Origin of the sequence: Pseudomyxococcus flavus (genome assembly GCF_050038885.1) — a bacterium.
Lineage (GTDB): Bacteria > Myxococcota > Myxococcia > Myxococcales > Myxococcaceae > Myxococcus > Myxococcus flavus.
Map to the genome: position 1 here is coordinate 4,845,674 of NZ_CP143624.1, position 57,671 is coordinate 4,903,344.

Consider the following 57,671-nt stretch of genomic DNA (forward strand, 5'->3'; position numbering starts at 1 on the left):
ACCGGACAGGAATGGCTGGTTGACGCCAGCGGCTGCGCACCCGGCAGCCTCAAGGACGCGGCGGCGCTGGCGGCGCTCTTCGAGGAGCTCATCGTCGTGCTGGACCTGAAGGTCGTGGGCCAGCCGCAGTGGCACGTGTTCCCGGAGCCCGGCGGCATCACCGGCCTGACGCTGCTGGCCGAGAGCCACCTGGCCATCCACACGTTCCCGGAGCACGGCTTCGCCGCGCTCAACGTGTACTGCTGCCGTCCGCGCTCGCGCCCGGACTTCGAGGCGCTGCTGGCGCGTCACCTGGGGGCGACGTCGTGCGAGGTGCGTGAGCTGAAGCGGGGGGTGATGGCGTGACGCAGGGGAAGTGTCCATCGTGCGGTGCGATGGTGGAGTTCACCGCCGGCTCGGCCCAGGTGGTGGTGTGCGGCCACTGCCAGACGGTGGTGGCGCGCAAGGGCCTGGACTTCGAGTCCCACGGGAAGATTGGCAGCATCGTCCCCACCGACTCACCACTCCAGCTGGGCGCGGAGGGGCGCTACCGCAAGGTGGCGTACACCATCGTCGGTCACCTGCAGAAGGACCACGGCGAGGGGCCGTGGGACGAGTGGTACGTGGAGTTCTCGGATGGCCGCACCGCCTGGCTGAGCGAGTCCGAGGGCGCCTTCCACCTCATGTTCGCGGAGGGGGACGAGGAAGGCGTGGCGATGGGAGACCTCCACCCGGGTGAGCGGCTCCACCTGCGCGACCGCGCCTGGATTATCGAGGAGCGCGGCCATGGACGCGTGGTGGCCGCCGCGGGCCAGCTCCCCAGCGACGTGGACCCCACGCAGGACGCGTACTACGTCGACGCCACGGGCCCGAAGGGCGCCTTCCTCACGCTGGACTTCGGCACGCGCGGGCACACCCCCGAGGTCTTCATCGGCGAGGCGCTGAAGCTGGACCAGCTGGGCATCCCCGCTGGACAGCTCCGCCCCCGCGTGCGCAAGGTGGAGCTCCAGCAGGCGCGCTGCACGCAGTGCAACGGCCCGCTGGAGCTGCGCGCGCCGGACAAGACGCTGCGCGTGGCGTGCCCCTACTGCGGCGCGCTGCTGAACGTGCGCCAGGGCAAGCTGTCCTTCCTGCGCCTGCTGGAGAAGCCGGACCACGCGCCGCTCATCCCGCTGGGGGCGAAGGGCAAGCTGGATGGCGCGGAGTGGATCTGCATCGGCTTCCTGATTCGCTCGTGCACCGTGGAGGGCGTGCGCTACCCCTGGGAGGAGTACCTCCTGTACAACCGGGGGCGCGGCTTCACCTGGCTGATGAACTCCAACGGCCACTGGGTGTTCCTCAAGCCGCTGCCCGCGGGCGAGGTCTCCCTGGTGCCGGAGGTGTCCGCCTTCTACGACGGCCGCCGCTACAAGTGCTTCCAGAGCGTCACCGCCGTCACGGAGACGGTGCAGGGCGAGTTCTACTGGACGGTGAAGGCGGGGGAGTGGGCCCGGGCGACGGAGTACGTCGCGGCGCCGTACTCGGTGAACGTGGACGCCACCGACGATGAGGTGTCGTACACCCACGGCGAGTACCTGGCGCCAGAGGTGGTGAAGGACGCCTTCCGGCTGAAGGAGCCCATGCCGCCGAGCTCGGGCGTGGCGCCCAGCCAGCCCAACCCGCACCACGGTGGGCTGCGCTCCGCCCTCAAGTGGATGGGCATCTGGATGCTGGCGCTCTTCGTGCTCGCGAGCGTGTTCTCCGCGACCGCCGCGAACACGACGGTGCTGGAGCAGGCGGTGGTGGTGCCCGCGACGGCCAACTCGGGGACGCCCACCGCGATGAACTTCAGCGAGCCCTTCGAGCTGAGCAAGCGCGGCAACATGAAGGTGGAGATCAGCGCGGCGCTCGACAACGACTGGCTGGGCGTCCAGGGCGACCTGGTGAACCAGGACACCAACGAGGTGGTGAGCTTCTACGAGGAGCTGAGCTACTACCGCGGGACGTCGGATGGGGAGTACTGGACCGAGGGCAACACCTCCAGCAGCGCGTACCTGTCCGCGCTACCTGCGGGGACGTACGTGCTGCGCACGACGGCCTCGTTCACCCCCAAGTCGCCGCGGCCGGTGGCGCACACCTTCAACGTGAAGCTCACGCACGACACGCCCAACGCGAGCTGGTTCTGCTTCGCCCTGGTGCTGCTGGCGCTGGGCCCGCTGGTATCGGTGTATCGCTCGCACAGCTTCGAGACGCGGCGCTGGGCGGAGAGCAACGTCTAGGAGACGGTCGACATGCGTGACGGAGGCGCGTCATGAAGTGGTTTGGAGGACTGGTGCTGCTCATGTACGCGGCCCTGACGATGTCGGGCTGGTCTCCCTTCACGAAGGAAGAGCGGGACAAGGTACCGGGCAACGTCCGGCGTGGGCCGGGCGGCGTCCTGCTGTGGACTGGCGGCTACATGGGAGGGAAGTGATGTTGTTACTTGGCGTGGTGGTCAGCGTTCAGGGTGTGCTGGCGAGCATCATCTACTCGCTCATCGGACTGGCGGTGTTCGTGGCGGGCTTCTACGTCATCCGCCTCATCATGCCGTTCGACGTCCACAAGGAGCTGGAGGCGGACCAGAACACGGCGGTGGGCATCGTCATCGGCTCGTTCATCATCGGCCTGGCCATCATCGTGGCCGCGGCCATCAGCGGATGAGTGGCCCGTCCCGCGAAGTGAAGTGACGCCTTGAACAAGACGCTGCTGTACATCACCGTCATCGTCATCGCGACGTGCGGGCTCATCTACGAGCTCGTCGTCGGGGCGCTCGCGAGCTACCTGCTCGGGGACTCCATCACCCAGTTCTCCACCGTCATCGGCGGCTACCTGTTCGCCATGGGCATCGGCAGCTACCTGTCGCGCTATGTCGAGCGCGGGGTGGCGCAGCGCTTCGTGGAGGTGGAGCTGGCGGTGGCGCTGCTGGGCGGCATCTGCGCGCCCATGCTGTTCCTCACCTACACGCTGACGGACCTGTTCCGGGTGGCGCTGTACGGCAGCGTGATTGCCATTGGCGCGCTGGTGGGCATGGAGATTCCCCTCCTGCTGCGCATCCTGAAGGACCAGCTCAAGTTCAAGGACCTGGTCAGCCAGGTGCTGTCGCTGGACTACGTGGGCGCGCTCGCGGCCAGCCTCGCCTTCCCGCTGCTGCTGGTGCCCAAGCTGGGGCTGGTGCGCACCTCGCTGCTGTTCGGCGTGCTGAACGCGGCGGTGGCGCTGTGGAGCACCTGGCTGCTGGCGCCGCTGCTCGGCAACCCGCTGCGGCTGCGCGTCAAGGCGGTGGGGCTGACGGTGCTGCTGCTGGTGGGCTTCGTCCTGGGCGACCGGCTCACCACCTTCTACGAGGACCAGCTCTACGCGGACGAGGTGGTGCACGCCTCCAGCTCGCCGTACCAGCGCATCATCCTCACGCGGGGCAAGCGGGGCTTCTCGCTGTTCCTCAACGGCAACCTCCAGTTCGCCAGCCTGGACGAGTACCGCTACCACGAGTCCCTGGTGCACCCGGCCATGGTGCGCGCGGGCAAGGTGGAGAACGTGCTCATCCTGGGCGGTGGGGACGGCCTGGCCGCGCGCGAGGTGCTGCGCTACCCGGAGGTGCGCTCCGTCACCCTGGTGGACCTGGACCCGGCCATGACGGCGCTGGCGTCGCGCTTCGACGAGCTGGTGAAGCTGAACCGCCACGCGCTCACGGACCCGCGGATGCGGGTGGTGAACACGGACGCCATGCAGTTCCTCACCGAGGGCACCGCGCAATATGACGTGGTGGTGGTGGACTTCCCGGACCCGAACAACTTCGCGCTGGGGAAGCTGTACACCACGGGCTTCTACAAGCTGCTGAAGAAGCGCATCGCCCCGGACGGCGTGGCGGTGGTGCAGAGCACCAGCCCGCTGTTCGCGCGGCGCTCCTTCTGGTGCGTGGAAACGACGCTGAAGGCCTCGGGGTTCTGGACGGAGCCGTACCACGCGCTGGTGCCGTCGTTCGGCGAGTGGGGCTACGTGCTGGTGGCGCACGAGGCGCCGGGCCGGCACCGGCCGCTGCCCGAGGGGCTGCTCTTCCTGGATGACGCGACCATGGAGTCGCTCACCCAGTTCCCACCGGACATGGGACCCCTGCCCGCGGAGGTGAACCGGCTGAACAACCAGGTGCTGGTGCACTACTACGAGGCGGAGTGGCAGCGGTGGAACTGACGCGGCGGGAGCTGGTCGCCGCGTTCCTGGGTTCCGCGGTGGCGGCCAGCGCGTGCCGGACGTCCCAGCCGCGCGGGCGCGTGCCGGGCGCGGTGGTGGACAAGGCCGTGGAGGTGGGGCACCAGCTTCGCGGCGGGCCGCTGCCACGGGCGGACGTCGTCGAGCCCGTGGAGGTGCTGGTGGTGGGCGCGGGCGTGGCGGGCCTGTCCGCGGCCTGGCGGCTGGCGGGCGCGGGCGTCCGCGGCGTGCGGGTGCTGGAGCTGGAGGCGGAGCCGGGAGGCACGTCGCGCTCGGGCCGCAACGCCGTGTCCGCGTATCCCTGGGGCGCGCACTACCTGCCGGCGCCGCTGGAGGACCGGGGGCCGGTGGTCCGGCTGCTGCGGGAGATGGGCGCGGTGTCCGGCGTGGACGACGCGGGCCGCCCGCACTACGAGGAGGCGCTGCTCATCCACGAGCCGGAGGAGCGCTTCTTCTACCGGGGGCACTGGTACGAAGGGCTGTACCTGCACGCGGGCGCCAGCGCGGAGGACCTGGCGGAGCTGCGGCGCTTCGAGGCGCGGATGAATGGCTTCGCGGCGGCGCGAGACGCGAAGGGGCGCAGGGCCTTCGCGGTGCCGTCCGGCCTGTCCAGTGACGACGCGGAGTGGACGGCGCTGGACGCGCTGAGCATGGCGGCGTGGCTGGAGCGTGAGGGCTTCCGCTCGGCGCGCCTGAGGTGGGTGGTGGACTACGCGTGCCGGGACGACTTCGGCGCCACCGCCGAGCACATCTCCGCGTGGGCGGGCATCTGGTACTTCTCCGCCCGGCAGGACGGCCAGGGCGAGCGCAGCGAGGGCTACCTGAGCTGGCCCGAGGGCAACGGCCGGCTGGTGCGGCAGCTGGCGTCCGCGCTGCCGTCCGGGGCGTTGGAGCGCAACGTGCTGGTGCACACGGTGGAGCCCGTGGAGGGCGGCTGCCGCGTGGACGCGGTGGAGGCGGGCACGGGCCGCCCCAGGGCCTTCCTGGCGCGGCAGGTGGTGCTGGCGTGCCCGCGCTTCGTGGCGGCGCACGTGGTGGCGCCGTGGCGGCGCGAGCGGCCCGCGTGGCTGGGGGCCTTCAGCTACGGGCCTTGGGTGGTGGCGAACCTGACGCTGTCCTCGCCGCCGCGCTCACGCGGCTTCCCGCTGGCCTGGGACAACGTCTTCTACGAGAGCCGCAGCCTGGGCTACGTGGTGGCCACGCATCAGCTGCTGCGTCAGGACGAGCAGGGGCCCACGGTGCTCACGTGGTACCTGCCCATGGACGGCGCGGACGTGAAGGCCGAGCGCGAGAAGGCGCTGTCCGCCAGCTACGCGGACTGGGAAGCCCTGGTCATGGCGGACATGCTGCCCGCGCACCCGGGCATCGCGGCGCAGGCGCAGCGCCTGGAGGTGCAGCGCTGGGGCCACGCCATGGTGCGGCCGACGCCGGGCTTCATGTGGGGCGAGGCGCGCAAGGCCGCGGCGGAGAGCCTGGGGCGCACGCTCCACTTCGCGCACTCGGACCTGGGCGGCATGGGCCTGTTCGAGGAGGCCAACTGGTTCGGTGTGCGCGCCGCGGAGCGTGTGCTGGCGGAGCTGGGCCGGCGCGAGGCGAGCTGGCTGTAGCCGGGCACGCGGTGCCCTGACTGCTCGTGCCCGCCTGGAGGACAGGGGGCAGGGTCGGCACGCATGCGCATCTCCCTCCAGGAGGACACGGGGCACGTTCATTCCCGGGCGTCCTCGTGGAGGCCGCGCGATGTCGCTCAAGGAATACCCGCCTGGGACCGCGTTCCCCGGCATCATCGGACGGACGGATGAGGAGTCCACGCCCGCGTGGCCCGCCCCGCTGCGCGCGAAGCCGGGGGCGCCCAACGTCCTCTTCATCGTCCTGGATGACACGGGCTTCGGGCAGCTCGGGTGTTACGGCTCGCCCATCCGCACGCCGAATCTGGACCGGCTGGCTGAAGGAGGGCTGCGCTACAACAACATGCACACCACCGCGCTGTGCTCTCCCACGCGCTCGTGCATCCTCACCGGCCGCAACCACCACTCCAATGGCATGGCCGGCATCACGGAAATCTCCGTGGGTTACCCGGGCCGCAACGGCACCATCCCCTTCGAGAACGGCTTCCTGTCGGAGATGCTCGCCGGCCACGGCTACAACACCTACTGCGTCGGCAAGTGGCACCTCACGCCCGCCGAGCAGACGAGCGCCGCCGGGCCCTACTCGCGCTGGCCGCTGGGGCGCGGCTTCGAGCGGTACTACGGCTTCCTCGGCGGCGACACGCACCAGTACTACCCGGACCTCGTCCACGACAATCACCAGGTCCGCCCGCCGAAGACTCCCGAGGAGGGATACCACCTGACGGAGGACCTGGTGGACCGGGCCATCGGCTTCGTCGCCGATGCGAAGCAGGTGGCGCCCGACAAGCCCTTCTTCCTCTACTTCTGCACGGGCGCGATGCACGCGCCCCACCACGTCCCCAAGGAATGGGCGGACAGGTACCAGGGCCAGTTCGACGACGGCTGGGACGCCTACCGCGAGAAGGTCTTCCGGCGTCAGCTCGAGCTGGGAATCCTGCCGCCGGGCACGCAGCTCTCCCGGCATGACCCGGACGTGCAGGCATGGGACAGCCTGTCGCCCGAGGAGCAGCGCCTCTATGCGCGGATGATGGAGGTGTTCGCGGGCTTCCTGGAGCACACGGACCACCACATCGGCCGGCTCCTCCGGTTCCTGGAGGCGTGCGGCGAGCTGGAGAACACGCTCGTCATGGTCATCTCCGACAACGGTGCCAGCGCGGAGGGTGGGCTGCACGGCTCCGTCAACGAGCTGAAGTTCTTCAACAACACGCCGGAGTCGCTGGAGCAGAACCTGGCGGCGATGGAGGACCTGGGCAGCCCTCGCTACTTCAACCACTACCCCTGGGGCTGGGCCTGGGCAGGCAACACCCCGTTCAAGCGGTGGAAGCGCGAGACCTACCGGGGCGGGACGTCGGACCCCTTCATCGTCCACTGGCCCCGTGGCATCCAGGCTCGCGGGGAGATTCGCTCGCAGTACTGCCACGCCATCGACATGGTCCCCACGGTGCTGGACTGCCTGGGCCTCGAGCCGCCTGCGGAGATTCGCGGCGTCACGCAGTCACCCATCGAAGGCGTCAGCTTCAAGCACACCTTCCAGGACGCGGACGCGGAGAGCCGGCACCACACGCAGTACTTCGAGATGTTCTGCCACCGCGCCATCTACCATGACGGCTGGCGCGCGGTGTGCCCGTTCCCCGGGCCCTCCTTCACGGAGGCGAAGGAGCCCTTCGGCGCGGCGCGCTTCACGGAGGCGCGGCTGCGTGAGCTGGATGCCCACGGCTGGGAGCTGTACCACGTGGCGGAGGACTGGACGGAGACGCGGGACGTGGCCGCCCAGGAGCGCGACAAGCTCATCGAGCTCATCGCCCGCTGGTACGTCGAGGCGGGACGGTACAACGTGCTGCCGCTGATAACGCCGTCGCTGGCGCTCTTCACCGTCGAGCGTCCGCAGCTGACCCGTGAGCGGCAGCGCTACGTCTACCGACCCAATACCTCTCCCGCGCCGGAGAACGTGGCGGTCCACGTCCTCAACCGCGCCCACGCCATCACCGCGCAGGTGGAGGTGCGCGATGGCGTGGAGGGCGTGCTGCTCTGCCATGGCGGGACGACGGGCGGATACTCGTTCTTCATCAAGGACGGGAAGCTGCACTACGTCTACAACTTCGTGGGAGAGAAGGAGTTCCACCTGGAGTCCGCCGTGGACGTCCCGAAGGGGCACGCGGAGCTGCGCTTCGAGTTCCAGCCCACGGGCGCGCCCGACGTGTCCGCGGGCAAGGGCACGCCGGGGCTGGGACGTCTCTTCATCAACGGCGACCTGGTGGCGCAGAGCGACATCCCGGAGACGATGCCGCTGCTCATCAGCCTGGGCGAGGGGCTCACCTGCGGCCGGGACGAGAACTCTCCCGTGAGCCACCAGTACCAGGCGCCCTTCGCGTTCCGGGGAGGACAGCTCGTCGAGGTGGTGGTGGACGTGTCCGGCGAGCACCTCCATGACGCGGAGACGGAGGCGGGCACGCTCATGGCCCGGCAGTAGGCGTGGGCGCCGATGACGGGCGCAGGGAGACGATGACGATGTCGCCTCTGCGCCCCAGGGCCACCAGCTCGCTCGGGCTCGGCACCACGGGATGCCGGACGCCTCCGCCGCCGACGCCGTCCGGGAAGTACAGCGCCCGCTCCTCATCCACGTAGAGCACCGGGACATGGCTGCCCGCGGACTCGATGCCGGCGGGCGCGAAGACGTGGACCGCATGCGCGGGTGGGGCAGGGGCCCATGGGGCACACCCGGCGCTCACGGAAATCAGCACGAACAGCAAACGGCGCATGAAGGAACTCCGTGCCCTCGGCGTGGGGCCGGGCACTCGAGAAAGGTCCACTGAGCGGAAGCCGCCGCCCTGCTCAGGGAGGACGGGTGACGGCACAGCGCCCCGAGGCGCCGCGTGAGAGGTCCTCGGCCACCGAGCGCAGCACGGTGCCCGTGAGGCTGGGGCCGTCATCTCCCGGTGCTTGCTTGCCTTGCGTGAGCCAGGCGGCGACGCGGCCGAGGCTTGCCGCCGTCACCACCTGCAGCCGGACGCTGATGCGCACCTCGAATCGCGCGTCCGGCTCGGGCCGGTCCTCCAGTGTCAACGCCACGCGCTCCAGCGTCAGGGCGGAGGCCCCTCCCGGCAGGGGCCGCCCATCCAGCAGGTATTCTCCCTTCGCGAAGGCGAGCACCTGCGTCAGGCGGGTGGCATCCACCCGCGCGTCGAACCAGACGGTGTTGCGCCGCCAGAGCGTCAGCTCCACCTCCAGCTTCCCCGCCATGCCCAGCCGCACCAGCCGGTCCAGGTCGGGGGAGATGACATGGAAGGCCTCGGGCCGGACCATGACGCGCCGCCCGGACAGCGTGGCGGTGCAGGTGACGCGAGGCTCCTCGGCACGGACGGCGGGCGCGAGCAGGCCCGCCACGGCGATGAGCGCCGTGCCGAGTCTCTGTCTCGCGCGTGTGAGCGACCGTTCCATGAGGCTCAGAAGGGACGCTGGAAGAGCAGCCGCGCCTCGGGAGACGCTGTCGCGCGCTCATCGGTGCGCCACGCGACGTCCAGCCGCACGGTGTCGCCCAGGTGGAGGCTGGCGCCCAGGCCGACCCGGGCGTCCGTCCAGACGGTGTCCGCGCGCACCGTGCCCACGTCGGCGAAGAGGCCGAAGGCTTCCCATCGATACTCCGCGGAGGCGAGCACGGACACGTCGCCGCGGTACTCCTTGAAGCCGTAGCCGCGCAGCGCCGTCCACCCGCCCAGGGCTTCGCGCTTCTGCTCGGGCAGGTCGTTGCCGCCCGCGGTGCGCATGCGCAGCGACACGCCCGAGTCCCAGCCGGTGGGTACGTCCAGCGCGAGGTCGCTCACCAGCTTCCAGAAGCGCTGGTCTCCACCCGCGCTTCCCGGGCCGTTGCCGACCTCCAACGTGAGCAGGCCCCGGAGCGACGCGCGGTGCTCCCAGTCATCGTCCCGGTCGAAGAGCGACGTCTCCGGCGTGCGGAAGAGCGAGCCCACCTGCGCGGACGAGGGCGCGCCGCTGGCGTACTCCAGGCGCAGCACCACGGACTCGAAGCGGCCCTCGGTGACGGGCGCATTGGGGAAGGGGGCCGAGTCGCGCCGGAACAGGGAGAAGGGAGGCGCGAAGCTGCGCAACGTCTCGTAGCGGTCGTTGCGGTACTCGACGCCCGCCAGCCAGTCCTCCGCCCACCGCCAGGTGGCGAAGGCGGTGATGCCCTTGCGGCGGAAGTAGTCGCGGTCCGGCCGGTTGATGAGCGCCGAGTAGAGGGACGAGTCGATGTCGCCCAGCCGCCACCGGTCCAGCGTGTCGGTGAAGTCGTAGGCCTGCGCGCCCAGCTCCGCGAGCCCCACCACGGGCACCTGCAGCTTGGCTCCGCCCAGCATGTTGATCCGCCGTTGCCGCCGCGTGCCTTCCGGGTCATCCGGCAGGCGCTGCCCGCCCCAGCGCAGGGGGATGGTGAGGGCCGCGTCCAGCGTGCCGTGCACACGGTCCTTCGGGTCCCAGAAGCGGAGCCGGCCCGACAGCCCCGGCGAGAAGCCCGTCACCTGCGTGTGGAGGGGCAGGAAGTCCACGTCGAAGTCCGGTCGATGCGGGCGCATGTGCACCACCAGCCGCTTCCCTTCGAGGGTGATGCCCTCCGCGTCGTGGCGGCCGTCCCACCATTCGGCGAACTTCCGCCAGCTCAGCTCGAACTCCACCTTCTCGTGATGGCGCCGCCGGGAGCGGGGCTCCTCCTGCGTCTGGTAGGTCCGGCTGCCATTCGGCTCGCGGGCTTCGATGATGCGAGCGCGCCGGGCCCGCGTGCTCTCGGTGTCATCCACGCCCGCGGGCTCCAGGAAGGGAAGCCGCGACTCCAGCCGCTCCATGGCGCGCTTCGCGTCGCTGCGGAGGAACACGGTGCCGGGCTTGAGGTCGAGCGCCTCCTGCACGCGCGCGGCGATGTCCGCGTCCACGCCCCGCACCTCCACGGCCTCGAGCCGACCCTCGTCCACCGTCACCACGAGCCGGCCATCCGGTGTCCAGACGGCGGACAGGCTCGCGAGCAGGTAGCCGTCATCGCGCAGGTCCTTCAGCGCGCGCTCCAGCCCCTGCGCCACGCCGCCCAGGAGGATGCCGGGCCGCAGCGTGTCCCGCTCCAGTCGCGCCACCCAGTCTCGGGGCGGGTAGGGCGGCGGGCAGGGACGGACGATGGACAGCGTGCCGCGCTGGGCGTCGACGCGCAGCGTGGCGGTGAACGCGTCGTCGTCCTCGTCCTCCGTGGAGAAGGGGTGGGGGAGGCGGAGCAGCGTTTCGAGAATCTCGCTCGGCTCGATGTCCTGGAGGCCCTCCACCTCCACGGTGGTGATGACGGGGTTCTCCTCCAGGTGGATTTCCAGCACCGCGGGCTGCGGTGGCTCGGACACCCGCACGCGAGGCTCCACGCGCGCGAACAGGCCCGAGCGCGCGAGGCGGCGGAGGAATTGGTGGGCTTCGCGTCCGCTCAGCAGGGCCTCCGAGTCCGCGCGGGGCGCGCCGATGAAGGCCCGCACCTGCTTCTCCGTCAGCCAGTGGAGCCCGTGCAGCTCGATGCGAGCGGGCGTGAGCGGACGCCCATCCACGGTGAGCTGGAGCGGAGCCAGGACGCGGGCGTCGCCGAAGTCGTCTTCCTCGTCCTCGAAGTCATCGGGACACGACTCCCGCGTGTCGTCCGAATCGCGTGCGCGGTCGTGCGCCACGGCGGACGGGGCTGGCTCAGGGCGCTCTGGCGCAGCGGCCTCACGCTTCGCTTCCGGGTGCGAGAGCGCGGGGGCGGGGTCGGTCGTTCCGGGGGACGTCGGTGGTTGCGGCTCGGCGGAGGTGGGAGGCGTCGCCGATGGGGTCTCGCTGCCGGGCGCGGGGGACGGTTCCGTCGTGGGCGTGGACTGCGCGAGCGCCGCGACGGAGAGGAAGCAAAGAAGGAGCGCGATGCGGTTCATGCACGAGGGGAGAGCACGTGCCGTTCCAGCAGGAGGCGCTGGGCAAATGCTCGAAAGGACGAGGACCGGGCAGCCGCGTCGATGTCAGGGACACATCCGGATGTGAAACCGTGATGTGATACTGACATCGCCCGCGGCGATTGCACGCGCCCTCGCGCTGCGTCCCTCGGTGGACCTCAGGAGTCGCGGCCAGTGAACTCGGCCTCGTGCTCCGCCCACCAGGACAGCCACCCGCGCCGGGTGGCGTCGAGGTTCCCCACGACACCATCGCCGAAGGTGGTGACGCCGGTGATGCGCCGCAGGGCGGCCCCCCAGAAGAGGCTGCCCTCGCGGTAGCGCTCGACGATGAGCGGCACCGCCGGACGCCCCAGCGCGACGAGCGCCTCGAAGCTGGGGTGGTTCACGAAGACGAGGGGGTTGGACGCCTCGCGGTGCTCGGCGCAGTGGGCCTCCCAGGCCTTCGCGAGGCTGTCGAAGCGGGCACCGACGTCGCTCATGAGGCATTCACCGGGGACTGGCGGGGACGCACGTAGACGCGCACCGGCTCACCATACGAAGGGCCGCTGAGGTCGTCAGCGCTGTTGTGGCGGATGAGGGGCTGGGTGCCAATCTTGCTCGTGAAGCGGCCCTGTTCGTCCATCAGCGCGCCGTGCGTCACCTCGATTTCGCCCGAGCCCGTCTTCCGCTTCAGGCCGTAGATGACGACCTTCTCGAGATTCGGGTCGTGGCTGAGGTCCACCTCGTCCAGGGGCTTGAAGCCCTGGTCCGCGTACAGCTTGTCGAAGTCCTCGACCTTCGTCCCCGGCCACACCCACTCATCGCGGACGCCCAGCGTCCAGGCGATGCAGTTGTAGCGCTGCGTCGACGGGCCGATGCCCACGAACTTGTCCTCGGTGAGGTTGGGGAAGCTCTTGCTGCGGAGCATCTCCGCCTTCCAGGACGGGTCCGCGTCGTCGCGCGCGGGGGCCACGTCGAAGCGGAAGTTCTGCCCGAAGGACGAGTCCCAGCCCGTGGCGCCTTCCCCCTGGCCCTTGAACCAGAGCGACACCTCCGTCGCCTCCAGGGGCACCCTGAGCGAGGGCATGAACATCACCCCGGGCTTGCCTGCCTCGTCCGGCGTCACGGTGAGCGGCACCTCGATGGGGGGCTCGCCGTTGAAGGACACGAAGGCTGCCACACCGGAGGGGGACTTCCCGATGAGCTCCGCGAGCCGGTCCTTGTCGTAGGCAAGCTTCAGCGTGTCCCCGGCGCGAATCGAGCCCTCGACCTCCGTCTTCCAGTCGTCCGAGAAGACGACGGTGGCGGCCTCCGGCGGGGCCACGGCCGCGTCGTAGCTGGGGTCCCACTGGTTGCTGACGCGGCCGCTCGCATCCGTGGTGCGGATGGACATGCGCACCAGGCCGAAGGCGTCCGAGGGGAGCTGGAACGTCGCGGGCGTCGTGTTCAGCCGGCCGGTGCTCGCGTCCCGCGTGCCGTCCGTGAGGGGCACGGTGGCCTCCTCGCCGCCCGGCACCATGCGCCACACCAGCTCCACCTTCTCCGCGGACTTGGAGACGCGCGACGGGTCGAGGGTCACCGTCATCGGCTTGCTGGCCTCGGCGTGGAACGAGGGGCCTCGGCCGCTGCCGGTGGGAAGGGCCACGGTGCCCTGGCCCTCCACGAAGGCCGTCGCGCTGCGCTGGGGAGTGCCGAAGTGCGCGGCGTAGCCGGAGGCGGAATGGAGCTCGGGCTGGAGCGTGGCGGCCTTCGAGGCCGGCAGGTCCACGCGGGCCGGCTGGGCGCTCGCGCCGGTCAGCAGCGTCGCGCGGGCCCCCTGCTTCGCGCCGCCACGCGCTTCGAACTGGTCGACCTGGGCCCGGGTGGCGGGCGCGCCCTGGGCCGACGCGCGTCCGGCGCGCTCCCGCTCCGAGGGGGTGGCCGCGGGCGCGGGCGGGGTGGGCACGAAGGTGGAGCGGCCGATGCGGTTCGACATGGAGACAACACTCCCGGTGGGGGCGGCCCTGGGGGAAGGGGGCCTGGAGTCCATTATCGCCGGGAGCTTTCCGGGGTTGCTTGGGCCCCCACATTGTCCGGAGGGCAACGCTCAGGGGATGGGGAGCCCGAGCGCCTTGATGCGCCGGTAGAGGTTGCCCCGATCGACCTGGAGCAGGCGCGCGGCGCCGGCGATGCTCTCGCCCTGCTGGAGCGCGGCGCGGATCAGCTCGCGCTCGAAGTCCTCCACATGCTCGCGGTAGCTCTTGTCACCCAGGGCGGGGCGGCTGGCCATGGCGGCCTGAGGGCCTGCGACCAGCTCCGGTCCGAGCGTCAGGGGCCCGTCGCCCCGGAGCAGGTTCACCCGCTCGATGAGGTTGCGCAGCTCGCGCACGTTGCCGGGCCACGCATAGGCACGCAGGGCGGCCTCCGCGCCGGGGGCGAGCACCACGGGGACCTGGGGCCCGGCGAGCTCCGCCGCGAAGGCCCGGGCGAGGGGGAGCAGGTCCTCCGGTCGCTCGCGCAGGGGCGGAATCTGGAGCGGCATCACGTTGAGGCGGAAGTAGAGGTCCTGCCGGAAGCGGCCTTCCTTCACCGCGCGGGCGAGGTCCTGGTGCGTGGCCGCGAGGACGCGCGCGTCCACGTGCACCGGCATGCTGCCACCCAGCCGCTCCACCTCTTTCGTCTCCAGCACGCGCAGCAGCTTGGCCTGGAGCTCCAGCGGCATGTCGCCCAGCTCGTCGAGGAACAGCGTGCCGCCATGGGCCTGCTCGATGCGGCCCGCGCGCCGGGACAGCGCGCCGGAGAAGGCGCCCTTCTCGTGCCCGAACAGCTCGCTCTCCAGCAGGGTGGCGGGGATGGCCGCGCAGTTGACGGCCACCAGCCGGCCCTTGCGGCCCGACGCCAGGTGCAGCGCCCGCGCGACGCGCTCCTTGCCGGTGCCCGTCTCTCCGGTGATGAGGATGGCCGCGTCGCTGGGCCCCACCCGGGCGATGAGCTGCCGCAGCGACACCATGCTGGGACTGTCACCCACGAGGTGGCCGGGGCGGGCCAGCGCGTCCAGCAGGCGCTCGCGCTCTTCCTGGAGCGCCCCCAGCGCCAGCGCGTTCCGCAGCGCGGTGAGGAGCCGCTCGGGGGAGGGCGGCTTCTCCACGAAGTCCGTCGCGCCCAGCCGAAGGGCCTGCACGGCCTCCGCGGGAGAGGCCTCGCCGGACAGCACCACCACCGGCACGGGGAGCGGGCGCGGCAGTCGCGCGAGCAGCTCCAGGCCCGTCTCGCCCGGCATGCGCAGGTCCAGCAGCATCATCGCGGGCGGCCCCTCGGGCGCCTCGAGCAGCCGGGTGGCCTCGGCCGTGGAGCGGGCCTCGATGGTGGTGAACCCCTCGTCGCTCAACAGGCCGCGCAGGGCCTTGAGGACGCCGGGGTCGTCATCGACGACGAGGATGCGGGGGCCGGGCTTCATGCGGACGCAGGTGGGGTGCGGGGCAGGTCCACGCGCGCGAGCGTACCGCCACCTGGCGCGGGTTCCAGGCGCAGGCTGCCGCCGTGCTCGTGGACGATTTTCTGGGAGATGGGCAGCCCCAGGCCGCTGCCGCCGGGCTTGGTGCTGAAGAGGCCGCGCGTGAGGGCGGGCCCCTCGAGGACGTGCGGGACGCCGCTGCCGCCGTCCCTCACGGTGACGCGCACGCCGCTGGCGCCCAGGGGCTCCAGCGCGACGTGGACGGGCAGGGCGTTCGCGGAGGAGGCCTCGGCGGCGTTCTTCACGAGGTTGCCGAAGAGGCGCCGCAGGCCGTCCGGGTCCGCGCGCAGCGTGGCCTCGGCGCCCGGCAGCAGCGCCACGGGGACGGGCGAGGTGCTCGCGTACAGGGCGCACACCTCGGCCAGCAGCGGGCGCAGGGGCACGTCCTGGAAGCGCGGCGCGGGCAGGCGCGCGAAGGTGGAGAAGCTCTGGGTCATCCGCATCAGCAGGTCCACCTCCTCCTGGAGGAGCGCCACGGCCTCGGTGACGCGGGTGGCGTCGTGCGGCGTGGGCGTGTCCGTCCGGGTCAGACGCGCGAGCGACAGCTTCATTGCGGTGAGCGGATTCTTCAGCTCGTGGGCGAGCGCACGGGCCACGTCCTGCCAGGCGGCAATCTGCTCGGCGGACTTGAGGCGCTCGCGCTGGGAGAGCAGCTCCTGGCCCATCTTGTTGAACTGGCCCAGGAGGAACTGGAGCTCGTCGCGCGGCGGCTCGGGGGCGGCGAGGCGCACGGAGAGGTCCCCGCGGGCATAGGCCCACATGCCCTCGGTGAGGGTGCTCACGGGGCGGGTGAGGGCCCGGCCGAGCAGCACCGCGGCCACCGTCAGCGCGGCGCCGGAGACGAGCACCAACCCGGTGATGAAGGCGGGCACGCGGCGCACCAGCGCCCGCCGCGCCAGCTCCGCCTGCGCGAGGTTGAGCCGCGCCTCGTTGAGGGAGTCCTGGGGCAGCTCGCGCCGCGCCAGCTCCGCCGACACTTCGTCGAGCACGTCCTCCACGGGCGCGATGGACACCGACAGCACGCGCTCCAGCGCGCCCTGCGCCAGCGCGCCGAGCAGCACCAGCGGCACCCAGCCCGCGAGCAGCATCACCGTCAGCAGCCTGCGGCGGAAGCGCGGCGGCGGGAGCGGGAGGTCCGCGTTGGGACCGGAGCCCACCGTGTCACGGGGCGTGCGGGCCTCTGTCGGCGCGGCGCTTGGCATGGGACGGTTCATACCGCATCCACGCGGCGCCGGTGCCCGGGCGGCGCGGTCTCCCCGAGCGGAGGACTCTGGTAGGCTGCGCGCTCCGATGGCTCGACTCCTCGCGTCCTCCCAGGGCTGGCTGTTCAGTCCGGGCGTGGACCTGTCCGTCTTCACCGGCAGCGCGCTCGTGTCCGTGGCGTTCATGCTCGCGGCGCCCTGGCTGGGCGTGACGGGGGACACCCCGCTGTGGGCGTGGCTGCTCTTCGTCGTCTGCGTGGACGTGGCCCACGTCTGGTCCACGCTGTTCCGTACCTACCTGGACCCCGAGGAGCTGCGCGCCCGGCCCGGGCTCTACCTGGGCGCGCCGCTGGCGGCGTATGCCGCGGGCGTCCTCGCGTACCAGGTGTCGCCGGGGGCGTTCTGGACGCTGTTCGCCTACGTGGCGCTCAGCCACTTCGTGCGCCAGCAGTACGGCTGGGTGGCGCTGTATGACCGCAAGGCGCGCGTCTCCACGTGGGAGCGGCGCCTGGATGCCGCGGCCATCTACGCCGCCACGCTGGGGCCCGTCGTGTGGTGGCATGCGAACCTGCCCCGCGGCTTCTGGTGGTTCGTGCAAGGCGACTTCATCTCGGGGCTGCCAGCCTGGGTGGGGACCGTGGGCCTGGGGCTCCATGCGGCGGTGCTCGTCGCGTGGGCGGCCTTCCAGGTCGCGCGCGTGGTGCGCGGTGAGGGCCTGCAGGCCGGCAAGGTGCTGCTGGTGGTGGCCACGTGGGTGACGTGGTTCGGCGGCATCGTCGTCGCGCGGGACGACTTCTCCTTCACGGTGATGAACGTCGTGCTGCACGGCGTGCCCTACTTCGCGCTGCTCTTCCGCTACGCGCGCGGGCGCCTCGCGGAGGGCGGCTATGGCCCGGCCGCGGCCCTGCTGCGCGCGGGGCTGCCGGGCTTCCTGCTGTTCCTCGTGGCGCTGGCGCTGGCGGAGGAGTTCCTCTGGGACCAGGCCGTGTGGCGCGAGCACGCGTCGCTCTTCGGGGCGAGCAGCGTGACGCTCCCGCCGGACGTGCTGGCGCTGGTGGTGCCGCTGCTCGCGCTGCCGCAGGCCACGCACTACGTGCTCGATGCCTTCGTGTGGAAGCCCGGGCGTCAGCCCGCGCTGCTGTCGCGGCTGGGCTGGTCACCGATGGCCACTCGACACGAAGTCCGGCCTTCTGGCACGCCGCACGTTTCGACCATGGCCATTCCCGCCAGGAGTGACTAATGCAGTAAGGGATCATGTCCCGACTCCTACTCGTCTCGAATCGACTGCCGGTCACCGTCAAGGTGGAGAAGGACACCGTCTCCGTGGTCCGGAGCGCTGGAGGGCTGGCCACGGGCCTGCGCCGTCCGCATGAGCGCTCGGGAGGCCTGTGGATTGGCTGGCCCGGGGATGTCTCCCGACTGTCCGAAAGCCAACGTTCGCGCGTCGACGCGCAGCTCGCGGAGCTGCGCTGTGTGCCGCTGACGTTGTCCGCCAGCGAGGTGAGCCGCTACTACGAGGGCTACTCCAACCGCGTCCTGTGGCCGCTGTGCCACTACATGCTGGACCGCATCCCGCGCCAGGACCGCGACTGGGAGGTGTACCGCAAGGTCAACGAGCGCTTCGCGGACCTGGTGGCGAAGCACTACCAGCCCGGCGACACCATCTGGGTCCACGACTATCAGCTGATGCTGGTGCCCGGCATGCTGCGCCAGCGGCTGCCCGGCGCGCGCATCGGCTACTTCCACCACATCCCGTTCCCCTCGTCGGAAATCTTCAGCACGCTGCCGCGCCGGCAAGAGCTCTTGAAGGGGCTGCTGGGCGCGGACCTCATCGGCTTCCACACCGTCAGCTACGTGCGGCACTTCTCCGGCGCGCTGCTGCGGCAGCTGGGGCTGGACACCGACATCGACCGCGTCATCTGGGAGGGCCGCGACGTGCGCGTGGGGGCCTTCCCCATGGGCATCGACGCGCAGGCCTTCGAGTCGCTGGCGAGCGATGCCGGGGTGCTGGAGGAGGTGGCCAATCTGCGTCGGTCCGCGGAGGGCCAGCGCATCCTGCTGGGCATCGACCGGCTGGACTACACCAAGGGCATTCCGCGGCGGCTCCTGGCCGTGCAGCGCGTGCTGGAGCGCACGCCCGCCTGGCGCGGCCGCCTGCGCTTCGTCCAGGTGGCGGTGCCCAGCCGCACCTCGGTGGAGGCGTATGCCAACTACCGAGAGCTGGTGGACGAGCTGGTGGGCCGCATCAACGGCACGTACGGCACGGTGCACAACGTGCCCGTGCACTACCTCTACCGCTCGTTCAACGAGCGGCAGCTCGTGAGTCTGTATCGCGGCGCGGACGTGATGCTCGTCACGCCGGTGCGGGACGGCATGAACCTGGTGGCGAAGGAGTTCTGCGCGGCACGGCCGGACGAGGACGGCGTGCTGGTGCTCAGCGAGTTCGCTGGCGCGGCCGCGGAGCTGGGCGGCGCGCTCGTCGTCAATCCCTACGACGTGGACGCGCTGGCGGATGCCATCGAGAAGGCGCTGGGGATGGCGGAGGAGGACCGTCGCGCCCGCATGCGCACGCTGCGCAAGCAGGTGAAGTCGCGGGACGTGCACTGGTGGACGTCGTCCTTCCTCGACCGGCTCCAGGCCCTGCCCGCGGTGACGGTGCGGAGCGAAGCCGGCGCGCAGGAGGCCCTGGCGCGGATGAAGCAGGCCGAGCACCTGCAACTGCTCCTCGACTACGACGGGACGCTGGTGGGGTACGCCCCCCGGCCGGAGCTGGCCGCGCCCGACGCGGCGCTGAAGGCGCTGCTGGCCAGGCTGGTGGCGCGGCCGGGTGTCTCGGTGAGCATCGTCAGTGGCCGCCCGAAGGAGACGCTGGAGGAGTGGCTGGGAGACCTGCCCATCGGCCTCTATGCCGAGCATGGCCTGTGGTCGCGCCCGTCGCCGGGCGAGGCCTGGCGGATGCTGGAGGGCGTGCGCTTCGACTGGAAGGAGCGGGTACGGCCGGAGCTGGAGTCCTTCTCCACGCGGGTGCCGGGCTCCTTCGTGGAGGAGAAGACGGCGTCGCTGGCCTGGCACTACCGGCTGGTGGACGCGGAGTTCGGCGCCATCCAGTCCCGCGAGCTGCGGCTGCACCTGGCGGAGAAGTTCGCGGGGCAGCCCATCGACATCCTCCCGGGGGACAAGGTGGTGGAGATTCGTCCCCAGGGCGTGCACAAGGGCCGCGTGGTGGGCGAGGCGACGCGCGGGGCACCGCCCGGCGCGCTCGTGGTGGCCATGGGCGATGACCGCACGGACGAGGACCTCTTCGCGTCCGTGCCGTCCGGCGGGCTCACCATCCACGCCGGCAACAAGCCCACGCGCGCGGCCCATCGGGTGAAGGGCCCCTCCGAGGTCCGGGAGCTGCTGGCGGGCCTGCTGGAGCCCTGAGCGAGGCCCTGGCGCCGCGCCCGCCTGGGGAATGGCGGGCGCGGGGGCCTTCCTGGGAGCGCTACGGCGTGGAGGACGCGGTGCGGTTGGCCGCGTTCTGGATGAACACGCGGCGGCCGAAGGCGCGGTCCACGCGGCCGAGGAACTCACGGAACGCGGGGTAGTCGTCCGCGGACACGCGCGCGGTGGTGAGGGCCACCTCGCCCTCGGCCACGAGCTTGCCGCCCTCCAGCCGGTAGCTCAGCTTGATGTGGCCGAACTTCGTCGTCTCCTCCACGGCCTGGGGCAGCTCCGCCACCGTCCAGCCGGGGGGCAGCGTGTAGCGCAGCAGGAAGCCGTTGGTCCAGGGGCTGGACATCACCAGGTCGAAGCGGCGCTGGGCCAGCGACGCATAGGCCTGCTGGTAGGTGCGCCCGGTGCCGAAGGGCAGGAAGCGCATGCCGTTGGGCAGCACCTCCGAGTAGCGCGGGATGCTCATCTTGAAGTCCAGCGCCACGTCGTCGTCCAGGCGGGTGGTGTCGCTCAGCTTCACCTCGTGCACCGTGAGGCCCGGGAAGCTCTGCGCCCAGGCGCGCTCGAAGGTGGACTTGCGCGTGGCCTCGGGGCGGTACGCGCGGCGGTAGTCGGGCGCGTGCTGGCCACCCACCGTGCTGGCGCCGGTGATGTCGGCGCCGCCGTCCGGGCGGAGCGTCACGTCCAGCGACATGCGCGTGGCGTTGTCCGCGGCCTTCGCCTCCGGCGTGGTGAGGAAGGTGCTCTTGCCGTTTGGCTCCACGATGAGCACGTTGGCCACCCGGTCCGCGCTGGGCAGCTCGTTGGCGCCGTGGAACTCGGCCGTGCCGTCCAGGTACAGGTCGAACTTGGGCACGTAGGCGATGGCGTGGTTGAAGGCCGCCAGGCTCGCCGGCTCCTCGCCGATGGAGCCCAGGTTGCGCATGCGCAGCAGCACCAGCCGGCTGTCCACGCCCGCCACCTGGAGCATGGAGTGGATGAGGCTCGCCTTGTCCTTGCAGTCGCCGAAGCGGCGCGCCAGCACCCGGTCCACGCGGTAGGGCTTGAAGCCATGGATGCCGAACTCCAGCGCCACGTAGCGCGTGTTCGTCACCACGAAGTTGTAGATGGCGCGCACCACCGCCAGCTCGTCCTTGCGGTCCACGCCCTGGAGCACCTGGTCCACCGTCTCCCGCAGCTCCGCGTTGGGCTGGAGCTGGTCGCGCACCAGGCCCCACCAGTAGCGGCCCACCTGGTCCCACGTCTGGTACGTGGAGACGTGGAGGTTCTGCGCCACCTCCGCCCAGCCAGGCATGCCCGGCTCCGGCACCACCTTGGCGACGTGCTTCGCGTTCCAGCGGTACAGCACGCGGCCGCCGTCGAGCGCCTCCTGCGCGCTGTCCACGCCGGCCAGCTTGCTCTTGTTCCAGTACAGGGGCCGCGCCTTCGGCATGTCCACCAGGTACTGGAAGCGCACCTTCGGGTAGACGCCCTGCACGCTCTCCACGTCACCCCAGTAGTCCGACAGGAGGTTGTCCTGCGCGGTGTCGTCCAGGCGGTACGTCAGCTCCAGCGTGTCGCCGGGGGCCAGCGAGGGGAAGGAGAGAATCTTGGCGCGGGCGTCGTAGTACATGCCCGTCCACGGCTCGTTGATGTGGCGCTCGTTCTCGCCGTAGCTCTCCACCACGGAGCCGTCCGCCTTCACCACGCGGGCGCGCAAGACGCGCACCTCCTGACGGTCCGGCGAGTAGGTGACGGGGAGGGTGCGGAACGCGTCCACGCCGCGCGAGTTGTAGACCTTCACCACCCGCTGGTGGAGGCGGCTGGACAGGCCGCTCTGCTGGACGCGCACGTAGGTGTTGTCCACCAGGTAGAGCGCGTCCTCATGGACGTAGGCCTCCGCCTCCTTCGCCAGCGCCTGGCCGTCCAGCAGGTACTGCATGCCGGTGCCGGTGCTCTCGCCCTTGAGGGTGCGCAGGGCCTCCTTCAGGCCCGGGTTCTGCGGGCGCAGCGCGAGCGAGCGCTCGAAGGAGGCCAGCGCCGGCTCGCGGCGGCCGGCGGCCAGCAGGGCGCGGCCCTCGCGCTCGTACACCTCCGGCTCATCCGGAGACAGCGCGCGGGCCTCGGCGAAGAGCGCGACGGCTTCGTCCACCGCGCCGTTGCTGGCCTTCAGCTCCGCCAGCCGCACGCGCGAGCCGTTGTCGAAGGGGTTGAGCGTCACCAGCTGCGCGTACTCGCGCTGGGCGGACTCCACCTGCCCGGCCTCCGCCAGCAGCGTGGCGAGCATGTGGCGGGTGCTGGTGTCGTCGAAGCGCAGCGCCAGCACCACGCGCATGCGGTCCATGGTCTCACGCTGGCGGCCGAGCTGCCGCGACACCTGCGCCGCCGCGCGCACCGCGCGGGGCACGCGGGGCTGCATGCGGAACGTCTCCTCCACCAGCGCATGGGCCCTGGGCCGCTCACCGAGCGCCTCGTACGCGCGCGCCAGGAGCAGCCGCGCGTTGACGTCGTCCGGCCGCTTTTCCAGCACCGGCGCCACCAGCGGCAGGACGCGCTCGGGGTGGCCTCGCTCCAGCTCGTGGTCGGCCAGCGCCACGCGCGCCTCGGGCAGGGTGGGGTCGGCGGCCAGGGCGGCCTCCAGGAAGCGGCGGCGCTCGTTCAGGTCGTCTCGCTGCAGCTGGGCGGCGAGCAGCTGGAGGCTGGCGTCCTTGGGCGCGGCCTCCGCGGCGCGCGCGGCCTCCGCGCTGGCGGTGTGCTCGCGCTCGTCATACGCGCGGAAGAAGCCGAGCACGCGGGCGTAGTCGCCGCGCAGCGCCGCGTCCGTCGGGTTCTTCTCCACCAGGGCGCGCATCGCCGAGGTGAGGGTGGGCAGCGGCTGCGGCTGCGGCGCGGTGCCCCGCTCCAGCGCGGGGGCCTTCGCCGGCAGCGTCGTGCGCACCGCGGTCGACTCCTGGCGGAGGTAGAAGCCCAGCGGGCCGGACTCCTGGCACACCTTCACGAGCACGCGGTTGAGGCCCTTGCGCAGCTTCACGGACACGCGCGTCTGGTCCGGGCGCGGCAGGTTGTAGCGGTCCTCCTTCGCCGCGAGCTGCCCGTTCACCCACAGGCGGAACGCGCCCGAGGTGCCCACGCCCAGCGACACGCGCGACTCCTGCGGCGCCTCCAGCCAGGTGACGGCGTAGGCCACGGCCTCGCGGTTGGGGCGGATGGCGGTGGCCAGGTCGATGTAGCCGTCCGCGGTGGTCGCCGTCAGCTTGCGCCACGTGGCACTGCCGCCCTTGGCCGCGGGGTAGGAGGCGGACAGGTCCAGGTTGGCGGCCTCGGGGCCGAAGTCCGTGTCACAGCCGGCCTTGCCCTCGTTGTCGAAGCCGCCGGTGACGTAGTAGTCGCTCACGTAGCCCAGCCACTGCTTCACCTCGCCGGCGCGCACCAGCCGGCCGCGGGCGCGCTCGGTGTCCAGCAGCAGCATCTGCGCCGTGGCGCGGGCGTTCGGGTCCGAGCTGCGGCGGGACGCCACGTAGGCGTAGGTGCTCAGCAGCGGCGTGAGGTCCTCCACCTCGTCCACCAGCGCGTGCATCCGCAGCAGCATGGCGGCGCTTCGGGGGGAGGAGGCCTGCTTCATCGCCTCGGACGCGTAGGCGCGGGCCATCTCATCCGCGGCTGGCTTCGCCTGCGCCCAGAGCGGGCAGGTGAGCACGAAGACTGCGGCCAGCACTGTGAAGCGGGACATCCGTTCTCCTGGGTGGGCGGCTACAATTGAGGGGCGCCAGCCCCGGGCAGGGGGCGTCGACGCGGATGAACAGGCGAATCCTTCCGGGGCTTCCCCTGCATGTGGCCCCGGGCGGCGGACAGGCAACCGAAAACGTCGTGAAGGGTACGATGGAGGATGGAGTGGGGACAGGTGCGTACTACTCGCGGGCAGGAAGGGTGAGGCCGAAGTGCTCGAACAGGGCGCGTCGCATGGCGTCCTCGTCGGGAAGAGGCTGCTCGGTCCGGACCGTCCCCCGGGTGAGGACGAGCATGCCTTCCTTGACGGTGACGCGCCCGTCCGGCGTCAGCCGGGTGCACAGCCGGCGCTGCGTGAAGATGGACTCCGGGGATGTCTGGTGGTGGTGGCACATGCCCTCGAAGTCCTCGAGCCGGCGAGGGATGCGGGAGAGGCGGTACTGTGCCTCCCAGCCGCTGGGGCCAGGGGCGTCGCGCCAGAGGATGAGGTCGTCCCCCTCCGGCGTCAGCCGGTAGCCGCGCCCGGAGCGCACCTGGACGTCGTGGGTGTCGAGGCGCAGGGGCTCGGTGAAGGAGTCACCGAAGCCGACATCCGCCAGCCACCGGTCCTGGCCGTCTTCGACCTGGAGGGCGAGGTGGTCGAACTCGGGGCCATAGGTGGTGCTGCCCGGTGACGTGGCCACGCGCGCGGACAGCAGTGTCACGGGGGAGCCCAGCGCCGTCAGCAGCCGGGCGAAGAGGCTGTTGAGCTCGTAGCAGAACCCGCCGCGCCGCTGGAGGACGACCTTCTCGAAGATGGCGTCCGGGTCGAGCCGGATGGGGCGCTTCAGGTGGATGTCGAGGTTCTCGAAGGGCACGGCCTCCAGGTGGGCCCGGTGCAGCCCCGCGAGGGACTGCTCCGCTCCCGCGCCGATTCGCTCCAGGTAGCGCGCGACGTCGAACATGGACCGACTGTGTCACGCGCGGCGGGGGCATGTCAGACGTTGAAGTGGCGGATGGCGGACGCGGCGGCCGCGTTGCCCACGGGGACGCCCGCGCTGGCCGCTGCCGCCGCCGCCATGGGGGCGCTCCGGGGCTCGAGTGCCCGGACGGTGGCGATGGCCGCCGCCGCTTCTTCGGAAGCTCCCGAGGCTCGCATTGACGCCGAATTGGAGCTGGCGACAGAGACAGACTGGACGATGCCCCCGGCCAGGCTGTTGGCGGCCAGGTCCACCTGGGCGACGGGGATGCCGATGGCCGCCGCGCTGGCGGCCGCCCCGACCGCACGGTCATTGGCGGGGCCACCCGGAGCGAGCTGGGTGACGGCCATGGCCGCGGCGACGGTCGCACACGCGTCCTCGGAAGCGCCCGCGAGCTGGGCCGTCTGCGCCCCGGTGGCCGCGGTGACGACGCCCGCGGCGATGGTTCCCGCCGCTGCATTCGCCGCCGCCGGGGGAATGCCCACGGCCGCCGCGGCCGCGGCGTAGCATTCGGCCGAGGCGGCGGCGGTCGGCAGGGCCAGCGCGTCCGCGGTGACCAGGGCGTCGGCTGCCGCCACCGCCGCGGCGGCCTCCTCACTGGAGTTCATGGCGGTGGCCGCCGCCACCGCGGTGTTGCCGACCGCGGGCACGGCGGCACCGGTGATGGTGGCCGCGGCGGCCTCCGCGGCCGCGGCGGCGCCGCCCACCGCGGCGGTGACGGAGGCGGTGGCGGCGGCGTAACAGACGGCGGCGTCCACGGCCACTGCTGGCGCCGCGCCCGTGGCGCTCAGCACGGAGGCAGCGGCGGCCACGGCTGCGGCGGCGGCTGGCGTGGAGGCCACGACGGCGGCGGGGATGTTGCCGGGGAGGGGGTGGAGGGCGACGCCCGCGAGCGTGCTGGCGCAGACGGTCGCGGCGGCCACCATCACACCCGGCACGGTGGCGGCCGAGGCGGCGTGACAGGTGCCCGCGTCCACGGCGGCGGCCGGCGTCAGGCCCGCATGTGCCACGGCGACTCGCGCCGCGATGACCGCGGCGATGGCTGGGAGCGTGATGCCCACCGTGCCCATGAGGGTGAAGTAGTCCGCTGCGACGGCGGGCCCCGCGGCGATGGCGTTGGCCACCGCGTCCAGGTTCGCGGGCATGGGGGCGCCCTCAACCATGGCGGAGATGGCGGCCACCCTGGCGGCGACGGGCGCCGGCAGGTTCGCACCGAGCGCGCAGGCATGGGCGCCGCCCATGACAGCCGCCGCGAAGGAGTCAATCCCGAGGCCTGTCACCGCGGCGGTGGCTCCCTGGGTGGCCGGAGCGATGGTGCCGGGAAGCAGGGCCACGGTGGCGTTGATGGCATTGGCGGGAGGCTCTCCGCACGTCGCCGCCACGGCGGCCAACACCGCGGCCAGGTCCGCGATGGGCAGGGCCAATCCGGCGGCAATCACCGCTTGACGGGCCTCCGTGACCGCCGCGGCGGCGGAGGCAGGCACCAGCGGACCGACGAGCGCCGCCGCCGCCATGGTGGGGAGGCCGCCCTGGACGACGCGTGCTCGCTCCATTCGCGACGGCCACCAGGCCGTGAGTGCCGCCCTGACCGCGGTGGTGCATGCCGTCGTGGCCCGGGCCGCGGCGACGCCTTCCGCGCCGGCTGCCGCGAAGGGCACGGCGGCCCGAGCCGCGCGGGCGGGCGCCACGCTCCGAAGCGCCGCTCGCGCGGCGGGAACACCCTGCCGGCCGAGCTGGGCGGCGGTGACCGCGGCGGCCGGGGGCGCGGTGGCTGCCGCCGCGGCGGGGACAATGCCGCTGGCGCGGGCCACGGCCGTGGCAGGAGCCACGCCTCCCGCCGCGGTTGCGCTGGCCGCTGCGACTTCCGCGCAGCCGTGGCAAGCCCGGGAGAGGGTCCCCGCGTTGGCGGCGATGGGACGCAGCGGGCCTTCGTAGAAGGGCGCCAGCTCCCAGCCCAGCGCCAGCGGCCCGCGAGGGCTGTTGTCTGGCTGGGCGCTCTGGTCCGCGTGGATGCTGGTGTTGCGCCGGAAGTCCCAGCCTCGGCGGCGGTACTTGTCGATGGCGAGGTGGGCTGGATGGCCCACGCCTTGTGAGGGGTAACGGTGCGCGAATGGCGGGGCCGCCGCTGCCCCGCCCGTCTGGAGCCCGACGCCATAGGAGTAGCCGATGCGGTTGGCCGCGGCGTGTGGATGCCCTGCCGCGGCGGGGGCCCCCGCTGCCTGGCCACTCTGCGCCGCGCGCGCTGCCTCGACGACAGCGGCCACCTCGTCGAAGGTCGCGGCAGCTCCGAGTGCTGCCAGTGCCGCGGAAATCTCGACCACCGCCGAGGGAAACTGCGCCAGCGTCTGACCGCGTGACACCATCGCGTCCAGCACCACCTCCGGGGACACGGGGACGGGCGCGAAGGCGTTGACCACCGTGATGGGGACGTTGCCCGCGTCGATGGGCGCGCTCTGCGCGAGCCCTGGCGCTAGCGCTGCCTGCACCCCGGCGAGCGGTGGGTTGGGAATGGCGCCGACCGCCGTGACGAAGTAGGCGTGCGTCGCCGGAGGAAGGTTCGGGATACCCGCCATGGCAAGGGCCCCTGCTGCTCCCGCGGCGCCGGCGAAGATGCTCACCCGGGCCCCGGCGGCAATGCCCGTGGCAACCGCTTGGGAGACGGCGCCCCCCGCGGTGATGCTTCGTCGTACCGCCACCGCCGCGGCGACGGCCTGCAACACAGGCTGAGGTGCTCCCGGCCGTGCGGCATGATGCGCCCGTTCCACCGCGCGTCGGGCAGAGGTGATGTGGGCGGCGAGAGGCGGCGCCGCGTGCGCGCCGACCGCTGCCGTGGCGGCGCGGACCACCTCCGGTCCTCCTGGGACTGCCGCCACGGGGGGGAGCCCGGGGACCAGGGCGACCCCGCCGCCCCCCAGCGCGCCGGTGACCGCGCCCCATGCCAGGGCCGTGGCACCCGCCAGCGCGGCCGGGAGCGCTGCGCCTCCGGCCACGTTGCCGAGGAGCGTGAACTGCGCCTGCGGTGTGCCTGGCGCGCCTGCTTCCAAGACGACGGCCGCCGCCGCGGCGACGCTCACCGCGACGGGAGCAGCGCCCAGGTTCGACGCGGTGTCCGCGGCCAGCGCCGCGACCGCGGCGAGGCGCGCCAGGTTCGCGGGCAACGGCAGCGGGAGCGCGGCTGCCGCCGCGGCTGCCGTGGCGGTCCTGCGGATGTTGGAGGCGGGCAGTGCCGCGGCCGCCGCATGGGCGACCGCCGCCGCGCGGGTCGGCAGGGTGTTGGGCGCCCATGGAATGTTGGCGGGGTTGAGCGCGTTGGCGCCGACCTTGTTGGAGCCGTGATGTGTCGCGGTGAGGCCCACGACGACGGGCGGGTGGGCCACGATGGCATAGGGAATCGCCACCGCGGCAGCGGGTGCCCCGCCTACCGGCGCGGCGAACGGGCGCCGCTGCGCGGGGATGAACTGGTAGTTCACGTCCCCGGTGAGGAGCACGAACCGCTCGTTGGCGTGGTACGGCGCCTCGCCCTGGAGCGTCGGTGGTAGCGCGGGCGCGACGGCGTTGCAGACGGCCACCGGGTTGCCGACGTTGACGGCGCGGGCCACCTCGCCATCCAGGGACAGGCCAGGGATGGCGGGGAGGAGCGGAGGGACCTGCGTGCGCGCCACGGCCCACACCGCCGCTCGTACCGCTTCGGCACCGCCCACCACCGCGGCGACGCCCGCCGTGCCCGCCGCCGTCGCAATGGGGCTCGCGGGCAGGGCCGCGGTGATGGCGCCTTGCACGTTCGTCAGGGCCACGTCTGGAGCGCTCAGGGGCGGCAGCGGGGCACCTCCAGCGGCCGCCGTGCCAATGGCGGTGAAGGTCGCGGGGGCCGTGCCGGGGGCGCCGTTCTCCACGATGATGGCCGCGCCCGCGGCAGCCGCCAGCTGCTCGAGGTTGCCTCCCGCGAGCGCCGCGGCGTCAGCGGCCAGCTCCGCGGCCCTTCCTAGTGCCGTCGCCGTGGCGGGCGCGAGCCCCGGCTGGGCCACGGCCATCGCCGCGATGACCCGTCGCTGCCGGACGGTGAGCCCCGCGCCCGGCCCACCCGGGCCCACCGCGGCACGGGCGGCGGCGGACTGCTGCCGGGCGAGCAGCGCCGCGGGATTGGGATTGCCTCCGCCGGGCTGCATCGCCGCGAGAAAGGCTGGGAGCCCCGCGACCATGTTGGGGAGATTGGGGCCGCCGAAGGCCGCGCCCACCCAGGCCGGTGGAGCGCCTCCGCCAATGGTGACGAGCCGGCGTCCGGCGCCGCCCAGGTTGTTGGCGTCGGTGGCCAGGGGGCTCGCGGCGACAGCGCCCGCCCCCGCCGCATCCCGCACGCAGACGTACACGGCGAGGCCGGAGTTGTTGCGCGGGTCCGAGCCCGAGGCGAGCGGGTTCTGGTTCTGGTCGCGGTAGTTCCGCTCGACGAAGCCCCAGGGAAAGCGCATGTGGCTTCCTCCGGGACGATTCCAGGAGCTCGGCGTGCCGCGAGGGTTCGCGGCCGTTCCAGGCCGTCCCGAGGCCGTCCAGATGTAGAACTCGCCGCCGTCGTGCACCACGCGTGCGATGGTGTCGCGGCACACGGCGGTCCCCATGTGTTGCTGAGGGGCGAGCCATCTGCAACCGAAGGACGCCGGATAGAAGCGCCCCAGGTCGCAGTGGTCCATGTCCCAGTGGGACAGGATGATGAGCGGCCCGTTGCACATGCAGGGGCCCGCGCAGTGGCCCTGGGGAATCATGGGGAACGTGGACTGCTGGCCGTTGGCCGGGCTTCCAAAGTCGTAATAGACGATGGCGCGCCCCTGGTTGTCGTACAGCACCGAGCAGGCCCCCTGGCCCACGTTGAACAGCCCCACGAAGGGCGCGAACGTGCGGTTGGGGTCCGACGCATCCATCGGATTGGGCGTGCCGTCACCCACGTAGGCCTGCGCCGTGGGCGGCGGAGCCAGGGGACGTGCGCGCGCCGTGCGTTCCCGGAAGGCCACCCGCTCGCCAGACGGCAGCGGTGCGCCCGCGCCAGCGAGCGCGAGGCCCGGTGGTGGCGGCATCCAGTCGTCGAAGAAGTCCACCACCTCATCGGTGATGGCGCGCACCTGTCGGGACATCCGCTGGAGGGCGGAGCGCATCCAGTCAACGAGCCCCGGGGTGGCGGTGCGGGCCGTCACGGGAATGGGAATGGGCGCGGAGGGAATGCCGAAGGGGTCCTTCAGCGGCGTCTCGGGAAGGGGGCCGCTGCCTCCCGGTCCACCGGGCCGGGGCGCCGGCGGCAGGGGCGGCGCGGGGAGGGGGAAATGGAGGGCCTTGAGCGCGCCCTGCGTCAGCGCGCCATTCGAGCGGTCCTCCACGCGGACGAACCTCCGCATCCAGCGCTCCACGGGAGGGGCGTCCGTGTCCGGGGTGAAGCCCCGCACCATGTGGACTCCGGAGCGCCGCACCTTTCCACCCCGCACGAAGTCATCGTCCGGGCGGGTGCTCCCGGCGCCGGCCTGGAGCTCCAGGTGGAACCAGTCCGTCTCGTAGAGTCCATCGCGCAGCGGGTCTCCGGGCGCGAGCTCGAACTCGAAGACGGACACCGGCGCGTAGTCCCTGCCGCCGTCGATGACGCGGCGGAGGAACCAGTAGTAGACGACATAGAAGATGTTGAGCTGCTCCAGCGTCAGCGCGTCGTAGAAGTCCTCGAAGCGCCGGCCGTTGATGACGGCGTTGAAGAAGTTGAGGAAGTCGCCCGGGGCGAACGTCTTCTCCAGCTCGCTCCAGACCCTGTCCATCCACTCGGCCTCGACGCACTCCAGCCGCAGGTAGAGCGGGTCGTCGTCTTCGCCTTCCGCTTCCGTGACGAAGGCGTAGTAGCGCCCCGGGAGCCGGATGTTGAGCGTGTTGATTTCACCTCCGCGCGCGACGTGTCCCAGGCGGGGGCGCTTGGGGGCTGGCACAGCAGGCTCATGCTCAGGCACCGTGGGCCTCTCGCAGCGTGTCCAGGGTGGTCTCGTCCACGGTGCCGCTGGGCATCAGCCCGTGTTCGGCCTGGAAGCTCGCGACCGCGGCGGAGAGGGCTTCCGCCTCCGTGGCGTCCTCGTCCAGGAAGCCCAGGTTCACCAGCCGCGCGCGCAGGCCTTCCTCGGTGCCGACGGGCTGGAGCGTTCCCAGGGACAGCGCGTACTCCTCGCCGTCCACCTCCAGCTTCGCCTCGCGAGCCCCCGGAGGAATCCCGCATTCGATGAGGCCCTGGTCGTTCGTCTCCCCCTCGTGGACGACGTTGCCAAGGGTGAGCCGGTAGGGCACCCGGGCCCGGGGCGCGCCATTCTCGTGGAGGCGCAGGCGGAAGCGCTCGGGAATGCCCTTGAGCTTGAAGGTGTGGGTCCTTCCCGTCGCGCAGGGGACGGACCGCGTCTCCTTGTCCGGGAGCGTGACCACGTCGCCAGGCTTGAGGACGTGCGGACTGGTCCGCTCGCGGCGAAGGGATTCGTTTTCGGGGGACTCCCAGACACGCTGGGGGTTCAGGCCGTGCGCGTGGGCGATGCTGGAGACGCAGTCTCCTTCCTGGGCTGTATACGTGCGTGACATGGCGAGTGGTGCGCGCCAGTGCAGCACGCGTGCCGTGCGAGGCCAAGCGAGTATCCTCGCCTCGCACGGCGCGCATCAGCCCGAGCGCGTCACGACGGAACGCGGGTGCGTCGCGCCGTGACGCGCCGTGACCTCATCGGGCCTTGGTGGAGCTGGGCACGGCGCGCAGGAAGTCCCGGACGCTCTGCTCGTTCAACGTGGCGGATGCGGCGCACAGGCGAATGGACTCCATCGCGCGGGTGAAGGAGAGAGACGCGTTGTCCAGCTTCTCCACGCGGGGTGCGAGGAAGGCCTCCGCCTCGGTGGCGCCCTGCTCGCTGCACAGGGAGCCCACCAGTCCGACGAGCGAGGCCACCTCGTCCGAGCGCATCCGGCTCGCCAGCGTGTCGAAGTGCTCCTGATAGAAGGCCCAGGCGAGCGCCCGCGTCTCCGGCTTCGAGAAGGCGCCCACGAGGATGGGACGCGTGTCGCGCAGGTCGAACTCGCTGCCGGCCACCAGGGCGAGCGCCTCTCGCGTGAGCGCCGGGTCACGGAAGGCACCCAGCGTGGAGAAGACCCGAGCGTGCTCGGTCCGGTCCTCTGTCGCCCGAGCCTGGGCGAGCAAGGCGTCGAAGAGGGCCCGGTCTCCATTGCGAGCCGTCACGGTGAGTGCGAGGGGAATGGCCTCCGGGTGGACGGACTTCCGGTCCGCCATCCACGCCTTCACGAGCCGGTTCGCTTCACGGACCAGGGCCGGGTCCTCACCCAGCAGGGCGGCCAGTGCCAGGAACCTCGGGCGCGACGACTTCACGGCGTCGTCGTCCCCGGGCCGGGGCTCCCACCCCAGCGCCCGAGCGCGTGGGCCGTACATCGAGGCCACCCACGCGCGGAACCGCGCACGCTCGGCGTCGGACAGCCGCTCCGAGTGCACGGCGTACAGCAGCTGGGTCCCGCTCTGCACGATGAGCCGGTGCTCGTCCTTCGCCGTGGCGGGGACGTGGCGCAGCGCCTCGCCGAGCGGCAGGTCACCCCGCTGTACCGCGGCCTCCATGTCGGAGATGAGCGTCATGCGCTCACGCACCGTCAAGGTGCCCGGCGGCGCGTTCAGCACGCGCGTCAGCTGGTCAGGCGAATAGCTCGAACGGTAGTAGCCCGTGCCACCGGCGTTGAGCAGCACCCAGGACGGGCAGCTGTTGCCGGGCAGTGTCAGCTCACCGGTGGCCTCGGTGAGCAGCGTGCACGTGCGCTCGGACGTCTTGCCCGAGCCGGCGCGGACGCACACCGGGACGGACCACGTCTGCGCCGGGCTCATGGTGGAGCCCGCGGGGACGTAGCGCTCCTGCGACAGCTTCAGCTTCGCGGGCGAGCCCGGCTGGCACTGCAGCTCGGCGGCGATGCGGGGCGCCCCCGGCTGGTCGATGAAGCTGCGGAACGCGCGCGCGACGTCCGGGCCCGCGGCGGCGGAGAGCGTGGCCGCGAAGTCCTCCGAGGTCGCCACGCCCCACTCATGCTTGCGGATGTGGGCGCGCAGCAGGTCGCGCATGCGCTCCTCACCGAGCCAGGCCTCGAACATGTCGATGATGGCCGAGCCCTTGGCGTACGTGGTGCCGTTGTCGAACGAGCCGAGGACCTCGTCATGCGTGGTCGCCGGCTTGCGCACCGGCAGGGTGGCGGCGAGCGCATCCGTGTCCAGGGCGAAACTCGCGGACTGGGCGCTCTGCTCCAGCGCGAAGCCCCAGCTCGGGTCGAAGGGGTCCACCGTCTTGCGGTCCAGCCACGAGGTGAGCGACTCGTTGAGCCAGATGTCGTCCCACCACTTGCAGGTGACGATGTTGCCGAACCAGTAGTGCCCCAGTTCGTGGTTGGCGATGTTCACGTACCACTTGCGGCGCGCGAGCGTCTCCTCGCCGGGGCGGATGAGCGTCAGCGGCTGCCCGAGCGCCACGAGGCCCGGGTGCTCCATGGTGCCCCAGTAGCGGGGCACCACCGCCACGTCGAGCTTCTCGTACGGGTACGGCATGTCGAAGAAGTCTTCCAGCAGCGTGACGATGCGCGGCGTGACGCTGGCCGCATAGGCCGTCTCCGCGCCCCGGCCGCGCGGCACGATGAAGCGCAGCGGCGCGTTGTTGCGGCCCGCGGTGCCGGCATCCACCACGTCGAAGGGGCCCACCACGAAGGCGACGAGGTAGCTCGGCATCGGCTTGCTCTCGGCGAACGTGACGCGGGCCAGCCCGTCCGGCAGCGTCTCGCGCGAGACGATGGGGTGGTTGGCGAGCGCGACGTGCTCCTGCTTCACGGTGAAGCGCAGCGTCCATGGCACCTTGAAGCCCGGCTCGTCGAAGCAGGGGAAGGCGCGGCGCGCGTCGACGGGCTCGAAGAAGGTGTAGAGGTAGTTCTCGCCGCCTTCCTCCACGGCGTAGAGCCCCTGGCTGCGCTCGCGGTCGACCTTGCCGCTGAAGGCGATGTGGATGCGGGCCTTGCCGGGCGCGAGCGCCTCGGGGAGCAGCAGGCCGAGCCGGCCTTCGCTGGCGGTGACGGCGCGGGCCTCCAGCGTGCGTCCTCCCGCCTCGACGCGTGCCTCGGAGACCTCCATGTCCTGGCCGTGCAGCCAGATCTGCCGCACTGCTTCGCTCACGTCCACGTCGATGCTGACGCTGCCGGAGAAGGTGGGCTCGGCGGGCAGCAGCTTCAGGTCGAGTGCGTAGCGCGTGGGGCGGACGGAGTCGGGCAGCCGCAGCGCGGGAGGCTGGGGTTCGGGCCATTCAGGGGCGGAGGCCACGGGCGCGGCGGGCGGCGCTTCGGGCGCATGGGCACATCGGAGGACGGCGACCGCGAGTGCGAGGGGAATGAGCGAGCGCATGGGACAGACGCTAACTCCAGTCGGCCCTCGGGACAGAGTCCTGGAGTGTGTCCATGTGCAGATGAACGCGGCTCTTTCCGGAGAGGCGGAGAGTGGGGACGTGTACGTCGAGCGTCCGCGTCATGGAATGCCTCATGCCGGATCATGAACGCGTCGACGCGCTGCTCCAGGTCGCGCGCCTCGGAGGCGTTCCTGGTACGGGCCCGAGGCTCGCGGAAGTAGCGCCGCATGCTCAGTCCAGCCGGAATGCCCTGGTCAGCGTCTGTGCTTCGACCTGGGCGAGGCCCGCTTCGGGCATGGCCAGGGGCGCCTCCCACTCAGCTCAGGCTGAAGGCCCGTGCCAGCGTGAGCATCTCCACGTGGATGGCGCCGGCCTCACGGAGTGCCGAGGCCGCCGCCCTGGCGGTGGCGCCGGTGGTGAACACGTCGTCCACCAGCAGCACGCGCTGTCCCGAGACTTTCGAGGACGCGGTGAACGCGCCCGCGACGTTGCTCGCCCGCTCCGCCTCGCTCAGCCCCACCTGTCGCTGCGTCTCGCGGTGCCGCGTCAGCAGGCCCACCGGCGCCTTGCGCTCCGTGGCCCTCGCCAGCGCGCCCGCCAGCAGCTGCGCCTGGTCGTACTTGCGCGCGTGGTAGCGGCGCTCATGCAGGGGCAGGGCGACCACCAGCGCGGGCGCCTGGGCGAGGAAGCTGCGCGCCTCTCCCGCCAGCAGCTCCGCCAGGGGCCCCGCGAGGTTGGGATGGTCCTCGTACTTGAAGCGGTGGATGGCGCGCGCCACGGGGCCCTCGTGCGCGAAGGGCGCCCAGGCACGGCTGAACGGCGGCGGCGCGGCCCGGCACCGGGGGCACACGCCTCCGGGAAAGGCCCCCGGCTCCGCGCACGTGCGGCAGCACGCGGGGGGAAGCCGCTCCACCGCGGTGTCGCACGTCTCGCAGAAGAAGCCCTCGGGGCCCGGCAGCACCTTCGTGCACGCGAGGCACGAAGGGGGATACAGCAAGTCCAGCAGCGCCTTCAGCACCGGCCGAGCCCCCGGCGTGTCACGGCAGCAGTCCCTGCCGGTTCATCTCCTTCGACTGTGGCAGCCCCATCACCTTGCACAGCGTGGGCGCGATGTCCGCGAGGATGCCCGGGCGCAGCTTCTGTCCCCGGAAGTCCGGGTGGATGAGGTGGAAGGGCACCGGGTTGAGCGTGTGCGCGGTGTGGGGCTCACCCGTCTCCAGGTCCACCATCTGCTCGCAGTTGCCGTGGTCGGCGGAGATGGCCAGCACCCAGCCATTGCGCTCGCAGGCCTTGCCCAGGATGCCCAGGCACTCGTCCACCGCCTTCACGGCCTTCATCGCCGCGTCCAGCCGGCCGCTGTGGCCCACCATGTCCGGGTTGGCGAAGTTCACCAGCGCGAAGTCGTACGCGCCGGAGTCGAGCCGCTTCACCAGCTCGGCCGTCACCTCATAGGCGGACATCTCCGGCTTCAAGTCATACGTCTTCACGTCGCGCGGGCTGGGCACCAGGTGCCGGTCCTCGCCCGCGTAGACGACCTCGCGGCCGCCGTTGAAGAAGAAGGTGACGTGCGCGTACTTCTCCGTCTCCGCCGTGCGGAACTGGCGCAGCCCCTGGCGCGACAGCAGCTCCGGGAAGATGTCCTGCGGCTGGTCCGGCTCGAAGAGCGCCGGCAGCTTGAACGTCTCGTCGTACTGGGTCATGCACAGGTAGCGGCCCAGTCGCAGCCCGCCCCGGTCGAACTCCTTGAACTCGGGGAACGCCAGCGCCTGGGTCAGCTCCCGCGCGCGGTCCGCGCGGAAGTTGAAGAACAGCACCGCGTCGCCGTCCTGGATGCGGCCCACCGGCGTGCCATCCCCGCCCGCCAGCACCGTGGGCTTCACGAACTCATCGGTGACCTTCTCCGCGTAGGACGCGCGGATGGCGCTCAGCGCGTCCGGCGCCTTGGGCCCGCGGCCGAACACCAGCGCCTCGTAGGCCTGCTGCACGCGGTCCCAGCGCTTGTCGCGGTCCATGGCATAGTAGCGCCCGCTCACGGTGGCGATGCGGCCGGTGTGCGTCTCGTGGAGGAAGCGCTCCAGCTCCTCCACGTAGCCCAGGGCGCTCTGGGGCGGCGTGTCGCGCCCGTCGAGGAAGGCGTGCACGTAGACGTGGGCCACGTTGCGCTCCTTCGCGGCCTTGAGCAGCGCGAACAGGTGGTCCATGGAGGAGTGGACGCCGCCCGGCGACACCAGCCCCAGCAGGTGCAGGGCCTTGCCGTCCGCCTTCACCCCATCCAGGGCGGCGCGCAGCACGGGGTTCTGCGCCAGCTCGCCGGACTCCGCGGCGCGGTTGATGCGCACCAGGTCCTGGTAGACGATTCGGCCCGCGCCGATGTTGGTGTGGCCCACCTCGGAGTTGCCCATCTGCCCCTCGGGCAGGCCCACGGCCAGGCCCGCCGTCTGCAGCTCCGTGAAGGGGTAGGGGCTGGCCAGCTTGTCGAGGTGCGGCGTGCCAGCCAGGAGAATGGCGTTGTTGTCGCGCTCCTGGCGGATACCCCAGCCATCCAGGATGCAGAGCAGGACCTTGTGCGCGGGCGTCATGCCCCGAACCCTAACCACGCGGGCGCCGGACGGGAGAGGACAAAAAGTGGGGCCGCTACCGGTACTCGCGGAAGACGCCACCGGGGAGGAAGCCCAGCCGGGAATAGACACGCTGCCCTTCGGCGGAGGCCTGGAGGGTGGCTGTCCGGTATCCGACCTCCCGGGCCTCCAGCAGCGGCGCCAGCGTGAGGGCGCCGCCGATGCCGCGCCGCCGCGCGTGTTTCACGGTGGCCACCGAATAGAGTCCCGCGACGCCCCACGCCAGGTGGCACTCACTGGCGGCGACGGGCTCGCCGTCCAGGTAGCCCACGAAGAAGCGGATGGGGCTGTCGGGCGCGAGCGCGACGTCCGCGCTCCTCGCGTAGAAGTCCACCACATGCGGGTCGGCTGGCTCCCAGTTCGCGGCCACGACGCGAGCGAAGTCCGCCAGGGTTCGCGCATCCATGGCGCGCTGGACGCGGAGCCCGGGAGGAAGCGTGAGTCCGGTGGGCAGCCTGGACAGGTCCAGGGACATGCCCTGCTCCTTTTCGGCGAAGGCCAGTCCCTGGGCGGACAGGTACGTGTCCAGGTCCAGCGGCGTGGCGTCGGGGTCCACCCACCACGAGAAGGGCGCGGCCTTGCTCCGGAAGTGGTGGAGCGCCGAGGTGATGCGCGCCGCCACGGCGTGCCCGGAGAGTCGGGTGCGGCACACCACGTTGAACGTGTCGCACGGAAGGCCGGAGTCGACGAGGAGCAGCCCGGGCGTGTCCTGGACGAACGCCCCCGGGAGTCTCCGCGCGAGGTACGTCATGTGCTCCACCTGGTTGGCGACCATGGCGGAGGTCACGTCCGGGGAGCCGGGTTCGATGAAGTCCTGCATGTCGGGAGCCTACTCCGCCCTCGCGCGCGTCTTGTATGTGAGGACCGGAGCCAGGGTGGCCACCACGCGGACCAGCCCGGCCTCCACCAGGTCCGTCACCACGCGGTCGATGGGCTTGTACGCGGGCGGCGCCTCCTCGAAGAGGAGGTCCCTGTCCTCACACACCACGTGGCTCTTGAAGGAAGTCCGCGTCAGGGATTCCGCGGTGAAGCGCTCGCGCATGCGCTCACGCGCGGCGGTGCGCGTCCACTTGCGGCCGGCGCCGTGGGCCAGGCTGTGCGCGCTGGTGAGGCTGTCGCCCGTGGGAACCACCAGGTAGCTCAGCGCGCCCCGGCTGCCGGGAATCACCACCGGTCCCTCGTCCGCGGGCGCCGCGCCCTTGCGGTGCAGCCACTGCGTCCGCCTCGCGTCACGCCGAGGGGTGACGCTGTTGTGGCACACGTCCAGGACCCGCTGTCCCAGGGCGCCAATGCCATCCAGCATGCGCCGCGCCACCAGCGCGCGGTTGGCGCGTCCCCACGCCACCGCGTGGTCATGCCGGGTGAGATAGGTCCGCGCCTCCGCAGAATCGTCCGCCAATCCCCCCGCGGCGTGCCGGTCCACGTGGGCCCGGAGAATCGCCTCGCCCAGCCCGCGTGAGCCGGAGTGCACCAGGAGCAGCAGACGCTCGGCGGAGAGGCCCAGGGCGTGGAAGGCCTTCGCGTCATGCACGGCGTCCACCCGCTGGAGCTCGGCGAAGTGGTTGCCGCCGCCCACCGTGCCCAGCGCGGCCTCGAAGCCCGAGGACTTCACGCCGTGCTCCTGGAGGAAACCTTCCGTGTCCCCCGCCCACGGGCCCTCCAGGTCCAGCTTGCCTGCCCAGCGCTCCGGTTTCGCCTTGCGCGCCGGCAGGTCCACGTTCCACAGGCCCATGCCACAGCCGATGTCACTGCCCACCAGGTAGGGATAGAGGAAGCCCTCGGAGAGGAAGGCCGCGCCCACCGGAGCGCCCTTGCCCGGGTGGAGGTCGGGGAGCCCCACCGCCAGCGTCATGCCGGGCAGGCGCGCCATGGCCTCCAATTGCCGGACGGCCTCGCCCTCCACCCAGGATTGGGAGGAGGCAATGACACGCACGCTCGCCGCCGGAGCCGCGGGAGGAGAAAGGGGTTCGGAAGGAGCGTCGGGTCGCATGTGCCGGTGGACGGCACCTGCGTTCCACGCCTGACGGTGGCAAGGCGCCGCGTCCCGGGCCCGGCCGCCTACTTGTGGTACGGCTCGCCCTTGAGGATGGTGAAGGCGCGGTAGAGCTGTTCGATGAGCACCACGCGCGCCAGCCGGTGGGGCAAGGTCATCTTCGACAGCGACAGCGTGAGGTTCGCCGCGTCGCGCACGCGCGCGTCCAGGCCCTCGTCACCGCCGATGACGAACAGCAGGTCCTTGGCGCCCGTCTGGGCCTTTTCGACGTAGCGGCTGAGCTCCACGGAGTCGAGCAGCGAGCCGCGCTCGTCCAGGGCCACCAGCCAGTCCTGGGGCTTGCGCCTGGCGAGAATCGCCTCGGCCTCGGCGGCCTTCGCGTCGCCGGGCTTGAGGCGCTTGCCACTCGCCTCGGCCAGCTCCACCAGCTCGAAGCGGGTGTAGTGGCCCAGGCGCCGGGCGTACTCCTGGACCGCGGGCTCGTACAGGCCCGAGCGGTCCTTGCCGATGGAGAGGAGCCGGACCTTCACCTCAGGCCAGCTTCTCCCTCGACGCGTCGGCCCAGAGGCCCTCGAGGTCGTAGTGCGCGCGCAGGTCCGTGAGGAACAGGTGCGCCACCACCTCGCCGTAGTCGAGCAGCACCCACTGGCCCGTCTCCAGGCCCTCGGTGCCGATGGGGCGCAGGGGCTCGTCACCCGTCTTGAGCTGCACCTGGACGTTCTCCGCCATGGCGCTCACCTGACGGTCGCTCTCACCGGAGGCGATGACGAAGTAGTCCGCGTAGGACGTCATGCCCCGCACGTCGAGGATGACGACGTCCTGCGCCTTCTTGTCCACCAGCAGGTTGCCAATGCGATGCGCCAGCGCCTTGGCGGCCGGGTTCTCCGCGGGGCCCGTCTTCTGGGGCGGCGCGACGGGGAGCTTCGCCTTCTTCTTCGCGGGGGCCTTCTTCGCCGCCGCGGCCTTCTTGGCGACGGGGGCCTTCTTCTTGGCGGGCGTCTTGCCCGACACGGTCTTCTTCCGGGCCGCCGGGGCCCGGGTGGTGCTCTTTTTCGCGGTCGTCTTCTTCTTCGTGGCCATGTGCGGCGCACCCTACCGCACCCTTGGCAACACGGAAGCGGTCCTCTATCTCCTGGTGTCCATGAGCGACGCCCGGCTGGAACAGTTCAAGAAGATGGTGGCGGACTTCCCGGACTCCCCCATGAGCCATTTCTCCCTCGGGAAGCTGTACCTGGAGCGGCGGCAGTACGCCGACGCCGCGGCGGCCCTGGAGTCCGCCGTCCGGCTGGACCCCTCCTATGCCGCCGCCCTGGTGGCCCTCGGAGACGCCTGGGCAGGGGCCGGGGAGCCCGCGAAGGCCCGCGAGGTGCTGGGCCGCGCCCGCGAGCACGCCCTGGCCCAGGGGCACCCGGGGCTCGCCGAGGAAATCGACGAGCGCATCGCCGACCTGGAGTAGCCCGCGCTCAGTAGCGCCAGGTGAACCCGGTGCTGAAGACCTGGCGCGTGTAGGTGAGGTCGTTCCGGGGCAGCCGGGTGCTCCACACCCCCCAGGCCATCTCGAAGTCCAGTGACTCCGTCAGGGGGCGGGCCAGCTTCACCGACAGCGAGTTCTGCCCCTCGTCCTCCTCCACCAGGATGATTTCCGGGGAGAGATAGATGCCGTCCGGGTATCCGGTGAAGCCCAGCGAGCCCTGCGCCAGCAGCGTCACCCGCCAGGGCAGGCGGATGCCGGCGTTGGCGGACAGCCGGTGGCGCTGGAGCGTCTCGCCGTAGCTGTTGGAGGAGATTTCCTGGAAGGCGTACGTCACGCCCAGGGCCAGCGGCCCCCGGTAGGTGTACGACGCGCCCGCCGTCAGGGCCCCATCCTGGCGCCGCCCGGGGAGGAGCCCTGAAGAGCCTCCGGTCGCCGGAGGCCGGGCCCGGGGCGCGGTGCCGAAGCGCCGCGAGTTCCAGTCCCCGAAGACGGACAGGCTGTGCCGGCGGTTGAAGCGGTAGCGGCCCAGCACCCCCACCTCGGGGCCACCGAAGTTGGCGGTGGGGTCCGGCCGGTACACGAAGCGCCGGGCGCCCGCGCGCACCCTCAGTGCCAGCCGGACGTCCGGCGCGTACTCCAGGAAGGCGGTGGCGCCCAGGTCCGAGTACGAGCGCGAGCCGCCCCGCCGGTCCTTCGCATGGCCCTCCAGGCCGATGCCCATGGCCGTGCCCAGGGCGTGGGACGCCTCCAGCGCGCCGGACTGCACCAGCGTGTCCTCCTCCGTGTAGCGGAGGTACTTGCGCGCGCCCACTTCGTAGCGTCCCACCAGCTGGGCCCGGTCGAAGGTGCCACGCCCCTCCGCGGAGCCCAGCAGGCTCAGGGCGAGGTCGCGCGTGGGCGCGGGCGTGAGCCGGTCCGCGTAGTCCCGGGGCGCGTTGGTGTCCAGCATGAGGCGCCCGGTGCCCCTCAGCGCCCCGTCCCACTCGGCGGCGGGCGCACGGCCCGCGGCGAGCATGGCGAGGACGGACAGCAGCGGTGCACAGGAGCGGGCCACGGCGCGGGCACCATACCCCGTCCCTGGAAGGCGGGGGCGGCCGTCCGGTCGCTCCCGACGGTGACGAGGCCCCGGGCAGCCCGTTACATTGAGCGCATGCGCCTCGTGTCCCTCCTGGCGGCGGCCAGTCTTGGCCTGGCTGCCTGTGCCTCCTCTTCGTTCACCACCGAGGTGAGAGGGGAGACGACCGTGCCCGCGGGCCCCCCTGGCGTCGAGACGCTTCTCAACGGGCTCCCCGCCATCAGCAGCTTCTCGGGGTTGGACTTCGACAAGAACACGGACTTCCAGAACCAGGGAATTCGCAAGAGCGAGGTGACATCCGTCAAGGTGGATTCCTTGACGCTCAAGGTCCTCAGCCCCAACGACCAGGACCTCACCTTCCTGGACTCCGTGGAGTTCTACGCCCGGGCCGGGGACCGCGAGGCGCGCATCGCCTCACGTCAGGACGTCGCGGCGCTGGACCTGCGGATGCCCAACCCCGTGCTGTCGCTGCGCGTGGACAACGTGGAGCTCCAGCCCTTCGTCTCCGCGCCCACCATGAGCATCATCGTCCGTGGTCGCGGGCGCATGCCGGAGCGCGAGGTGCGGCTGCAGGCGGTGGTGAGGCTCCAGGTGGAGACCGGGCTGCTGTAGCCCGGCACCGTGCGCGGCCCGCTTTCAGGGGCCGTCCATCTCCCGGGCGCGCCGCTCCAGCTTCGAGGCGCGGCCATCCAGCTCGGAGGCCAGCGCTTCCAGTCGCGCGGCCTCGGCTTCCATCGCCGACAGGTCCACGGCACCGCCCGCGGCCAGGTCCTGGGCGCGCTGCGTCTCCACCTGGGGGCGCCGGTCGGTCGCCCGGGCGTAGTCCGACATCGGAAACGGCGGGCGGTCCGTTGGCCCGCTGTTCTCGTCGTTGGGCCGCCCGCCCGGCGCGGGCGGTGCGGCCACGCCGTCGCCCTGGAAGGCCGGGGCGTCCGGCCCCGAGCGCTCCACCTGGAGGGTCCGGTCGCTGCCCAGCCGCAGGCGGAGCCGCCGGTCCTGGTCGTCGAACATGGACTCCTCGCCGAGGAAGTCGTTCATGCGCCGGTCCAGGTCGCGCTCCTCGCGCACCTCGGTGATGCGTCCACGCAGGGCCTTCAGCCGCTCGCGCACCTTGTCCTCGGTGTCGCGCAGCGTGTCTGCCTGGGCCAGCAGGTCCTCCGGGTCGTCCCCGCCCGCCGAGGACCTGTCCAGCGCGGGCACCCGCGACGCGGGCAGCGCCGTGCGGACCGCCTCACGCTCGGCGCGAATGGAACGCATGGCCTCCAGCAGCTTCGCGCGCTGGTCCCGGTCCGTCGTCCCGTCCCACGCCACGCGCAGCCGGTTCAGCTCCTCCGACAGCGCGGTGTGCAGCGCCAGGTGGGCGCGCTCCGACTCGCCCTCCGCCGCCACCACCGCCTGCGCCAGGCCCGTGAGCTGGCCGCTCAGCTCCTGCGAGCGACGCAGTGCGTCCTCCAGCTCGGTGCCCGCGGTCAGCCGGCCCTGGCGCTGCGTCTTCAGCGCTTCGATGCGCGTCGCCAGCCCGTTGAGCTCGTCACGCAGCGCCTGCTGCTGCCCCCGGAGGGTGCGCGTCTCCGTGCGCGCCGCCTGCGCCCGTCCCCGCACCGCCTCCAGCCCGGACGCGGCCTGACCGGGAACGGCCAGGAGCAGGGTCAGCAGGAGGGCGAGGGAGCGGGGGTTCATCAAGGGCGCACTCGAAGCAAGGCGGGTGCCAGCCTGCCCGCCCGTTCGGGAGCGGCGGAGCGGATCAGACCCCAACAATTCCGGACACCTGGGGCGTCCGGAGGGAAGGGGGTGGAGGTGGGACACCGGTGAAAAGTCATGGGGGTGGGGCGCGGACGACGGATTTTCGAGGCTCAGGCCTCCTCGGTGGGCAGGCCCTTGGGGAGAAACCCGTACTTCTCCAGCTTGTAGTACAGCGCGGACGTCTTGATGCCCAGCAGGCGCGCCGTCTCCGTCTTCACGCCGCCGGCCTTCTCGTAGGCGCGGGCGATGAGCTGCCGCTCCAGGTCCTCGAGGATGTCGGGGAGGGGGCGGTCGCCCTGGAGCACGGGCAGGCCCGCCTCGACGCGCGGGGTGCCGCTGGCGGTGAGGTGCGAGGGCAGGTCCAGGTCGGTGAGCCGCTCGCCCTCCGCGAAGACGAGGGCCTGCTCGATGACGTTCTCCAGCTCGCGCACGTTGCCGGGCCACGCGTGTCGGGCCAGGGCGCGCAGCGCGCTGTCGTCCAGTCCCGTCACCCGCCGGTTCACCCGCATGGCGTGCTTGGCCACGAAGTGCCGGGCCAGCACGGGGATGTCCTCGGGGCGCTCGCGCAGGGGCGGCAGCACCAGCGGGACGATGTGCAGCCGGTAGTAGAGGTCCTCGCGGAATCTGCCGGCCTTCACCTCGGCCTGGAGGTCGCGGTGCGTGGCGCTCACCACGCGCACGTCCACCTTGAGCGTGTCCTCGCCGCCCACGCGCTGGATCTCCTTCTCCTGGAGCACGCGGAGGAGCTTCGTCTGCACGGAGGCGGGAATCTCCCCAATCTCGTCCAGGAAGAGCGTGCCCCCGTCGGCGAGCTCGAAGCGGCCCAGCTTGCGCTTCACCGCGCCGGTGAAGGCGCCGCGCTCGTGGCCGAACAGCTCGCTCTCCAGCAGCGTCTCCGCCAGCGCCGCGCAGTGCACGACGACGAAGGGGCCGTCCCGGCGCGGCGAGCGCTGGTGGAGCATGCGTGCCACCAGCTCCTTGCCGGTGCCGCTCTCGCCGCGCACCAGCACCGTGGCGTCGCTCTGCGCCACCTTGAGCACCTGGGACAGCAGCCGCTGCATGGGCTCGCTGTCGCCCACCAGGCTGCCGTGGGTGAGCGCCGCGTCCGAGTCGTGCGCGGCGGTGCGCGCCGTCAGCCGCTCCACCTGCTTGCGCGTGGAGGCCAGCTCCAGCCCCTTGTCCACCTTGGCGCGCAGCACCTCGGGCGGGAAGGGCTTGGTGATGAAGTCATAGGCGCCCTCCTGCATCGCCTGCACGGCGGTCTCGATGGTGCCGAAGGCCGTCACCACCATGACGACGGCGGCCGCGTCCAGCGCCTTGAGGGACTTCGTCACCTCGATGCCGTCCATTCCGTCCATCTTCAGGTCGGTGATGACGAGATCGAAGGGCGCCTTGCGGTATGCGGCCAGGCCATCCTGTCCGTTGCGCACCGCGGACACGGAGTGGCCGGAGCGGGTGAGGGTGACCGCCATCCCTTCCCGCAGCGTGTCGTGGTCGTCGATGACGAGGATGCGCGCCATGGTGTGACTCGGGTCTCCCTGCCCCCCCAGGCCGGCCTCCCCGGGGCGGCCGCATGAGAGCACATCCGCACGGGGCCGCTCCACCGCCTCGGCGCGAGCGTCGGGTACCCGGCGTGCGAAGGTGCTGGCGCCTCCCGGCCCGGCGCAGTACGGGGAGGCATGGAATCCACCGCCCCTTCCGCCGCGGCCCTCCAGCAGCTGCTCGCGAGCCATGTCCCCGAGGATGCGAAGGAGCGTGATGACTTGGAGCGCATGCGCCACTTCGCCCGGGTCCTGGCGCAGCCCTTCTCCCGGTCTCAGCTGGAGGCCCACTTCACGGGCAGCGCGGTGGTGGTGGACCCCGCGGGCGCGCGCGTCGTGATGCTGCACCACCGCAAGCTGCGGCGCTGGCTGCAACCTGGCGGTCACGCGGATGTCACGGATGCCGGCAGCATGGCGGCCACCGCGCTGCGAGAGGCGCGCGAGGAGACCGGCTGCCGCGTGTCCCTCCATCCCACCGCGCCCCGGCCGCTGGACGTGGACATCCACACCATCCCCGCGCGCCGCGACGAGCCCGAGCATCACCACCTGGACGTGCGCTTCCTCGTGGTGGCGGAGAACCCCGAGGCCCTGGTGCATGACCCGGCGGAATCCTCCGGCGTGCAGTGGCTCACCTGGGACGAGGCCATGACGCGGGCGGACGAAGCCCCGCTGCGGCGCATGCTGGAGAAGGCCCGGCGCGTGGTGGCGCCTTCCCCCTGAAGCCGTTGGCTGCTGAAGCTCCGGCGTCCCCACGGTCACAGACACTGTGGGGACGCGGACCGTGCATGAACGTCCGCACCCTGATTTGAAACAAAAGACGAGAAACACCACCTGACAGCCTTGGGTCCGGTGGTGCCGCCGGAAAGCGATTGCGACCATGCCGCCCCGCTTGGGCGGGTGAGGGAGGTCATGTCGGCCTGTCACCCGCTGGGAAGCAAGGAGCATCGCCCATGTCGTCCGTCCTGCAGGAGCTGGCTCATCCGGAAGTCGCGTCCCGCCGCTACAGCCCCCCTGCGCTCGTGCCCACCGGGCACCCGCGCTGGCTGGAGTCGATGCTGGAGTCCCTGCGCGAGGACTGGGACACGGCCTGCTGGCCTCCGCTGTTCCGCGCCACGGCCGATGGCAAGCGCCCGCCGCTGCGGCAGTGGCAGCGCGTGCTCTCCAACTTCTTCCTCATCGTCGAGTCCTTCCCCAAATACATGGGGTTGTCGCTGGCGAAGACGACCTACGGGAAACGCCCGGGCGATGCGAGCGCCCGCCGCTGGTTGCTCCAGAACCTGGGCGTGGAGGCGAAGCACGCCGAGTGGTTCATCGACTGGATGCAAGGCATTGGCTTGTCGCCGGACGCCGTCTTCGCCCAGCGGCCGCTGCCAGAGGTCCAGGCGCTGCACGAGCACCTGCTCGACACGTGTGCGCGCGGCACGCTCGCCGAAGGCGTGGCCGCGTCCAACTGGGCGGTGGAGGGCATCACCGGCGTGTGGACCCGGGAGGTGGCGGAGCCCTTTCGCGCCTATGCGGCGGACGGTGCGCGCATCGACGTGTACTCGATGATGTGGCTCAAGGTCCACGCGCGCTATGACGACCTGCACCCGGAGGAGGCGCTGGAAATCATCAAGCTGTCCACCGACGCGAGCTCGGGTGAGCCCTTCCGCGTCCAGGCCGCCGCGCGCAAGTCCTTGCAGTTGTATTCCGCCGCGCTCCAGGCGTGCTGCAACGGCTGAATCGCGCGACACCTGCGCACATCCCTCCAGGGTGTTGCCAGCGTGCTTCCCACGCGCTCTCGCTTCGTGGCGCGCGCTCTGTCCGGAAGACGGCAGCTTCCCCCGTCGGCACTGTCCGCTTCGCGTGGACAGTGAGGTACTCGCGGGTGAGGACACCCGGCTCCACCCGAGCGGTGCGAGCCCGCGGCCTCGGGGGGATGTGTCGCATGAGTGCCGAAGACAAGGTCATCCAGGAGTACCGAGGCCGTGCGCTCAAGGTGTTCATGTTGTGGGTGCTGCCGGTGGCGCCCATCGCCGCGTATCTCAATGGCATGGCCATGGGGGTGACGGGCTGGTCGGGCCTGGTGGCGGTGGCCTGGGTGCTGCCGCCCATCATCGTGGGGCTGGGCATCGCCTACCCCGCGATGATGTTGCACCTGCTGGTGGAGGGCGCGCTGCGGGAGCGGCCCCAGGACGCGCCGGGCGAGCGACTGACGCGCATCCTCCGGCTGCCGTGGCGCGCCGCCATCGCCACGTCCTGGGGCGCGTGGACGCTGGGCGGCGTCTGGTTCAGCCTCCACGTCTGCCTTCTGTGGAAGAAGGACCTGTCCCTCGTCGTGCTGGGGACGCTCATCGGCGTCTGCTTCGGCGTGGTGCTGGGCTTTCCCATCAGCGTCTCGCTGGAGCGGCTGTTGCTGCCGGTGGCGCTGGAGGAGCAGCGGAAGGACCCGACGCAGGTCCTCAAGGGGGGCGGCTTCTTCTGGCCCCGGCAGGCGTGGTTCATGCCCACCACCTTCATCGGCTCCAGCCTCTGCGCGCTGGTGTTGAGCGGGTGCGTGGTGCTGGTGAAGCTGCAAGGCATCCGGGACGAGCTGCACAAGGCGCTGGTGGCGGAGGGCGCGCATGGCTCGGCGCAGGCGTTGATGGGCATGGGGGACCTGCTCGCGGGAGAGCTCGCCTTCGGGCTCGCCTGGGTGGGCGGGCTCCTGGCGATTCCCGCCGTCACCACGTGGATGCTGGCGCGCCGTCAGTCCAGCGCCGCCGGCGCGGTGGGCGCGGCCATCGAGTCGCTGGCGGCCGGTCGGGTCATCTCGCCCGCCTGGGTCTCCACGGACGAGATGGGTGACCTGTCGGCCGGGATGAACGTGGTGCTGGTCCGGCTTCGGCAGCTGCCGCTGTCGCTGAATGACTCCGCCACGCGGCTGAGCGGAGCGGGACGCCACCTGCGGGAGTCCCATGACGAGCACCAGCAGAGCCTGGTCCGGCAGGCGTCGGCGCTGCATGAGGCGCAGATGACGTCGGAGGATATCCGGCGCACCTCGCTGATGGCCGTGGAGCGGGCGGAGGACGTGCTCCAGGTGGCCCGCCGCTCGGAGCTGCTGGGACAGCAGGGCGAGGCCGCCGTCGAGCGGAGCCTCGCCGGGCTGGCGGACATCCGCCGGGTGGTGGACGGCATCCAGGAGCGCCTGGTGCGGCTGGCGCAGAGCACCACGCAGATTGGCGAAATCACCGAGTCGGTGAAGGACCTGGCGGACCAGTCCCACCTGCTGGCGGTGAACGCGGCCATCGAGGCGGCGCGCTCGGGCGAGCAGGGGCGGGGCTTCGCGGTGGTGGCCCGCGAGATTCGCGGCCTGTCGGACCAGTCCATCCAGGCCACCCGGCGCATCCGCACCATCCTCCAAGACATCAGCAACGGCATTCGCGACGCGGCGAAGATGGGCGAGGCGGGCGTGCAGACGATTGGCACCGGCCTGGACCAGATGCGGGCGTCCGGGGACTCGCTGCGGGAGCTGTCTCGCATCTCCCAGGAGAACTCCGCCGCCGCCCGGCAGATTGCCGCCGCGGTGACGCAGCAGGACGCCGGCTTCGCGCAAATCTTCGACGCCATCGCGGACCTGTCGCAGCTCATGGATGCCACGCTGAAGCGGCTGGAGTCCACGCAGGAGGCCACCAACACGCTGGCCGTCGTCTCCGACGAGGTGGCGCGCATGGCGCGGCAGTTCAACGCGACGGGGTGAGGTCCGTGCGCGACGTGCCCAGCGGCAGCGTGAGGATGAAGCGCGTGTCGCCCGGCGTGGAGTCCAGCCGCAGCGCGCCGCCGTGCGCGAGCGCAATCTTGCGCGCCAGGGGCAGCCCCAGGCCGGTGCCCTTCTCGCGCGTGGTGAAGAAGGGCTCGAAGATGCGCTCCCGCTCCGGCGCGGGCACCCCGGGGCCGGCGTCACGGACCTGGATGGTGTAGTGGCCGCCAGTGGCAGTGCCGGACACCTGCACCCGGCCACCTGGGGGCGAGGCCTGCACCGCGTTCTTCACCAGGTTCACCAGCGCGGCGGTCAGCAGACTGCCGTCCGCCTCCAGCACCGCGGGCGCGGCGTCCAGGTCGACGGAGACGGCCCGGGCGCTGGCCTCGGCGGCCATCAGCTCACAGGCGACGGAGAGCAGGGTAGGGGCCTCCACCGGCGCGCGCGCCAGCGGCTGCTCGCGCGCGAAGGCGAGGAAGTCCTCGACGATGCGCTGGAGGTAGGCGACCTCGCGCTGGATGCGGTCCACGTGCGCGCTCGCCTCGGCATGCGTGCCGGACTGGAGGTCCTCCTTCAGGATGCCGGAGAAGAGCGCGATGCCCCCGATGGGGTTGCGCACCTCGTGCGCCACGCCCGCGAGCATCATCTTGAGCTGCCTGTCCCGGCTCTCCAGCGCGCCGCGCATGTCTTCCAGCTCGCGCGCGAGGACGCCGATTTCCAGCGTGGGCTCCGGTGGCACGGGCGTCGTCAGGTCGCCCCGGCCGATTCGCAGCGCGGACGCCATCAACCGCCGCAGCGGCCGGGCCAGTCCGCGCGCCGTCAGCACGGCGATGAGGGCGAGCGCGGCCAGGGCCACCGCGCCCATGCTGGCGAAGGTGCGCGACAGTTGCTTTAGCGGGCCGAAGAAGGCGGCGCTGCCCTCCACGCCCACGGCTCCCACCACGCGCCCTTCGTACAGGATGGGGGCATAGCCCGTCTTGTAGAGGCGCCCATCCGAGCCGGTGAAGAGCACCTGGCTGGCGACGCGCGCACCCGCGAAGACGCGGGTGAGCTCCAGCCTGTCTCGCGCCAGCTCCGGCATCTCCACGCCCACGGGCAGCTTGCCCCCCACGTCCACGCGCACCCGGCCCTGGGTGTCCACGGCGAAGACGCGACGCACGCCGCTGGCCTCGGCGATGTTCTCGAAGTGACGGACGAAGTTCCGCCACGTCCGCGTCCCCGTCACGTCGTCGCCGGGCTCGATGGTGAGCAGCCGCTCGCCGTGGACCTGGGTGGCGGTGGCGGCGGCGATGGCGCTGAGGCTGGTGCCCAGCTCCTCTTCCAGGATGGAGCGCGCCAGCTGGTACACGGATGTGCCCGCCACCGCGACGAAGAGCAGGGTGGGCACCAGGAAGGCCACCAGCAGCCGCGCGGAGAGCGAGCCCAGCGCGTCACGCCATCGCGAGCTGTTCCGGGCACCAGGAGCCATGACCGGGCCGGACTCTATCCGAGCACCGCGGCCCCGGCGGTGCGGGCTCGTGCTCCGCTGCCTGCTTCGCGGAAGAGGTTGCCGAAGCGGTCCGGGTGTGCGTAGCTTGTGGACGGCGCCTCACGGCGCTGTCCCATGACCTCTGCTCGCTAACCCAGCCCCTGTGTGCGACTGCCCGTGCCGCTCCGGCCCCTGTGCCGTGGCGCCGACGTGAGCGTCTGTCCAGGTGCGTGGGCCTCCGCAGTGTCCCCAACGCCGTATTCCCATGACCTGAATGCCCGGCGCCTGGCGCGCGCGGCATGGAGAACCCGTATGCGAAAGCTCAAGTACCACGTTGCCACCAGCGTCGACGGTTTCATCGCCCACGAGGACGACACCTACGGCGCGTTCATGCAGGACCGCCTCATCAAGGACAGTGAGCACGTCACGGACTACGTCGCGTCCCTGGCGTCCTATGCGACGGCGCTGATGGGCCGGCGCACCTACGAAGTCGGGCTCAAGGTGGGCGTGACGAACCCGTACCCGAACCTGGAGACCTACGTCTTCAGCCGCACGCTGAAGGAGAGCCCGGACCCCAAGGTGAAGCTGGTGTCGGAGGACGTGACGGGCACGGTCCGGCGCCTGAAGGAGCAGGAGGGCGGCGACATCTACCTGTCCGGTGGTGGCGCGCTCGCCGGGTTGCTGCTCGCAGAGGGGCTGGTCGATGAGGTCCTGCTCAAGATGAGCCCGCTGATACTCGGCGCGGGCATCCCGCTGGTGTCCTCGTTGAAGCAGGTGGTGGACCTGGAGCTGAAGTCCACCAAGGTCTACGGCAATGGCGTGCTGCTGCTGCGCTACGCCGTCATGCCCCGGCAGGAGGCTCCGAAGCCCGCGTAGTCGCAGTGGGGAGCGTGTCCGCGTCCTGGAGGACACGCTCCCCGTCTCTCCTGGCGTTACTGGAGGAAGGCGTCCTTCACCGCGTCCAGCAGCGGGTTGGCGCCCGTGGTGGGGTTGGTGCAGCCCTGGTTGAGGGTCCAGATGATGGTGCCGCCAAAGCCGTTGTCGCGGGCGTAGGCGCCCTTGGCCGCGATGGCCTGCGGACCGTCATAGGAAATCCACCGCACCGTGCCGTCCTCCACCGGCGTGGTGAAGGTGAGGTAGCTGGCCGCGGCCACCGCGTCCCAGCGGTACGTCCCGGACGCGGAGAGCTGCTGAATCTTCCTGTACGTGAACGCGTTGTCGCTGCCCACGTAGTCGGCCCAGCTCGTGAAGCGCTGGTAGGGGCCGGTGATGTTGCGCCAGGCCATGCCATAGAAGGGGATACCCATGCCCAGCTTCGCCTTGGGGATGCCCGCGCGGGCCCACCCCTGGAGGCTGGAGGACACGGACGTCGGCCGGTTGCCGGACTCGCCGTAGAGCGCGGACGTGTACCAGGATTGCCAGCCGTCCCACGGGCCAATCATCTCGTAGGACATGACGTTGATCTGGTCCAGGTACGGCGCGAGGTTGGCGAACCACGGGTCCGCGTCGCTGGCGACGTTGGTGTTTATCCACCCGATGGGGAAGGTGAGCAGCATGTCCGGCCGCGCCGCGCGCAGCTCCCGCACCAGCGCGAGCAGGTTCGGCTTGTCGGCCTCCTCCACCGGCTCCCAGTCGATGTCGAGCCCGTCGTAGCCGAAGCGGTCCATGGCCTCGAGGAGGTTCTGCACGAACTTCGCCCGGTTCACATTCGACGCCGCGGCCACCCAGCCCGCGTGCTCACCCGCGCCCCCCACCATGATGATGGCCTTGCGTCCCGCGGCGTGGGCCCGCTGGGCGAGCGTCCTCGCGATGTGCGGACCGTTGTCGTTGTCGAAGCGCGTGTCGAGCGTGCCATCCGCCCTGGGCGTGACGCGGCCGACGATGATGTGCGTCAGCGCGCTGAAGTCCACCTTCTCGGGCGGATACAGGTCGGCGTTCCAGCCGGTGTAGTAGCCGGAGACCCACTTTTCTCCGCTCGACTGCGGCGACTGGACGGTGGCGGAGACGGGCGCGGAGCGGAGCCCTTCGCCGCGGGTCCCCACCGCCGTCACGGCGTACCAGTACGTCGCGCCCGCGGTGACGCGGGTGTCGCGGTACGTGGTGTTCGTGAGGGGGGCCGTGGTGCGCTTCGTGTACGTGCCCATCTGGGAGGTGGCGCGGTACACGTGATAGCCCGTGGCGTCGCTCACGGTGTTCCATGTCAGGGAGACGTCCGACGCGGAGGCCACCGCTTTCACGTCGCCGGGCGCCGGAAGCGTGGCTGAGCCCAGGCGCAGGCTGTCGAACGTCATCACCGGCAGGCTGCGGCCCGCGCCCTCCTGGATGGCGATGCCGTCCAAGGTGTCATTGGCGACGTTGAGCGCGGTGAGCGGCACACGGCAACGCGTCCACGCGCCGGCCTTGATGGCGCCGCCGTCGCAGTAGCGGTTGATGGAGATGGTGGGCCGCGCCTGGTTTCCCACGGTGGCGTAGGCGGTGAGCGCGGGGTTGGCCGTGGCGCCACCATGGACCTGGAGCTCCAGGAACTCGAGCCCGGTGGTGGAGACGCCCGTGTGGTGGAAGTAGAGGCCGGTCCACGGGCCGAACGTCACGGAGACGGCGCGCGTGCCCGAAGCGACGGGCGAGGTCGCCGCGAGGTTGCGCGTGGCCCAGGACCAGTCCACCCAGCCTGGCCCCAGCGCGTCCTCATAGAGCGTGGTCGCGCCATCCGACACGGCGTCTTCCTGGACAGGCACAGCGTCTTCTGTCGGAGCGCCAGCGGGTGGCGCCACGTCTGCGATGGACTCGCTGCCACAGGCACTGAGATGCACGCCCACTGCCAACATGAACCACGTGAGTTGTCTCTTCATGGCGCTCCCGTGGCCAGGCGGCGAGGGCTGGCGCGGGCGCAGGGCCTTGGGGCCACCTCGCGCGCCCACCTGGAATGGCGGGCGCTCAAAGACCTGGCTGTCTGCGCGCACAGACACCGCGTGCAGGCGTCGGCTTTCAAGCCATGGGGTGGGGCGTTTCGGCACTTCGCTCGCGTGTCAGGCCGCGAAGCGACCAGCGGGACATGCGGCAGAAACACGAGGGCACCGTGCTCGCCTGCGGCACGAGGCGCCGACCGCCGCGCGCCTCATGCGAGACGCTCGGCATGAGCAAGGGCAAGGCCGGCGGGACGCCATGCCTGCTCGTGAAATCATCCAGGGCCATCACCCCTGCGTGGCCAGGGCTGTCATCGAACCACCCCGCACCGCCGCGTATCCAGGCTGCGCGGCGGCGCCCGGCAGGTCCGAGCGCTCAGTCGAACATCGCGACCAGCGCGTCGCCGAGCGTCTCCACGCCGACGACCTTCAGCTTCGGGCCCGCGTCTTCCAGGCGCCGCGCGCTGCCCGCGGGCATCACCACGCGCTGGAAGCCCATCTTCGCGGCCTCCGCGAGCCGGGGCTCCACCTGGCCCACCGCGCGCACTTCGCCCGCGAGGCCCACTTCACCGAGCACCAGCGTCTTCGGGTCCAACGGCCGGTTCTGGAGGCTGCTCACCAGCGCCGCGCACACCGCGAGGTCACACGCGGGCTCCGTGAGCTGCATGCCGCCCGCCACGTTGACGAACAGGTCGCAGCCCACCAGCGGAATCTCCTCCTTCTTCTCCAGCACCGCCGCCAGCAGCGCTACGCGGTTGCCGTCCACGCCAATCGCCGTGCGCCGCGCGGTGCCGTAGCCCGTGGGCGCCACCAGCGCCTGCACCTCCACCAGCAGCGGGCGCGTGCCGTTGAGCGTGCTCGTCACCACGCTGCCGGACTTGCCCACCGGCCGCTCCGACAGGAAGAGGGCCGAAGGGTCCGGCACCTCGACGAGCCCCGCGCCCTTCATCTCGAAGACCCCAATCTCGTTCGTGGAGCCGAAGCGGTTCTTGTGCGCGCGCAGGATGCGGAACGGGTGACCGCGCTCGCCCTCGAAGTAGAGGACCGTGTCCACCATGTGCTCCAGCACGCGTGGGCCGGCGATGGAGCCTTCCTTCGTCACGTGGCCCACCAGGAACGTGGGGACGCCCGTGCGCTTCGCGTAGGCCATCAACCGGCCCGCCACCTCGCGCACCTGGGTGATGCTGCCGGGCGCGTTGCCCAGCTCCGGCAGGTACATGGTCTGGATGGAGTCCACCACCAGCGCCTGGGGCTTCAGCGCCTCCGCCGCCGTCAGCACCCGCTCCGCGTCCGTCTCCGCGAACAGGTGGATGGACTCGCCCTCCACCTTGAGCCGCTCGGCGCGCATCTTCGTCTGCCGGAGGCTCTCTTCACCCGAGACGTAGAGCACCGGCCCGTGGCGCGCCAGCCTGTCCAGCGCGGCCAGCAGCAGCGTGGACTTGCCGATGCCCGGATCGCCGCCCAGCAGCACGATGGAGCCGCTCACCACGCCGCCGCCCAGCACGCGGTCGAACTCGGCGATGCCCGTGCGGCGCCGCGTCTCCGTCTCGCCGCTGACCTCCTTGAGCAGCATGGGCCGCGCCGCGCCGCCCGAGGCGCCCCAGGCCGGACGCCGCTCATCCGCCTTCGGGTCCGTCTCCTCCAGCAGGGAGCTCCACGCGCCACAGTCCGGGCACTTCCCCAGCCACTTCGCCGTTTTGTACCCACACGCCTGACAGGTGTAGTGCGTCTTCGCCTTCGCCATGGGTGGGGTGAATAGCGCGGAACCCTGACGTTTTTGCGCCCTTACAGGCAGGCATGACCGCAGAGCAGGCAGGCACCATGTCAAGCCCCCCTGCGCCAAGTTGTCCGAAGGGGAGGGGCAACCCAGGTTTGCTCCCAAGTGGGCGTCGCACCCCGCGTCGCTAATCAAGCAAGGGAGGTAGTCATGGGGATTATCGCGTTCCTGGTCATCGGCCTTCTCGCGGGTCTCATCGCCCGCGCCCTGATGCCGGGTAATCAGTCCATGGGGCTCATCGCCACCACGTTGCTAGGTATCGCCGGCTCCTTCGTGGGCGGGTTCATCTCCTCGCTCTTCCGGAGTGATGGCAACGTCTTCGACCTGCACCCGACGGGGCTCCTGTTCTCCGTCCTGGGCGCACTCCTGGTGCTGTTCCTGGTGGGCCTGGCCGGCAGGAGCCGCCGCGTCCACGTCTGATGACGCGCGTTGACTGAAGCGCCGGACCCTGGAAAGTCGTCAACCCTTCCGCTCGGAGGCGTTGACAACTTTCCGGGGTCCGCGCACGTTCGGGCCCTCATTCGTCCGCAGAGGAGCCCATGCCCGACACCGCCACCGTCTCCAGCGAGTCCTTCTCCGGTCACGCCCATGTCGCCGCGCCGCCGCCGGCTGGCGTGGTCGTGCGTCATGACTGGTCGCTGGCCGAGGTGAGGGCCCTCTACGACCAGCCCCTGCTGGAGCTGGTGCACAAGGCGCAGACGGTCCACCGGGCCGTGTTCGTGGACAACAAGGTCCAGCTCTGCTCGCTGCTGTCCATCAAGACGGGGGGATGCCCGGAGGACTGCTCGTACTGCCCGCAGGCGGCCCGCTACAAGACGGGCGTCAAGGCGGAGAAGCTGATGGCCGTGCCGGAGGTGCTGGAGGCGGCGTCGAAGGCCCGCGCCGCCGGGGCCACGCGCTTCTGCATGGGCGCCGCGTGGCGCGAGGTGAAGGACGGGCCCCAGTTCGACAGCGTGCTGGAGATGGTGCGCGGCGTGCGCGCGCTGGGCATGGAGGCGTGCGCCACGCTGGGCATGCTGACCGAGAGCCAGGCGAAGCGGCTGCGCGAGGCCGGCCTGTCCGCCTACAACCACAACCTGGACACCTCGCCCGAGCACTACGGCGACATCATCTCCACCCGCACGTATGAGGACCGGCTGCGCACGCTCAACCGCGTGCGCGAGGCCGGCATCTCCGTGTGCTGCGGCGGCATCATCGGCATGGGCGAGTCGGTGGACGACCGCTGCAACCTGCTGCGGACGCTGGCCAACCAGGAGCACCACCCGGAGTCGGTGCCCATCAACGCGCTGGTGGCCGTGGAGGGCACGCCGCTCCAGTCGCAGCAGCGGGTGGAGACGGTGGACATGGTGCGGACCATCGCCACGGCGCGCATCCTCATGCCGCAGTCCATGGTGCGCCTGTCGGCCGGCCGGCAGCAGATGAACGAGGAGGCGCAGCTCCTGTGCATGATGGCGGGCGCCAACTCGCTCTTCTTCGGCGAGAAGCTGCTCACCACCGGCAACCCCGAGTACACCCAGGACATGGCCCTGCTGGAGAAGGCGGGCATCCGCCCCCTGGAGCCGCGTCAGGAAGGCTGAGCCCACCGTGAGTGATGAAGCCGTCGCGGCGGCGTGGGCCCGGGAGGACCTGGAGGCCCTGTCCGCGCGCGGCCTGCGCCGACACCTGGAGCCCCTGGATTCCCCCCAGGGGCCCGTGGTCCGCGTGGGGGACGAGACGCTCGTCAACTTCTCGTCCAACGACTACCTGGGGCTGGCGTCGTCCTCTTCCGTGCGCGCCGCGGCGCTGGCCGGTGTGGAGCGCTACGGCGTGGGCACCGGCGCCAGCCGGCTGGTGGTGGGCGACACCGCCGCGCACCACCGGCTGGAGGCGCGGCTGGCCGCCTTCGAGCGCGCCGAGGCCGTGCGCCTGTTCAACAGCGGCTACGCCGCCAACACCGGCATCATCCCCGCGCTGGTGGGGCCCGGGGACGCCGTCTTCTCCGACGCCCTCAACCACGCCTCGCTCGTGGACGGGTGCCGCCTGTCGCGCGCCCGCGTCTGCGTCTATCCGCACGCGGACGTGGAGGCGCTGTCGTGCGCCCTGGCGGAGACGCCCGCGCGGCGCAAGCTGGTGGTGACGGACACCGTCTTCTCCATGGACGGGGACGTGGCGCCGCTGCGCGAAATCGTCGCCGCGTGTCGGGCCCATGGCGCCGCGCTGATGGTGGACGAGGCCCATGCCACCGGCGTGCTGGGCTCGCGCGGCGCGGGCCTCTGCGACGAGCTGGGCCTGGAGGGCGCGGTGGACCTGCGCATGGGCACGCTCAGCAAGGCCCTGGGCGTCATGGGGGCCTACGTGGCCACCTCGCGCGCGGTGGCGGACCTGCTGGTGTCGCGCGCGCGGCCCTTCGTCTTCTCCACGGCGCTGCCCGCGCACCTGTGCGCCGCCGCCGAGGCCGCCGTGGACGCGGTGGAGGGCGACCCGTCCCTGCGCGAGCGGCTGTGGCGCAACATCCGCCGCTTCGCGGACGGCCTGCGCGGCCTGGGCGTGCGCGCCGAGCCCCGCAGCGCCGTGTTCCCCCTCATCCTCGGCGAGCCGGAGCGGGCCCTGGACGCCGCGCGCCGCCTGCGTCTGGCCGGCGTGCTGGTGAAGGCCATCCGCCCGCCCACCGTCCCCGAGGGCACCAGCCGTCTGCGCTTCTGCCTGTCCGCCGCCCACACCCTGGGGCATGTGGACCTGGCGCTGGAGGCGCTGCGCACCGTGGGAGTCCAGCGTGGCTGAGCCGCACCGTCCCTTCCAGATATTCGTCACCGGCACCGACACCGGCGTGGGGAAGACGCAGGCGTCGTGCGCGCTGCTGTCACTGCTGGCGGACGCGGGGCTGCGGCCCGAGGGCTTCAAGCCCTACGAGAGCGGCTGCGCGTCCCTGCGCGCGCCCTCGGACGCGCTGGCCCTGCGCGCGGCGGCGGGCAGCTCGCTGAGCGTGGACGCCGTGTGTCCGCATCGCTTCCGCCTGCCGGTGGCCCCGGGCGTGGCCGCCAGCCGCCTGGGCCGGGAGCCCGACTGGGACGTCACGCTGGCCGCGTGGCGGCGGCTTCGCGGCGGCAGCGCGGTGGTGGAAGGGGCAGGGGGCCTCTTCGTGCCCCTGGACTCGAGGCACGACGTCATCGACCTCATCGCCGCCCTGCGCCTGCCGGTGCTGCTGGTGGCGCGCGCGGGGCTGGGCACCCTCAACCACACCGCGCTGTCGCTCCAGGCGCTCGCGGCGCGCCGCATCCCCGTGCGGGCCGTGCTGCTGTCGCGCGGGTCGTCCGCGAAGGACGTTTCGGAGCGCGACAACCGCCGCTTGCTGGAGGCGCGCCACGGCATCCCGGTGCTGGGGCCGGTGCCCTATCTGCCGGATGCGCGCAAGCG

43 protein-coding genes (1 of these 43 cut by a window edge) are annotated in these 57,671 nt (G+C 71.7%); 19 read left to right on the plus strand and 24 right to left on the minus strand.

Annotated features, from left to right (window positions below):
* Nucleotides 1-15 precede the first annotated feature (15 nt).
* The 7 genes from speD (at nt 16) to VZL07_RS20330 (ending at nt 8,298) form a co-directional block, all read left to right on the plus strand.
* Nucleotides 16-345 carry an adenosylmethionine decarboxylase gene (gene speD, locus VZL07_RS20300; protein ID WP_426757333.1) on the plus strand — a complete coding sequence of 110 codons (330 nt, stop codon included), beginning with the start codon at nt 16-18 and terminating at the stop codon, nt 343-345.
* The gene (locus VZL07_RS20305; protein ID WP_426749199.1) at nt 342-2,237 is read left to right on the plus strand and encodes a DUF4178 domain-containing protein; all 1,896 of its coding nucleotides are present in this window, start codon (nt 342-344) and stop codon (nt 2,235-2,237) included. The genes speD and VZL07_RS20305 overlap by 4 nt, the downstream gene beginning before the upstream one ends.
* Before the next feature lie 32 nt (nt 2,238-2,269).
* On the plus strand, nt 2,270-2,431 hold the full coding sequence (locus tag VZL07_RS20310) for a hypothetical protein (RefSeq protein WP_426749200.1): 162 nt from the start codon (nt 2,270-2,272) through the stop codon (nt 2,429-2,431).
* The gene (locus VZL07_RS20315) at nt 2,431-2,658 is read left to right on the plus strand and encodes a DUF350 domain-containing protein (protein WP_002635242.1); all 228 of its coding nucleotides are present in this window, start codon (nt 2,431-2,433) and stop codon (nt 2,656-2,658) included. The genes VZL07_RS20310 and VZL07_RS20315 overlap by 1 nt, the downstream gene beginning before the upstream one ends.
* Nucleotides 2,659-2,688: 30 nt before the next feature.
* On the plus strand, nt 2,689-4,185 hold the full coding sequence (locus VZL07_RS20320) for a polyamine aminopropyltransferase (RefSeq protein WP_426749201.1): 1,497 nt from the start codon (nt 2,689-2,691) through the stop codon (nt 4,183-4,185).
* Entirely contained in the window at nt 4,176-5,810 is a 1,635-nt protein-coding gene (locus VZL07_RS20325) for an FAD-dependent oxidoreductase (protein WP_426757334.1), read from the plus strand. The genes VZL07_RS20320 and VZL07_RS20325 overlap by 10 nt, the downstream gene beginning before the upstream one ends.
* A 130-nt stretch (nt 5,811-5,940) precedes the next feature.
* A complete protein-coding gene (locus tag VZL07_RS20330) occupies nt 5,941-8,298 on the plus strand; it encodes an arylsulfatase (RefSeq protein ID WP_426749203.1) in 2,358 nt (785 codons plus the stop codon).
* On the opposite strand, the gene VZL07_RS20335 is transcribed toward VZL07_RS20330, so the two are convergent.
* The 7 genes from VZL07_RS20335 to VZL07_RS20365 all read right to left on the minus strand — a co-directional run bounded on the left by VZL07_RS20335 (nt 8,282) and on the right by VZL07_RS20365 (nt 16,459).
* Nucleotides 8,282-8,587 carry a hypothetical protein gene (locus VZL07_RS20335; protein WP_426749204.1) on the minus strand — a complete coding sequence of 102 codons (306 nt, stop codon included), beginning with the start codon at nt 8,585-8,587 and terminating at the stop codon, nt 8,282-8,284. The genes VZL07_RS20330 and VZL07_RS20335 overlap by 17 nt on opposite strands.
* Nucleotides 8,588-8,660: 73 nt before the next feature.
* On the minus strand, nt 8,661-9,266 hold the full coding sequence (locus VZL07_RS20340) for a hypothetical protein (protein ID WP_426749205.1): 606 nt from the start codon (nt 9,264-9,266) through the stop codon (nt 8,661-8,663).
* 5 nt (nt 9,267-9,271) lie between these two features.
* Complete coding sequence (locus tag VZL07_RS20345) at nt 9,272-11,755, minus strand: hypothetical protein (RefSeq protein ID WP_426749206.1); 2,484 nt, start codon at nt 11,753-11,755, stop codon at nt 9,272-9,274.
* 176 nt (nt 11,756-11,931) lie between these two features.
* On the minus strand, nt 11,932-12,252 hold the full coding sequence (locus tag VZL07_RS20350; protein WP_426749207.1) for a hypothetical protein: 321 nt from the start codon (nt 12,250-12,252) through the stop codon (nt 11,932-11,934).
* Entirely contained in the window at nt 12,249-13,727 is a 1,479-nt protein-coding gene (locus VZL07_RS20355) for a DUF6209 family protein (protein ID WP_426749208.1), read from the minus strand. The genes VZL07_RS20350 and VZL07_RS20355 overlap by 4 nt, the downstream gene beginning before the upstream one ends.
* Before the next feature lie 111 nt (nt 13,728-13,838).
* Nucleotides 13,839-15,188 carry a sigma-54-dependent transcriptional regulator gene (locus VZL07_RS20360; RefSeq protein WP_426749209.1) on the minus strand — a complete coding sequence of 450 codons (1,350 nt, stop codon included), beginning with the start codon at nt 15,186-15,188 and terminating at the stop codon, nt 13,839-13,841.
* Nucleotides 15,185-16,459, minus strand: a complete 1,275-nt coding sequence (locus tag VZL07_RS20365; RefSeq protein WP_426749210.1) for a sensor histidine kinase — start codon at nt 16,457-16,459, stop codon at nt 15,185-15,187. Before VZL07_RS20365 ends, VZL07_RS20360 begins: the two co-directional genes overlap by 4 nt.
* A 76-nt stretch (nt 16,460-16,535) precedes the next feature.
* On the opposite strand from VZL07_RS20365, the gene VZL07_RS20370 reads away from it, so the two are divergent.
* Together VZL07_RS20370 and VZL07_RS20375 are read left to right on the plus strand one after the other, a co-directional pair.
* Complete coding sequence (locus VZL07_RS20370) at nt 16,536-17,687, plus strand: hypothetical protein (protein ID WP_426749211.1); 1,152 nt, start codon at nt 16,536-16,538, stop codon at nt 17,685-17,687.
* Between the two features lie 14 nt (nt 17,688-17,701).
* Nucleotides 17,702-19,870 (plus strand): bifunctional alpha,alpha-trehalose-phosphate synthase (UDP-forming)/trehalose-phosphatase, encoded by a 2,169-nt coding sequence (locus tag VZL07_RS20375; RefSeq protein WP_426749212.1) that lies wholly within the window; start codon nt 17,702-17,704, stop codon nt 19,868-19,870.
* 61 nt (nt 19,871-19,931) lie between these two features.
* On the opposite strand, the gene VZL07_RS20380 is transcribed toward VZL07_RS20375, so the two are convergent.
* The 11 genes from VZL07_RS20380 to rsfS form a co-directional block, all read right to left on the minus strand.
* Nucleotides 19,932-23,591, minus strand: a complete 3,660-nt coding sequence (locus VZL07_RS20380) for a DUF3857 domain-containing protein (RefSeq protein ID WP_426749213.1) — start codon at nt 23,589-23,591, stop codon at nt 19,932-19,934.
* Between the two features lie 178 nt (nt 23,592-23,769).
* A complete protein-coding gene (locus VZL07_RS20385; RefSeq protein ID WP_426749214.1) occupies nt 23,770-24,531 on the minus strand; it encodes an arylamine N-acetyltransferase family protein in 762 nt (253 codons plus the stop codon).
* 32 nt (nt 24,532-24,563) lie between these two features.
* On the minus strand, nt 24,564-30,497 hold the full coding sequence (locus VZL07_RS20390; protein WP_426749215.1) for a flagellar hook-length control protein FliK: 5,934 nt from the start codon (nt 30,495-30,497) through the stop codon (nt 24,564-24,566).
* A 13-nt stretch (nt 30,498-30,510) separates the two neighbouring features.
* Nucleotides 30,511-31,128 (minus strand): peptidoglycan-binding protein, encoded by a 618-nt coding sequence (locus tag VZL07_RS20395; protein ID WP_426749216.1) that lies wholly within the window; start codon nt 31,126-31,128, stop codon nt 30,511-30,513.
* 133 nt (nt 31,129-31,261) lie between these two features.
* The gene (locus tag VZL07_RS20400) at nt 31,262-33,967 is read right to left on the minus strand and encodes a M1 family metallopeptidase (RefSeq protein ID WP_426749217.1); all 2,706 of its coding nucleotides are present in this window, start codon (nt 33,965-33,967) and stop codon (nt 31,262-31,264) included.
* A 317-nt stretch (nt 33,968-34,284) separates the two neighbouring features.
* Nucleotides 34,285-34,986: a ComF family protein gene (locus VZL07_RS20405; RefSeq protein ID WP_426749218.1), complete on the minus strand. Its 702-nt coding sequence runs from the start codon at nt 34,984-34,986 to the stop codon at nt 34,285-34,287.
* Between the two features lie 19 nt (nt 34,987-35,005).
* On the minus strand, nt 35,006-36,547 hold the full coding sequence (gpmI, locus tag VZL07_RS20410) for a 2,3-bisphosphoglycerate-independent phosphoglycerate mutase (RefSeq protein WP_426749219.1): 1,542 nt from the start codon (nt 36,545-36,547) through the stop codon (nt 35,006-35,008).
* A gap of 55 nt (nt 36,548-36,602) precedes the next feature.
* Nucleotides 36,603-37,406: a GNAT family N-acetyltransferase gene (locus VZL07_RS20415; RefSeq protein ID WP_426749220.1), complete on the minus strand. Its 804-nt coding sequence runs from the start codon at nt 37,404-37,406 to the stop codon at nt 36,603-36,605.
* A gap of 9 nt (nt 37,407-37,415) precedes the next feature.
* Nucleotides 37,416-38,576 (minus strand): RNA ligase RtcB family protein, encoded by a 1,161-nt coding sequence (locus tag VZL07_RS20420; RefSeq protein WP_426749222.1) that lies wholly within the window; start codon nt 38,574-38,576, stop codon nt 37,416-37,418.
* A gap of 68 nt (nt 38,577-38,644) precedes the next feature.
* On the minus strand, nt 38,645-39,109 hold the full coding sequence (locus tag VZL07_RS20425) for a 23S rRNA (pseudouridine(1915)-N(3))-methyltransferase RlmH (protein WP_426749223.1): 465 nt from the start codon (nt 39,107-39,109) through the stop codon (nt 38,645-38,647).
* A 1-nt stretch (nt 39,110) separates the two neighbouring features.
* Nucleotides 39,111-39,659, minus strand: coding sequence for a ribosome silencing factor (gene rsfS / locus VZL07_RS20430; protein ID WP_426749224.1), 549 nt, complete (start codon nt 39,657-39,659; stop codon nt 39,111-39,113).
* Between rsfS and VZL07_RS20435 the strand changes: the two genes are divergently transcribed.
* Complete coding sequence (locus tag VZL07_RS20435) at nt 39,580-40,035, plus strand: tetratricopeptide repeat protein (protein WP_426749225.1); 456 nt, start codon at nt 39,580-39,582, stop codon at nt 40,033-40,035. The two genes, rsfS and VZL07_RS20435, sit on opposite strands and share 80 nt — an antisense overlap.
* Nucleotides 40,036-40,042: 7 nt before the next feature.
* On the opposite strand, the gene VZL07_RS20440 is transcribed toward VZL07_RS20435, so the two are convergent.
* Nucleotides 40,043-41,107 (minus strand): hypothetical protein, encoded by a 1,065-nt coding sequence (locus tag VZL07_RS20440; protein ID WP_426749226.1) that lies wholly within the window; start codon nt 41,105-41,107, stop codon nt 40,043-40,045.
* A gap of 96 nt (nt 41,108-41,203) precedes the next feature.
* Between VZL07_RS20440 and VZL07_RS20445 the strand changes: the two genes are divergently transcribed.
* Nucleotides 41,204-41,740, plus strand: a complete 537-nt coding sequence (locus VZL07_RS20445; protein WP_426749227.1) for a hypothetical protein — start codon at nt 41,204-41,206, stop codon at nt 41,738-41,740.
* Between the two features lie 24 nt (nt 41,741-41,764).
* Here VZL07_RS20445 and VZL07_RS20450 read toward each other — a convergent pair whose 3' ends face one another.
* Both VZL07_RS20450 and VZL07_RS20455 read right to left on the minus strand, forming a co-directional pair.
* Entirely contained in the window at nt 41,765-42,808 is a 1,044-nt protein-coding gene (locus VZL07_RS20450; RefSeq protein ID WP_426749228.1) for a TetR family transcriptional regulator, read from the minus strand.
* A 173-nt stretch (nt 42,809-42,981) separates the two neighbouring features.
* Nucleotides 42,982-44,391, minus strand: coding sequence for a sigma-54-dependent transcriptional regulator (locus VZL07_RS20455; protein ID WP_426749230.1), 1,410 nt, complete (start codon nt 44,389-44,391; stop codon nt 42,982-42,984).
* 159 nt (nt 44,392-44,550) lie between these two features.
* Here VZL07_RS20455 and VZL07_RS20460 point away from each other — a divergent pair, with 159 nt between their 5' ends.
* From VZL07_RS20460 to VZL07_RS20470, 3 genes are all read left to right on the plus strand, one after another.
* Nucleotides 44,551-45,132: an NUDIX hydrolase gene (locus VZL07_RS20460; RefSeq protein ID WP_426749232.1), complete on the plus strand. Its 582-nt coding sequence runs from the start codon at nt 44,551-44,553 to the stop codon at nt 45,130-45,132.
* A gap of 230 nt (nt 45,133-45,362) precedes the next feature.
* On the plus strand, nt 45,363-46,133 hold the full coding sequence (locus VZL07_RS20465; RefSeq protein WP_426749233.1) for a TenA family transcriptional regulator: 771 nt from the start codon (nt 45,363-45,365) through the stop codon (nt 46,131-46,133).
* A 206-nt stretch (nt 46,134-46,339) separates the two neighbouring features.
* On the plus strand, nt 46,340-48,130 hold the full coding sequence (locus VZL07_RS20470; RefSeq protein ID WP_426749234.1) for a methyl-accepting chemotaxis protein: 1,791 nt from the start codon (nt 46,340-46,342) through the stop codon (nt 48,128-48,130).
* Here the strand turns inward: VZL07_RS20470 and VZL07_RS20475 are convergent.
* Complete coding sequence (locus VZL07_RS20475; RefSeq protein WP_426749235.1) at nt 48,114-49,598, minus strand: ATP-binding protein; 1,485 nt, start codon at nt 49,596-49,598, stop codon at nt 48,114-48,116. The genes VZL07_RS20470 and VZL07_RS20475 overlap by 17 nt on opposite strands.
* A gap of 312 nt (nt 49,599-49,910) precedes the next feature.
* On the opposite strand from VZL07_RS20475, the gene VZL07_RS20480 reads away from it, so the two are divergent.
* Nucleotides 49,911-50,474 (plus strand): dihydrofolate reductase family protein, encoded by a 564-nt coding sequence (locus VZL07_RS20480; RefSeq protein WP_426749236.1) that lies wholly within the window; start codon nt 49,911-49,913, stop codon nt 50,472-50,474.
* Between the two features lie 56 nt (nt 50,475-50,530).
* Here VZL07_RS20480 and VZL07_RS20485 read toward each other — a convergent pair whose 3' ends face one another.
* Entirely contained in the window at nt 50,531-52,423 is a 1,893-nt protein-coding gene (locus VZL07_RS20485; protein ID WP_426757335.1) for a glycosyl hydrolase family 18 protein, read from the minus strand.
* 454 nt (nt 52,424-52,877) lie between these two features.
* Nucleotides 52,878-54,245, minus strand: a complete 1,368-nt coding sequence (gene radA / locus VZL07_RS20490) for a DNA repair protein RadA (RefSeq protein WP_426749237.1) — start codon at nt 54,243-54,245, stop codon at nt 52,878-52,880.
* 183 nt (nt 54,246-54,428) lie between these two features.
* On the opposite strand from radA, the gene VZL07_RS20495 reads away from it, so the two are divergent.
* The 4 genes from VZL07_RS20495 to bioD form a co-directional block, all read left to right on the plus strand.
* Nucleotides 54,429-54,698: a GlsB/YeaQ/YmgE family stress response membrane protein gene (locus VZL07_RS20495; protein ID WP_426749238.1), complete on the plus strand. Its 270-nt coding sequence runs from the start codon at nt 54,429-54,431 to the stop codon at nt 54,696-54,698.
* A 119-nt stretch (nt 54,699-54,817) separates the two neighbouring features.
* Nucleotides 54,818-55,855, plus strand: coding sequence for a biotin synthase BioB (gene bioB, locus VZL07_RS20500; protein ID WP_426749239.1), 1,038 nt, complete (start codon nt 54,818-54,820; stop codon nt 55,853-55,855).
* Between the two features lie 7 nt (nt 55,856-55,862).
* Complete coding sequence (bioF, locus tag VZL07_RS20505) at nt 55,863-57,038, plus strand: 8-amino-7-oxononanoate synthase (protein ID WP_426749241.1); 1,176 nt, start codon at nt 55,863-55,865, stop codon at nt 57,036-57,038.
* Nucleotides 57,031-57,671, plus strand: the 5' portion of a protein-coding gene (gene bioD, locus VZL07_RS20510) for a dethiobiotin synthase (RefSeq protein ID WP_426749242.1). Its footprint extends 43 nt past the window's final position; 641 of the gene's 684 nt are visible here — the first part of the coding sequence; the start codon lies at nt 57,031-57,033; the stop codon falls past the right edge of the window. Before bioF ends, bioD begins: the two co-directional genes overlap by 8 nt.

What these genes read in the sequence shown, in the direction of transcription:
- VZL07_RS20310 (WP_426749200.1), top strand. Translation starts at nt 2,270, where the DNA reads ATGAAGTGGTTTGGAGGACTGGTGCTGCTCATGTACGCGGCCCTGACG.
- VZL07_RS20315 (WP_002635242.1), top strand. Translation starts at nt 2,431, where the DNA reads ATGTTGTTACTTGGCGTGGTGGTCAGCGTTCAGGGTGTGCTGGCGAGC.
- VZL07_RS20330 (WP_426749203.1), top strand. Translation starts at nt 5,941, where the DNA reads ATGTCGCTCAAGGAATACCCGCCTGGGACCGCGTTCCCCGGCATCATC.
- VZL07_RS20335 (WP_426749204.1), bottom strand. Translation starts at nt 8,587, where the DNA reads ATGCGCCGTTTGCTGTTCGTGCTGATTTCCGTGAGCGCCGGGTGTGCC.
- VZL07_RS20340 (WP_426749205.1), bottom strand. Translation starts at nt 9,266, where the DNA reads ATGGAACGGTCGCTCACACGCGCGAGACAGAGACTCGGCACGGCGCTC.
- VZL07_RS20345 (WP_426749206.1), bottom strand. Translation starts at nt 11,755, where the DNA reads ATGAACCGCATCGCGCTCCTTCTTTGCTTCCTCTCCGTCGCGGCGCTC.
- VZL07_RS20350 (WP_426749207.1), bottom strand. Translation starts at nt 12,252, where the DNA reads ATGAGCGACGTCGGTGCCCGCTTCGACAGCCTCGCGAAGGCCTGGGAG.
- VZL07_RS20355 (WP_426749208.1), bottom strand. Translation starts at nt 13,727, where the DNA reads ATGTCGAACCGCATCGGCCGCTCCACCTTCGTGCCCACCCCGCCCGCG.
- VZL07_RS20360 (WP_426749209.1), bottom strand. Translation starts at nt 15,188, where the DNA reads ATGAAGCCCGGCCCCCGCATCCTCGTCGTCGATGACGACCCCGGCGTC.
- VZL07_RS20365 (WP_426749210.1), bottom strand. Translation starts at nt 16,459, where the DNA reads ATGAACCGTCCCATGCCAAGCGCCGCGCCGACAGAGGCCCGCACGCCC.
- VZL07_RS20370 (WP_426749211.1), top strand. Translation starts at nt 16,536, where the DNA reads ATGGCTCGACTCCTCGCGTCCTCCCAGGGCTGGCTGTTCAGTCCGGGC.
- VZL07_RS20375 (WP_426749212.1), top strand. Translation starts at nt 17,702, where the DNA reads ATGTCCCGACTCCTACTCGTCTCGAATCGACTGCCGGTCACCGTCAAG.
- VZL07_RS20380 (WP_426749213.1), bottom strand. Translation starts at nt 23,591, where the DNA reads ATGTCCCGCTTCACAGTGCTGGCCGCAGTCTTCGTGCTCACCTGCCCG.
- VZL07_RS20385 (WP_426749214.1), bottom strand. Translation starts at nt 24,531, where the DNA reads ATGTTCGACGTCGCGCGCTACCTGGAGCGAATCGGCGCGGGAGCGGAG.
- VZL07_RS20395 (WP_426749216.1), bottom strand. Translation starts at nt 31,128, where the DNA reads ATGTCACGCACGTATACAGCCCAGGAAGGAGACTGCGTCTCCAGCATC.
- VZL07_RS20400 (WP_426749217.1), bottom strand. Translation starts at nt 33,967, where the DNA reads ATGCGCTCGCTCATTCCCCTCGCACTCGCGGTCGCCGTCCTCCGATGT.
- gpmI (WP_426749219.1), bottom strand. Translation starts at nt 36,547, where the DNA reads ATGACGCCCGCGCACAAGGTCCTGCTCTGCATCCTGGATGGCTGGGGT.
- VZL07_RS20415 (WP_426749220.1), bottom strand. Translation starts at nt 37,406, where the DNA reads ATGCAGGACTTCATCGAACCCGGCTCCCCGGACGTGACCTCCGCCATG.
- VZL07_RS20420 (WP_426749222.1), bottom strand. Translation starts at nt 38,576, where the DNA reads ATGCGACCCGACGCTCCTTCCGAACCCCTTTCTCCTCCCGCGGCTCCG.
- rsfS (WP_426749224.1), bottom strand. Translation starts at nt 39,659, where the DNA reads ATGGCCACGAAGAAGAAGACGACCGCGAAAAAGAGCACCACCCGGGCC.
- VZL07_RS20445 (WP_426749227.1), top strand. Translation starts at nt 41,204, where the DNA reads ATGCGCCTCGTGTCCCTCCTGGCGGCGGCCAGTCTTGGCCTGGCTGCC.
- VZL07_RS20450 (WP_426749228.1), bottom strand. Translation starts at nt 42,808, where the DNA reads ATGAACCCCCGCTCCCTCGCCCTCCTGCTGACCCTGCTCCTGGCCGTT.
- VZL07_RS20455 (WP_426749230.1), bottom strand. Translation starts at nt 44,391, where the DNA reads ATGGCGCGCATCCTCGTCATCGACGACCACGACACGCTGCGGGAAGGG.
- VZL07_RS20460 (WP_426749232.1), top strand. Translation starts at nt 44,551, where the DNA reads ATGGAATCCACCGCCCCTTCCGCCGCGGCCCTCCAGCAGCTGCTCGCG.
- VZL07_RS20465 (WP_426749233.1), top strand. Translation starts at nt 45,363, where the DNA reads ATGTCGTCCGTCCTGCAGGAGCTGGCTCATCCGGAAGTCGCGTCCCGC.
- VZL07_RS20470 (WP_426749234.1), top strand. Translation starts at nt 46,340, where the DNA reads ATGAGTGCCGAAGACAAGGTCATCCAGGAGTACCGAGGCCGTGCGCTC.
- VZL07_RS20475 (WP_426749235.1), bottom strand. Translation starts at nt 49,598, where the DNA reads ATGGCTCCTGGTGCCCGGAACAGCTCGCGATGGCGTGACGCGCTGGGC.
- VZL07_RS20480 (WP_426749236.1), top strand. Translation starts at nt 49,911, where the DNA reads ATGCGAAAGCTCAAGTACCACGTTGCCACCAGCGTCGACGGTTTCATC.
- VZL07_RS20485 (WP_426757335.1), bottom strand. Translation starts at nt 52,423, where the DNA reads ATGTTGGCAGTGGGCGTGCATCTCAGTGCCTGTGGCAGCGAGTCCATC.
- radA (WP_426749237.1), bottom strand. Translation starts at nt 54,245, where the DNA reads ATGGCGAAGGCGAAGACGCACTACACCTGTCAGGCGTGTGGGTACAAA.
- VZL07_RS20495 (WP_426749238.1), top strand. Translation starts at nt 54,429, where the DNA reads ATGGGGATTATCGCGTTCCTGGTCATCGGCCTTCTCGCGGGTCTCATC.
- bioB (WP_426749239.1), top strand. Translation starts at nt 54,818, where the DNA reads ATGCCCGACACCGCCACCGTCTCCAGCGAGTCCTTCTCCGGTCACGCC.